The sequence below is a fragment of the Pseudomonas guangdongensis genome (assembly GCF_900105885.1).
GTDB classification, from domain to species: domain Bacteria; phylum Pseudomonadota; class Gammaproteobacteria; order Pseudomonadales; family Pseudomonadaceae; genus Geopseudomonas; species Geopseudomonas guangdongensis.
The window spans coordinates 1-54831 of sequence record NZ_LT629780.1; the positions used below are offsets into that span (position 1 = coordinate 1).

Here is a 54831-nt window from a genome sequence, read left to right on the forward strand (position 1 = left end):
GTCAGCGCATAGTCGACGCCATGCGCCAGTCCGGCGTGGATGATCGCCGCCTTGGACAGGTGCTGCAACGGCGCACGGATGCGGAAACCCTCGCCCTCGGTGCCCGCCCGGGTGGCCAGATTGGCCAGCCGCTCGAAGGCCTCGACGAACTCGGGGCGGCAGTCCGGATATCCCGAATAGTCCACCGCATTGACCCCGATGAAGATGTCGCCCGCCTGCAGCACTTCGGCCCAGCCGAGCGCCAGGGACAGGAACAGGGTGTTGCGCGCCGGCACATAGGTGACCGGGACGCCAGCGCCCGACGACTCGCCCTCCGGCACGGCGATACTGCTGTCGGTCAGCGCCGAGCCGCCGATGCCGTTGAGATCGATACCGACCACCTTGTGCTCCACCGCGCCAAGCTGGCACGCCACCCGTTCGGCGGCCTGCAGCTCGGCGCGATGACGCTGGCCGTAGTCGAAGCTCATGGTGTAGCAGGCGTAGCCTTCGGCGCGCGCCATGGCCAAGACGGTGGCCGAATCGAGCCCGCCGGAGAGCAGGATCACCGCTTTCTTCTCGCTCATGCTGTCCTCTCCTCAGTGACCGGGTTCGTCGTTCCACAGGTACTTGTGCAGCTGCAGCTGCATGCGCACCGGCAGGTTGTCGGCAACGATCCAGTCGGCCAGCGTGCGCGCATCCAGCTCCTTGTGGCTGGGCGACATCAGCACTTCGCCGGCGCGCGCATCGAGGCGGTACTCGATGATCTTGGAGACCGCCCAGTCGTAGTCCTCGCGCGAGCAGGCGACGAACTTGACCTGATCGTTGCGGGTCAGCTCGGCCATGTTCTCGTAGCGGTTGCGGCCGACCTCGGCGGAGCCCGGAGTCTTCAGGTCGACCACCCGACTGACGCGGACATCCACCGGTGCGATATCCAGCGCGCCGCTGGTCTCCAGCGACACCTCGTAGCCGGCATCGCACAGCGCCGTCAGCAGCGCGATGCAGTTGGGCTGGGCCAGCGGCTCGCCTCCGGTCACGCATACGTAGCGCGGCCGGTAACCGGCGACCTGGGCGAGAATCTCCTCGAGCGTCATGATCTCGCCCCCGCTGAAGGCGTAGGCGGTATCGCAGTACTGGCAGCGCAGCGGGCAACCGGTGAGACGCACGAACACGGTCGGCAGGCCGGCGCTGCGGGTCTCGCCCTGCAGCGAATAGAAGATTTCGGTGATGCGTAGTGTCTGGTTCATAAGCCCCGGGCGTGATGGCGAAACAGGCCATCCGCCTCCGTTGCAGAGGATGGAAAAGAACCGGCAAGTCTAACGAAAAAACCCGCGCCGGGCGCGGGTTCTGTCGATACGGCCAGGATCAGAGACGACCCAGCTCGCGCTGGGCCAGCTGGGCGGCCGAAGTGCCGGGATACTGGGCGACGACCTGCTGGAGAACGGCACGCGCCCTGTCGAGATTGCCGAGACGGCGCTCGACGTCGCCGAGCTTGTACAGCGAGTCGGCCACCTTCTGATGGTCCGGATACGCCTGACTGACACGGGCGAAGGCCTGGCCGGCGCCCTGCAGGTCGCCCTGCGCCAGCTTGACTTCGCCCAGCCAGTACTGCGCATTCGCCGAGTACTGGCTGCTGGGATACTTGCGCAGGAATGCGCTGAAGGCCTGGTCGGCCTTGGCGAAATCCTTCGCCTTGATCAGGTCGAAGGCCGCATCGTAGAACAGCTTCTCCTTGGCCGGATCGCCAGGAGTCGCACTGGCCGGCGGCATGGCCGCTGCCGGGGTACCGGCCTGGGCGGCCGGAGCGTTCGCCGCAGGCGCAACGGGAGCCGACGCCGGAGCCTGGGCCGCACCGGCCAGACGCCCGTCGAGATCCTGATAGCGCTCGAGGCTTTCCTGCTTGAGACGCTGGATTTCGTACTGCTGCTCTTCCAGGGTGCCGCGCAGGCGGGCAACCTCTTCCTGCAGCTGCTGCAGCTGCAGGAAGAGCTCGCCTTGAGCCGAGGTGGGCGTTGCCGCGCCACCGGCGTAAGCACCTCCCGCCGCACCATAGCCGGCAGGCGGAGCATAGCCGCCCTGGACATCAGTGACCGGCACCTGCTGGGCCCAGCACGCCAGCGGCGCGACCAGGGTCAGCAGGGCGAGAACGCGGGAGGACTTACGCATGACGGCTTACTTCCGCAGTTCGACGCGACGGTTCTGAGCCCAGGACTCTTCGCTGCTGCCCATGACCACCGGACGCTCTTCGCCGTAGGACACCAGCTCCAGCTGGGCCGGGGACACGCCCTGCAGCACCAGGTAACGCTGCACAGCCTTGGCGCGACGCTCGCCCAGTGCCATGTTGTACTCGCGGGTACCGCGCTCGTCGGCGTGGCCTTCCAGGACGACGCGAGCGCCGTTGGCCTGCAGGTCGCGAGCGTGGACGTCCAGAGCGCGCATGGCTTCCGGCTTCAGGTCGGAGCTGTCGTACTCGAAGTAGAAGGTGGTGATGGCACGCAGGGCGGCCTCTTCGCTGTTCAGGCTGCCGTCGACGGCACCGGCATTGGCGCCGTAGCCGGCGTTCGGGTCAACAGCACCCTCGCCCGAAGCGTCGCCGCCCTTGGAGGAACAGCCGACGGCGACAGCCATGGCCAGGGTCAGCGCAGCAAATTTGCCGAATTTCAGCATTTCCATCATGTAACTCCTAAAACCCCATTGGTGTTTTTTGATACAACAGTTGGCAACCGCGTCAGTTCAGGTAAGGGGACCAGGATGGCTCTCGGACTTCGCCTTGAGCGACAGGAAGCGGGAGCCTCACTCGGCCGTTGGTGGACACGAGCATCAAGACTCCCCTGCCCTGCTGGCGGGTGGCGTAGATTAGCATGGCCCCATTGGGCGCGACAGTGGGCGACTCGTCCAGACTGGTCTGCGCCGACAGCACTCGCAGGCTGCCGCGCACCAGATCCTGGGCCGCTACGCGGAACACGGTGAAGCCGTCCTGACGGTGGATCATCACCAGGGTCTTCTCATCCGCCGACAGCTTCGGGTTGGCGTTGTAGTTGCCGACGAAGGTCACCCGCTCGGCCGCCCCGGAATTGATGTTGGTCTTGTAGATCTGCGGCTTGCCGCCGCGATCGGAGGTGAAGTAGATGGTCTGGCCGTCCTTGCCCCAGAAGGGTTCGGTATCGATGGCCAGATGATTGGTGACCCGACGCACCTGGCGGCTGCCCATGTCCATCACGTAGATCTCCGGGTTGCCGTCGCGCGACAGCACGAAGGCCAGGCGGCTGCCGTCCGGCGACCAGGCCGGAGCGCCGTTGAGGCCCTCGAAGTTGGTGATCTGCTCGCGGCGGCCGGTGTCGATGTGCTGCACGAAGATCCGCGGGCGGCGCTGCTCGAAGGACACGTAGGCGATGCGCCGGCCATCCGGAGCGAAGCTCGGCGAGAGGATCGGCTCGCGCGACTGCAGCAGGGTCACCGCGCGGGCGCCGTCGTAGTCGGAGCGCTGCAGGGTGTAGCGGGTATTGTTGGCCGCGAAGCGCTCGGCGGTGACGTAGAGCAGCTTGGTGGAGAACGCCCCCTTGATGCCGGTGAGCTTCTCGAACGACTGGTCGGCGATGAAGTGCGCCATGTCGCGCAACTGCGCGGTGCTGCCGCCGACGCTGCCGGTGAGCATCTGCTGCTCGGTGGTGACGTTGAACAGGGCGTACTGGATCTGCAGGCCGGCGCCGCCAGCGACCACGTTGCCGACCAGCAGGTACTGGGCGCCGAGGGCCTTCCAGTCGCGGTAGATGACTTCGCTGGCCTGGCTCGGCTGGCTGATCATGTTCTGCGGCGGAATCGGCTCGAAATAGCCGGAATTGCGCAGGTCGTTGCCAATGATCTCGGCCATGTTCTCGGGCAGCACGGCGCCGCCCGGGCCGCCGAAGGGCACCACGGCAATCGGGATGGCACGGTCGGTGCCGCTGGAAATCACCAGCGGGTCGGCTGCCTTGGCCACGCCGGCGAGCAGCAGCAGGCCCAGCATGGCCAGGCGAATCAGGGTGTTCACAGGCTCAAGTCCTCCGGTTTGAAGATGACGCGACGCTGACGGTACATCCGGTCGAAGGTCGCACGGTCCAGTTGCTGCATTTCCGGGATACGGCCGACGTTGCGCACGGCGGCCGCAGCCGAATTGTCGAACGGCAGATCGCCGCTTGAGCGGGTCACGCTGGCATTGGTGATGGTGCCGTCGGGCAGCATCTGGATGGTGACCTCCACGCTCATGCCGTTGCGCGCCGAGGGCGGCCGGCGCCACTGCTGGCTGACCAGCATGATGATCAGGTCGTCCAGATTGCCGGCGACCTGATCACCGACCGTGTCGGCCAGCGCCTGCTGGCGCTCGACGCTGTCGGAGAGCAGCTCGGCCAGCGCGGCGGCCTTCTTGTCTTCCTCGGCCTTGCGCGCCCGCGATGCCGCCTCGGCGGCCGCTTTCTTCTTGGCGTCCTCGGCAGCCTTCTTCCTGGCAGCCTCCTCGGCGGCTTTCTTTTTCGCCGCTTCTTCGGCGGCCTTTTTCTTCGCGGCTTCGTCGGCGGCCTTCTTCTTGGCAGCCTCTTCGGCAGCTTTCTTCTTCGCTGCCTCCTCGGCCGCCTTCTTCTTGGCGATCTCGGCCTGCTGCTTCTGCTCGGCGGCTTTCTTCTCCGCCTCGGCCTTGGCTTTCGCCGCCGCGGCCTCACGCTGCTTCTGCGCCTCGGCGGCCTTGGCCTGCGCCGCCTTGGCCGCTTCGGCCTGCTTCTGCTCGGCCGCCTTGGCCGCCGCGGCCTGGCGCTGCTGCTCGATCTTGCGCTGCTCAAGCTGCTCGGTCTCGTACTGCGGAGCGGCCGTGCGCTGGGATTCGCCGGCGATCTTCTGGTTGGTCTGTACCGTGGCCTGGCTCTGCGACTTGAGCTGGTACAGGGTCGCCTGCACCACCGGCCGCGACGGCGGCAGCTCGGGCGTCATCGCAAAGCTGACGAACAGCGTGGCGAAGATCAGCGCATGCAGGCCGACCGCCCAGATGGTCGGCCAGAAATAGCTTTCCGAGGACGAACGCTCGTGCTGTTGCATCAGGGCGCCTCGGTAATCAGCCCGACGTTGCCGACGCCGGCCTGCTGCAGGCCGCCCATCGCCGCCATCACCGAGCCGTAGTCGACCGCCTTGTCGCCGCGCACGAACACCTGCACCTGCTTACCCTGGCTGCGGTTCTGGTTCATGATCGCGGTGACCGCGCGGGTCATCTGTTCCAGGGTCAGCGCGGTGTCCTGCACGGTATCGGTGTCGACCTCGCTGCCCATGTTCCAGTAGTAGGTCTTGTCCGCCTTGATGGAAATGGTCAGCACCTGGGCGTTATTGTCCTGCGGCAGCGCTTCGCTGCTCACCTTGGGCAGATCGACCTTGACCCCCTGGTTGAGCATCGGCGCGGTCACCATGAAGATCACCAGCAGCACCAGCATGACGTCGATGTAGGGCACGACGTTCATCTCGGCGACCGGCTTGCGTCTGTTACGAATTCTGGCCATGTCTTAATCGAACCTGTCGGAAAACCTGGTCCGCCAGTCTCCCGATCCGGCACGGACGGGAGACTGGCGGGACGGCATCAATCGTCGCTGGTGTGCACCTTGCGGTGCAGGATGGCCTGGAATTCGTCGGCGAAGGTGTAGTAGCGGCCGATCAGCATCTCGCCGCGGGCCGAGAAGCGGTTGTAGGCGATCACCGCCGGGATGGCGGCGAACAGGCCGATGGCGGTGGCGATCAGCGCCTCGGCGATACCCGGCGCCACGGTCGCCAGGGTCGCCTGCTGGACCTGGGCCAGGCCGCGGAACGAGTTCATGATCCCCCAGACGGTGCCGAACAGGCCGATGTACGGGCTGGTGGAGCCGACGGTGGCAAGGAACGGCAGGCTCTGTTCGAGCTTTTCTTCCTCGCGGGAGATGGCCACGCGCATGGCGCGGTTGACGCCGTCCATCACCGCGTCCGGATCGACGCCCGGCTGCTGGCGCAGGCGGGAGAACTCCTTGAAGCCGGCACGGAAGATCTGCTCGGGACCGGAATCGGGGTCCGGGTTGCTGCCGGCCTGGCGGTACAGCTTGGACAGGTCGATGCCCGACCAGAAGCGCTCCTCGAAATTGTCCAGCCCCTTCTTCGCGGCGCGCAGCAGGTTGCTGCGCTGGAAGATCATGATCCACGAGGTGACCGAGGCGGCCACCAGAATCAGCATCACCAGTTGCACCACGACACTGGCATTGCTGATCAGGCTCCACATCGACATATGGTCAACGGCAACGGCGTTGGCTTCCACGCTTACTCTCCTGCAGGAAATAGTCCCGCGCCGGCGATGGCCGAACGCAGCGCATCGGGAATGGCCCGGGGTTTGAAACTGTCGGCGCGCACACAGGCCACCGTGACCCATCCCTCACAGAGCAGTGCCGCGTCGCCCTGCCGGCGCACCTGCTGATGCAGGCGCAGACTGGCACGGTTCGCCTGGCGAACCTCGACGCTCACCGTCAACGCGTCGTCCAGTCGCGCCGGAGCCAGATAGCGGGCCTCGACCGAATGCACGACAAACAGCAGGCCCTCCACCGCCAGCTGCGACTGGGCGAAGCCCAGTGCACGCAACCATTCGGTGCGAGCCCGCTCCATGAACTTGAGATAGTTGACGTAATAGACGACGCCGCCGGCGTCGGTGTCCTCGTAGTAGACCCGACAGGGATGGCTGAACGGCTGGCTCTCGTGTTGCGCGCGCATACTCTAGTCTTGGCTCCTCGGCTTGCCAACGGGCCTGGCAAGTATTTTTTGTGTCACTCGTCGAACGCCGGCGGACCGCTCTGCAACGCCTCGCCGAGGCGCCCCGGCACGTTCAGGCCGAAATGCAGGTAGGCATGCCGGGTCACCACCCGTCCGCGCGGGGTGCGCATGATGTAGCCCTGCTGGATCAGGTAGGGTTCGAGCACGTCCTCGATGGTGTGGCGCTCCTCGCCGATCGCCGCCGACAGGTTGTCGATGCCCACCGGCCCGCCGTCGAACTTGTCGATCATGGTCAGCAGCAGGCGGCGGTCCTGGTGATCGAAGCCGTGGGCGTCGATGTCCAGCATGTCCAGCGCGCGGTCGGCGATCTCGCGGCTGATCTGCCCCTGGCCGCGCACCTCGGCATAGTCGCGCACCCGGCGCAGCAGGCGGTTGGCGATGCGCGGCGTGCCGCGCGCACGGCGGGCGATCTCGAAGGAACCGGCGGCATCCACGGGCAGGCCGAGGATCGCCGCCGAACGCCCGACGATGGTCGCCAGGTCGTCGACGCTGTAGAACTCCAGACGCTGGATGATGCCGAAGCGGTCACGCAGCGGGTTGGTCAGCATCCCGGCGCGGGTGGTGGCGCCGATCAGGGTGAAGGGCGGCAGGTCGAGCTTGATCGAACGCGCCGCCGGCCCCTCGCCGATCATGATGTCCAGCTGGTAGTCCTCCATCGCCGGATAGAGCACTTCCTCGACCACCGGCGACAGGCGATGGATCTCGTCGACGAACAGCACGTCGCCCGGCTCCAGGTTGGTGAGCAGCGCGGCCAGATCGCCCGGACGCTCCAGCACCGGCCCCGAGGTACTCTTGATCGACACGCCCATCTCCTGGGCGATGATGTTGGCCAGGGTGGTCTTGCCCAGCCCCGGCGGGCCGAAGATCAATGTGTGGTCGAGCGCCTCGCTGCGCCCGCGCGCGGCCTGGATGAACAGCTCCATCTGCTCGCGCACCACCGGCTGGCCGATGTATTCGGCCAGCTTCAGCGGGCGGATGGCCCGGTCCTGCTGCTCCTCGCGCTCGCGCGGCGTGGCGGCGACCAGGCGGTCGGCTTCAATCATGGACGTTCACCACAGGCTCAGGCCATGCCCTTGAGGGCACGGCGGATCAGTTCTTCGCTGGACAGACCGTCCTCCAGCACCAGGGCCACGGCCCGGCTGGCCTCCGCCGGCTTGAAGCCGAGCGCCACCAGGGCGCTGACCGCGTCGCTCTCGGCGCTTGAGACCGTGGCCACCCGCAGCGGTTCCTGGGCCGGCAGCGGTAGCGACGAAAGACCGTCCCAGGCCTTGAAGCGGTCCTTGAGCTCGACCAGCAGGCGCTCGGCGGTCTTCTTGCCGACCCCCGGCACCCGGGTCAGCGCCTTGATGTCCTCGTTCTGCACGCAGCGCACCAGCTCGTCCACCTCCAGCGCCGACATCAGCGCCAGCGCCAGCTTGGGGCCGACGCCGTTGAGGCGGATCAGCTCGCGGAACAGCTCGCGCTCGCGCTTCTCGGCGAAGCCGTAGAGCAGGTGGGCGTCCTCGCGCACCACCAGATGGGTGTGCAGGGTCACCGCCTCGCCGAGCGCCGGCAGACGGTAGAGGCTGCTCAGCGGCATCTCCAGTTCATAGCCGACGCCACCGACGTCGACCAGCAGGTGCGGCGGCTGCTTTTCCGCCAGGGTGCCACGCAGGCGTCCGATCATGCTGTGCTGTCCTTGAAGTCAGAAACGCAGTCGCCCACCGCGCCGGCGCGCGGTGGCCAGCCCGTGGGGAATCAGGCTCTGCCGATGATGGGCGTGACACAGGGCGATGGCCAGGGCGTCGGAGGCATCGATCTGCGGCTTCTGCACCAGCTTGAGCAGGTGCATGACCATCAGCTGCACCTGCTCCTTGGCGGCGCCGCCGCTGCCGGCGATGGCCTGCTTGACCTGGCTGGCGGTGTACTCGTCGACCGACAGCCCCTCCTCCACCGCGGCGACGATCGCCGCGCCGCGCGCCTGGCCGAGCTTGAGCGCCGAATCGGCGTTGCGCGACATGAACACCTGCTCGATGCCCATCATCACCGGGCCGTGCAGGCGGATCACCTCGCGCACCCCGCGGTAGACCTTCTGCAGCCGCTCGGGCAGCGGCCCGTCGCCGGTGCGGATGCAGCCGGAGGCGACGTATTCGCAGCCGCGCCCGGTGTCGCGCACCACGCCGTAGCCGGTAATACGCGAGCCGGGGTCGATGCCGAGGATCAGGGTCATGCCACGCCCATACTGTTCATTTATCCAGAGCGGCGAGTATACGGGGGCGCCGGGGGCACGTCACGCACCCCCGGAAACGCGCGGGCCGGCCGCAGGACACCCCGCGACCGGCCCGTTCCACAGCGAGCAGGCTCGGACCGTCAGCCCAGCTGCTCCATGATCTCGTCGGGGATCTCGGCGTTGTGGTAGACGTTCTGCACGTCGTCGAGGTCTTCCAGCATGTCGATCAGCTTGAGCACCTTCTGCGCAGTTTCCAAGTCGGCGACCGGCGCGCTGATCGACGGGATCATCGCCACCTCGGCCTCGTCGCCCTTGAAGCCGGCGGCGGCCAGCGCCTCGTTGACCGCGTGGAAGTCGGCGAAGCTGGTGAACACGTCGACCGAGCCGTCGTCGTTGGTGACGATGTCGTCGGCGCCGGCCTCCATCGCCGCCTCCATCAGCGCGTCCTCGTCGACGCCCGGAGCGAAGCTGATCTGCCCCTTGCGGTCGAACATGTAGGCCACCGAGCCGTCGGTGCCGAGGTTGCCGCCGCACTTGCTGAAGGCGTGGCGCACTTCGGCGGCGGTGCGGTTGCGGTTGTCGGTCATCGCCTCGACGATGATCGCCACGCCGCTCGGCGCATAGCCCTCGTAGCTCAGTTCGGTCATGTTGTCGGCTTCGTTGGAGCCGGCACCGCGGGCGATGGCGCGATCGATGGTGTCGCGGGTCATGTTGGCGGTCAGCGCCTTGTCCACCGCCAGACGCAGGCGCGGGTTGTCCGCCGGCACGCCGCCGCCGTGCTTGGCCGCGACGGTCAGCTCACGAATCAGCTTGGTGAAGATCTTGCCGCGCTTGGCGTCCTGGCGCTCCTTGCGGTGCTTGATGTTGGCCCATTTGGAATGACCTGCCATGACTCTCTCCGTCGTGTTTCTGGTGATTCTTGTGCTTTTGCCGCCCCATAACTGAAGGAGCCTGGCATAACCAGGCTCCTGTGGGTCGGCTTATTCGGCCTTGGGTTGCTCGCGCAGGCGAATGTTCAGCTCGCGCAGCTGCTTGGCGTCGACAACGCCCGGCGCCTGGGTCATCACGCAGGCGGCGCTCTGGGTTTTCGGGAAGGCGATCACTTCGCGGATCGAGCTGGCGCCGGTCATCAGCATCACCAGACGGTCCAGGCCGAAGGCCAGGCCACCGTGCGGCGGCGCACCGAACTTCAGGGCGTCGAGCAGGAAGCCGAACTTCTCCTGCTGCTCTTCCTCGCTGATGCCGAGCACGCGGAACACCGCCTGCTGCATTTCCTTGCTGTGGATGCGGATCGAACCGCCGCCCAGCTCGGTGCCGTTGAGCACCATGTCGTAGGCGCGCGACAGCGCGGCGGCCGGGTTGGCCTCCAGCTCCTCCGGGCTGCACTTGGGCGCGGTGAACGGGTGGTGCATGGCGGTCAGGCTGCCGTCGTCGTTTTCCTCGAACATCGGGAAGTCGACCACCCACAGCGGGGCCCATTCGCAGGTCAGCAGGTTGAGGTCGTGACCGAGCTTGACGCGCAGGGCGCCGAGCGCCTCGGAAACGATCTTGGCCTTGTCGGCGCCGAAGAACACGATGTCGCCATCGACCGCACCGACGCGATCGAGGATCACGTTGATGTTGTCCAGCGGGATGTTCTTGACGATCGGCGACTGCAGGCCCTCGACGCCGGCGGCACGCTCATTGACCTTGATGTAGGCCAGGCCCTTGGCACCATAGATGCCGACGAACTTGGTGTAGTCGTCGATCTGCTTGCGCGGCATGCTCGCGCCGCCCGGTACGCGCAGGGCGGTGACGCGGCACTTGGGATCGTTGGCCGGGCCGGCGAACACCTTGAACTCGACGTCCTTGAGCTGGTCCTCGACGTCGACCAGCTCCAGCGGGATGCGCAGGTCAGGCTTGTCCGAGCCGTAGCGGCGCATGGCCTCGGCCAGGGTCATGTGCGGAAGCGTACCGAACTCGACGTCCAGCACTTCCTTGAACAGGTTGCGCACCATGGTCTCGGTCAGGCCCATGATGTCGGCTTCGTCGAGGAAGCTGGTCTCGAGGTCGATCTGGGTGAATTCCGGCTGGCGGTCGGCGCGCAGGTCCTCGTCGCGGAAGCACTTGGCGATCTGGTAGTAGCGGTCGAAGCCGGCGACCATCAACAGCTGCTTGAACAGCTGCGGCGACTGCGGCAGGGCGAAGAAGCTGCCGGCGTGGGTGCGGCTCGGCACCAGGTAGTCGCGCGCGCCTTCCGGGGTGGCGCGGGTGAGGATCGGCGTCTCGACGTCGAGGAAGCCGTTGTCGTCCAGGTAACGGCGGATGCTGCTGGTGATGCGCGAGCGCAGCTTGAGCTTCTCGGCCATCTCCGGGCGGCGCAGGTCGATGAAGCGGTAGCGCAGGCGGGTTTCCTCGCCGACGTCGGTGTACTCGTTGAGCGGGAACGGCGGGGTCTCGGCCTCGTTGAGCACTTCCAGCTCGTAGCCGAGCACCTCGATGGCGCCGCTGGCCATGTTGGCGTTGCGCGCGCCTTCGGGGCGCAGGCGCACCTTGCCGACGATCTTCACCACGTACTCGCTGCGCACGCGGTCGGCCTTGGCGAAGGTCTCGGCGCGATCCGGATCGAACACCACCTGGGCCAGACCTTCACGGTCGCGGATGTCGAGGAAGATCACCCCGCCGTGGTCGCGACGGCGATGGACCCAGCCGCACAGGGTGACTTCCTGGCCGTCCAGGCTTTCGTTGAGTTGGCCGCAATAGTGGCTGCGCATCATGGTCGGTTCGCTTCTCAAGAGTCGGTCGTGGGTTGCGCGGGGCGGGCTGCGTGCTCGTTGCCCGAGCGCTGCCGCCACGGCCGCCGCCGCGCCACAGGCGGGTGCGCGACGACAGTCCGTGCATCGTAAAGGGCGGCGATTATAGCCTGAAAAATCCGCCCGGCGCAGCGTGGCCCCGGGCGCCACGGCGACCGCGCGCCGGCCACCATCGTCGTCCCCGGGCGCCTGGCGCTCATGTTAGGCTCTGGGTCATCGAGGTCAGACTGCACAGCAAAAGGAGAACCCCATGCAGATCGATATCGGCATCACCGAACAGGACCGCGCCGCCATCGCCGAAGGCCTGTCGCGCCTGCTGGCCGACACCTACACCCTGTACCTGAAGACCCACAACTTCCACTGGAACGTCACCGGGCCGATGTTCAACACCCTGCACCTGATGTTCGAGGCGCAGTACAACGAGCTGGCCCTGGCGGTCGACCTGATCGCCGAGCGCATCCGCGCCCTGGGCTTCCCGGCGCCGGGCACCTACGCCGCCTACGCGCGCCTGTCCTCGATCAAGGAAGAGGAAGGCGTGCCCAGCGCCCAGGAGATGATCACGCTGCTGGTTCAGGGGCAGGAAGCGGTGGTGCGCACCGCACGCGGCATCTTCCCGCTGGTCGACAAGGTCAGCGACGAGCCGACCGCCGACCTGCTGACCCAGCGCATGCAGGTCCACGAGAAGACCGCCTGGATGCTGCGCAGCCTGCTGGAAGGCTGATCCCCGCGGGCCGGCACCTGCACTGCCGGCCCCGCCCGCCTCGCTCGCCATTTTCTGCAACAGCGCGCAATTGAGACACCGCCCTCTTTACGGTTAAATACCGCCCGCGTCGTCGCCCCGCCTTCCGCCTGCATACCGCCGGGTGCGACCCGCCGTCCGGCTCGATCCGTACGCCATGGCGTATCCCCTGCTTGCCCCCTTCGCCTGCCGTCATGCCCGGACGCTATCCGTGTCTTTTTTGTCATCAAGGTGAGTTCATTGAGCATTCTCAAACCCCTTCATCTGCTCGGCGGTGCGGCTGCCCTGCTGCTGTCCTTCGTCCCCAGCCTGCGCGGCGAGGCGCTGCCCTGGCTGCAGCAGCCGGCGGCCCTGCACCTGGCCTTCATCGGCGTGGCCAACCTGCTGGTCGCCCCCTTCGCCGCCACCCGGCGCGCGCGCCTGCAGCCCTGGGCCAGCGCCCTGCTGATCCTCGCCGCGCTGATCCAGGCCGCCAGCCTGCTGCTGCCGCTGGAGCAGGTGGCCGGCCTGCCGGCGGTGCTGGCCAGCCTCGGCGCCCTGGCGCTGGCCAGCCTGCTGCAACTGCTGCCCAGCCTGCCCCTTGAGCCCGCCGCCCAGAGCCAGCCGCAGCCGGCGCCGCGCGCCGCGCACAAGCCGGTCGCCAGCCCCCGGCCGGCCGCGCCGCGCGCCGCCGGCAACGCCGTGCGGGAAACCGGCACGGTGAAGTGGTTCAACACCTCGAAGGGCTTCGGCTTCATCTCCCGCGACGACGGCGAAGACATCTTCGTCCACTTCCGCGCCATCCGCGGCGAGGGGCATCGCGTACTGGTCGAGGGGCAGCGGGTGGAGTTCAGCGTGGTGATGCGCGACAAGGGGCTGCAGGCCGAGGACGTCACCGACGAGAATCCCGACTGGCGCTGAAGCCGGCCCGGAAACGACGACCCCGCCATCCGGCGGGGTCGTCGTTTCTGCGCAAGGCTCAGTAGTGCGGCGGCGGCGCCTCGTCGTCGGCGTTGCCGACCTGCTCGACCAGTTCGGCCTGCCGCGAGGCCAGCACCTCGATCTGCCGCTGCAGACGCTCGATCAGCCGGCTCTGCACCAGCAGCTCGTCGCTCAGCTGTTGCAGGGCATCGTCCTGAAAGGCCAGGCGGGTTTCCAGTTCGGTGACGCGCAGTTCCAGGCTCATACCGGCTCCGCCGCGAAACGGAAGTCCTCGGAGGTCAGCACCAGCCGCAGCTTGGCGCGCAGTTCGCTGAGCAGATCCTCGGTGTAGGGCTGCGCCGGATGCCGGCCCCATACCGGCGCAGGCCAGGAGGCATCGTTGCGGCGCCGCGCGACCACATGCATGTGCAGCTGGGCGACCACGTTGCCGAGGGTGGCGATGTTCATCTTGTCGGCCTTGAAGGTGTCCTTGATGACTTCGGCCAGCAGGCTGGTCTCGCGCAGCAGCGAGCGCTGGTCGGCCGCGTCGAGCTGGAACAGCTCGCTGACCTCCTCGCGGCGCGGCACCAGGATGAACCAGGGATAGTTGGCGTCGTTCATCAGCAACAGCCGGCACAGCGGGAAATCGCCGATGTGCAGGGTGTCCTGGGCAAGACGGGGATCGAGGACGAACATGGCGGCAGCTCCTTCGACAAAGACAGTGGGCATCCGGTTACCCGGAGCTTGGTACAGGTCGCTCAGTTTGCCACAGCCTGACGCCCGACTGGCCGACGGGCGGCGCGCGGCAGCCAGACCTCGACCGCCAGACCGCCCAGCGGCGAGTCGTCCAGGCGGATCTCGCCGCCGTGCAGCTCGACGATGCGCTGCACGATGGACAGCCCCAGCCCGGCACCCGGCCCGCCGCCCTGGCGGTAGAAGCGGCGGAACAGCGGCTCGCGCTGCTCGACCGGCACCCCCGGGCCGCTGTCGGCCACCGTCAGGCCGACGCGCTGCGCCTCGGCCTGCAGGCGGACGCGGATGCAGCCGCCCGCCGGGGTGTACTGCACGGCGTTGCCCACCAGGTTCTGCAACAGCGTGCCGAGGCTCGGCGCGTCGGCCTGCAGGCGGTAGTCCGCGCCCTCGTCGACCTCCAGGCTCAGCTCCTGGCCGCGCGCCAGCGCCAGCGGAATCAGCTCGGCCAGCTCGCCGCGCAGCCAGGGCAGCAGGTCCAGCTCGCCCGGCGCGCCCAGCCCGCCCTCGGGCTCCAGACGCGCTAGGGTGAGCAGCTGGGTGACCACCCGCGTGGCCCGCTCAACCCCACCGACCAGTTGGCGCAGCGCCGCCTCGCGGTCGGCGGGATCGGGCGCTTCCAGGGCGTTCTCGGCGTGGATGCGCAGCACCGCCAGCGGCGTGCGCAGCTCATGGGCGGCGTCGGCGAGGAAGCGTCGTTCGCGCTCCAGCAACTGGGTGACCTGCAGCAGCAAGCGATTGAGTGCGGCGACCATCGGCTCCAGCTCCTGGGGCAGCGGCGCCAGGGTCAGCGGCGCGAGATTCTCCGCATCGCGTGCCTTGATCGACTGCGCCATGCGCCGCAACGGGCGCAAGCCCAGGCCGATCGCCGACCAGACCAGCAGGGCCAGCAGCGGCAGGCCGATCAGATCGGGCAGCAGGCTGCGCAGGGTGATCTTGCCGACCAGCTCGCCGCGCACGTCCTCGCGCTCGGCGACCAGCACCCAGAGGTCGTCGTGGCGGTCGTGGAGCATGAACAGCCGCCAGTGGCGACCCTCCAGCGGCGCCGTGTGATAGCCGGCCAGGTAAGGACCGAGGGCAGCCAGCGACTCGCCCTCGGCGTGGGCGTGGCCCTGCTCGCCGCGGTGGAAATCCAGCACCAGCTGGGCGAGCACCCCGACCGGCGCGCTGGCCGATTTCAGCAGGCTGCGTCCCTGGGCATCGAACACCACGAAACCCAACTTGCTCTCGTACTTGTGGCCCAGCGGCCGGCCTTCGTCCGGCGCCGCGTACTGCACCGCCAGGGCGTCGTCGAGCGACTGCTGCAGCGCCTGGAGCGCGGGCGCCGGCATGTCGCCGCCGACCATCCCGGCCAGCAGCCGCGCGGTCTGCGCCAGCTGGGCATCAAACAGTTCCTCGATCTCGTGCTGGGCATCGCGGTAGCTGAGCCAGGAGATCACCGTCAGCGCCAGGCACAGCACGCCGAGCACCAGCGCCAGGGTGCGCGCGCGGATCGAGCGCAGCCTCATGCCTTGTCCACCAGGTAGCCGACCCCGCGCACGGTGCGGATCAGCTCGGGAAACAGCTTCTTGCGCAGGTGATGCACATGGACTTCGAGGGCGTTGCTCTCCACCTCCTCGTCCCAGCCGTAGAGCACCTGCTGCAGCCGGTCGCGGGTCAGCACACGTCCGGGCTGGGCGAGCAGCTCGTGGAGCAGCAGGAACTCCTTGCGCGCCAGGTTGACCGGCGCGCCGCGGAAGGTCACCTGCTGGCTTTCCGGCTCCAGGCGGATGCCGCGGTACTCCAGCGCCGGCTGCGCGCGGCCGAAGCTGCGCCGCAGCAGGGCGCGCAGGCGCGCCTTGAGCTCGGCGACGTCGAAGGGCTTGACCAGGTAGTCATCGGCGCCGGCGTCCAGCCCGGCGATGCGGTCGGCGGTGGCGTCGCGGGCGGTGAGCACCAGCACCGGCAGCGGGTTGTCGGCGCGGCGCAGGCGGCGCAGCACCTCCAGACCGTCCATGCGCGGCAGACCGAGGTCCAGCACGCACAGGTCGAAACTCTCGTGGCTCAGCGCATGCAGCGCGCTGGCGCCGTCCTGCAGCCAGTCCACCGTGTAGCCCTCGGGCTTGAGCGCGGTGCGAATGCCCTCGCCCAGCGCCGGATCGTCCTCCACCAGGAGAATCCGCATCCCCACCTCCTCTCGTCACGCCGATGAAAAAAACGCCGGGCGGCGGCGACTCCCCAGCGCCACCACCCGGCGTCAAGATACCTCAACCGTGCCCGCGCGCCGGCGGTTTCAGCGGCGCGCGGCGCGCACCTGATCGAGCAGCGCCTCGGCCTCGCGGCGGCGCCCGGCGTCGGCCAGCTCGCGGCCCGGACGCGGCGGCGCGGCCAGCGCCTTCTGCAGGGCCTGCTCGGCCTCGGCGTAGCGTTTCTCGCGCCAGAGGAAATCGCCATAGAAGTAGTTGGGGTCGATGCCGGCGGGATTGAGCGCCAGCGCCTGCTGGAGCAGCCGCTCGGCCTCGGCGTCGTCGCCGAAACCCAGCGGCCAGCCCGGCACTTGGTAGTAGAGCGAACCGAGGCTGGTGTAGGCGGAGCCGTCGAGGACCTGGGGATCGAGGGCGATGGCCTGCTCGAACAGGCCGCGCGCCTGCTTGACCAGCTCCAGCGCGCCCAGTCCGCCCTTGGCGCCGGCCCAGGTGCTGAGGACGATGCCGCGCCAGACCAGCAGCTCGGCGGCCTGCGGCTCGGCCTTGACGGCCGCCTCCGCCTCGCCGGCCAGGCTGGCGAAGGCCGCCTCGCGCTGGGGTTCGGGCAGCTGGTAGTTGATCTGTGCCCAGCGCCCCTGCAGGTGTTGCAGGCGCTGCGCGCCGGCATCGGTCAGGGCGAAGCTCGGCAGGCTGGCCAGCAAGGCGGCGCCACACAGCAGGCGGCGCAGAACGGTGGTGTTCATCGGTTGACTCCGTGGCGAAAGGTTCAGGACTTGCCGCGCGCGAAGCGCTGGATGATCGGCAGCTGCTTGCGCAGCGCCTGGTCCACCAGCCGCGGCAGCAACTGGTTGAGATAGACGAAGAATTTTTCCGGCCAGCCCAGGTACAGCTCCTCGCGCTCGCGGCGGATCGCGGCGATCAGCGCCTCGGCGACCCAGCCCGGATCGTCCATGCCGACCTTCAGCGCCGCGTTCATCGCCACCACGTGTTCGCCGTTCATGCCGGTGCGGGTGGCACGCGGGGCGATGTACAGCACCTTGATGCGCGTGTCGGCCAGCTCGCGGCGCAGCGCCTCGGAGAACCCGCGCAGGGCGAACTTGCTGGCGCAGTAGGCGGCGAAGCCCGGGTAGCCGATGGAGCCGAAGGTCGAGCCGAGATTGACCAGCAGGGCGCGCGGCTCCTGGCGCAGCAGCGGCAGCAGGCGCTGGGTGAGCTGCAGGGTGGCGGTGACGTTGAGTGCGACCAGCGCCGCCAGTGCCTCCTCGTCGTGCTGTTCGAGCAGGCTGAAATGGTTGATGCCGGCGGCGTTGATCAGCAGGTTGATCCCGCCGAAGCGCCGCGCCGCCTGCACCACCCGCTCGCGGCCCTCGCGGCTGGCGATGTCGGCGCAGACCGCCTCGGCCCGCTCGCCGCACTCCGCCAGCAGTGCCTCAAGGCGCGGCGCCTGGCGACCGACCAGCAGCACCCGCGCACCGCCGGTGCACAGCCGCAGGGCCAGCTCGCGGCCGATGCCGCCGGTAGCGCCGGTGAGCAGCACGCGACAGTCAGGCAGTTGCATGGCGGCTCTCCTGCGCCGCGCCCAGCGGCAGGCTGCGGAACATGTCGCCATACAGGCGGTAGACCACCCGTGCGGTATGCACCACCGCGGCCTGATCGTCGGCATCCTCCAGGCGGTTCATCAGGCCCTTGAACAGCTCGATGTGCTCCAGGTCCAGGCTGCCGTGGGAGGTGAGGTAGCTGAAGGCCTGCGCCGGCAGATCGAGGCTGTCCCTGATCCGCCCGGCGGCCTGGGTGGCCAGGGCGATGCTGGTGCCCTCCAGCACGTTGACCATGCCGAAGAAGCTCACCGGGTTGGCGCGGGCGATGCGGTCGTAGACGTAGCCGACCATCAGCTCGGTGGGCAGGTTGGGGGTGCCGTTGCGCACCGCCTCGGCATCGCCGCCGCAGGCGCGGATGTCGTTGAGGATCCACTCCTGATGGCCGTACTCCTCCTCGATGTACTCGGCGATGGCGCCGCGCAGCCATTCCAGGCGCTCGGGCAGTCGCGCCCCGCAGGCCATCAGCAGCGGCACGGTATGCTTGACGTGGTGGTAGGCCTGGGCGAGGAACGCCAGGTAGCTGTCCAGGCCGACCTCGCCGCGCAGCGCCCGGCCGATGATCGGGGCGGCGAGCAGGTAGTCGCGCTCGGCCTGGGTCTGTTCTTGCAGGGTTGCGTAGAAGTGCATAGCGAACTCCTCAGGAAAGTGCGGCGGCCATCGTCTCGATGGCGCCTCGGTAATGCTCGACCAGGGCAGCGCGGCGCAGCCGGCCGTTGGCGGTGGCCAGGCCGTTGGCCTCGCCGAACGGCTGCGCGGCGCGCAACCAGCGGTGGACACGGGCGTAATCGGGCAGGCCGGCGTTGACCGCATCGACCGCCTCCTGCAGTTGCGCATCGCCGAGCGTGGCGCTGCGCGGCACCAGCACCGCAAGGTTCTCGGCCAGCGCCTCGCCGTACAGCCAGGCCTGGGCGATGGGCGCCTGCTGGACCAGCTCGGCCTCCACCCACTCGGGATTGACGTTACGGCCGAAGGCGGTGACGAACTGGTGCTTCTTGCGCCCGTGCAGGACCAGGAAACCGTCGTCCCAGTGCCCCAGGTCGCCGCTGGCCAGCCAGGCGTCGCCCATCGGCGGCTCGCCCAGGTAGCCGAGGAAGGTGGCGCCGCGCACCAGCACCTCGCCGTCGTCGGCCAGGCGCACCTCGACATGCCCCAGCGGCCGGCCGACGCTACCGATGCGCCGCGCGCCGGGGGTGTTCAGGCACACCACCGAGGCGCACTCGGACAGTCCGTAGCCTTCGTAGACCGGCAGCCCCAGCGCCTCGGCGCGTTCCAGTAGTTGCGGCGCGACCCGGCCGCCGCCGACCGCGACGAAGCGCAGCGAGTCCGGCAGCGGCGCGCCCTGCTCGACCGCCGTCACCAGCGCCAGCAGCAGCTGCGGCAGCAGGATCAGGCTGTGCGGACGCAGACGCTCCAGCTCGGCGAACAGCGCCTGCGCAGCGAAGCGGCTGGCGCCCTGCATGCCGACCCGGGCCTGCGGCGGCAGATACACGCAGGCACCGGCCAGCAGCGGTGCGTAGGTGCCGGCCAGGTTCTCCAGCAGCACGGCCAGCGGCAGCACACACAAGTGGCGCTCGACGGCGCACTCGGCACTGATCTGGTGCAGGCTGTCGGCGACCGCCAGCATCGCCGCGGCGGACAGACAGACGCCCTTGGGCTGACCGGTGGTGCCCGAGGTGAAGGTGATTTTCGCCGTCCCATCGGGCAGCGCCGCCGGCGCGGCGACCGCGCGCTGCAGCAATGCGCCGCGCGCGACGAACTCCAGCGCGACGAAGGCGTGGGGCTGGGCGCCGACCAGGGTGTCGACGCCGGCGCTGTCCAGCACATGGCGCTGCTGGCTGGGTGAGAAGAAGCCCGGCAGCGGCACGCAGACCACGCCGCAGAACAGCGCGGCCAGATCCCAGAACAGCCATTCCGGGCCGTTGTCCAGGGCAATCGCCAGACGCGCCGCACGCACCGCACGCAGTTGCCCGCAGCGCTCCTCGACTTCCGCCAGCAACTGGCGGTAGCTCCACCGACGCTGGCCGTCGCTCAGCGCCGGCCGCTCGCCCCAGGCCGCCAGGCGGCCGCGAAACGCCTCAACCGCAGGCCACATGCGCCAGCTCCTCGTGCAGCTCGTGACGGGCCTGGTAACCCAGGCGCCGATAGACCCCCAACGCCTGCAGGCGTCGATGGCCGGCGAGAATGTCGCCCACCATCACCTGCGGCCCGGTCGCGTAGTAACTGCCCCAGTCGGCCAGTTCGTCGCCCATCCGCTGCGGATCGGCCGCGCCCAGATGCAGCGGGCTCAGTCCCAGGCGATGGAAGCTGTTGAGCAGCAGCGGGGTGCCGGTGAAGGCCACCCAGCGGAAGCCGGCGACCGCCAGCAGCTCGGTCAGCGCGACGATCAGCAGCCGCGCATGCCCCGCGCCGAGGGCCGCCAGGTTGCCGACCTCGGCGATCTGGCCACGGACCGGCAGGGCGCCGCCGGACAGTGCAGCGATCCGCTGCTCCACCGGCTCGTCCAGGTAGCGTTCGAGAAACAGCGCTCCCTGCCGCGCGCAGCGCACGCCGAGCGCCGCCTGCAGCGTGCCGTCGTCGGCATGGAGGCCGAGCAGGCAGGGCATGAAGTGGCGTACCCGGGCCGCATAGTGCTCGGCAAAACGCTGTTCGATGAAGGTTTCCAGCTGCTTTCGGCGTTTTGTGCATGGCTCTTGCATGGCCATGTACAGCGCCAACCGTTCGTCGCAACCTATGGTTGCCAGAAATTCGTCGCATCCATCCCGTAGCGGCGCCATGAGAGCGGCCTCCTGTGCAGGGTATGGTGGAATTCTGGACGGTCAGAATTAAGGCAGTCTTAACGGCGGAAACTCGGCAAACCCCCTGTAAAATCGGCGTAAAGGCCGCGATACAGGGCTACGGGACACGATCGCGACTACCGCCGCATTTCGCCGCCGTGGTATAAGGCGGCGCCTACAATAAGAAAGTCCTGCCCCAGGCATGTCCCCGGGCAGCAAAAAAATTCAAATCCAAGGAGCACCTAGAATGCAAATGAAGTGGAGCGTAATCGCCCTCGCCGTAGCCGCTGGCAGCACCCAGATGGCCTTCGCCAACCAGCAGGCCGAGTCGAACGGCTTCGTCGAGGACAGCAGCCTGAGCCTGCTGAGCCGCAATGCCTATTTCAACCGCGACTATAAGCGCGACAACGTCAACGCTACCCGCGACACCGACGTCGAAGTCTGGGGTCAGGGCTTCATCGGCAAATACGAGTCCGGTTTCACCCAAGGCACCGTGGGCTTCGGCATCGACGCCTACGGCCTGCTCGGCCTCAAGCTCGATACCGGCAAGGGTCGCAACGGCACCGGCTTCTTCCCCACCGATAGCAATGGCACTCCGGAAGACAGCTACTCCGAGGCTGGCGCAGTCGTCAAAGCACGTATTTCCAATACCGTACTCAAGTACGGCGCCCAGTTCCCCGAGCTGCCCGTACTGGCTCATGACGATGGCCGCCTGCTGCCGCAAGCCTTCACCGGTACCCTGATCACCAGCCAGGAAATCGAAGGCCTGGAACTGAACGCCGGTCGCTTCACCTCGCAGAACGAAATGAACCAGACCGGCCGCGACAGCGGCAACCTGCGCTCAATCAACGTGCTGGGCGGCTCCTACAGCTTCACCGAAGATCTGAGCGCGGCGCTGTACTTCTCCGACATCGAAGACGTCGCCAAGAAGCAGTACGCCAACCTCAACTACACCCTGCCGCTGGCAGCCGAGCGCGCGCTGAACTTCGACTTCAACATCTACCAGACCGACTACGACAAGAAGTTCACCAAAACTGCCAATGGCCTGGACAACACCATCTGGAGCCTGGCAGCCAAATACAGCATGGGCGCCCATGCCTTCATCCTCGCCTACCAGCAGAACACCGGTAACAGCGGCTACCAGTTCGACATCGGCGACGGCGGCAGCGCGATGTTCCTGTCCAACTCCTACTACTCGGACTTCAACAACGAAGACGAGAAGTCCTGGCAGGCCAGCTACGAGCTGGACTTTGCCGCCTATGGCGTACCGGGCCTGAGCTACAAGACTGCCTATGTCCGCGGCTACAACATCAACACTGCTCTGGACAGCGATGCCAAAGAGCACGAACTCTTCAACCAGTTCAAATACGTCGTACAGGAAGGTGCTGCGAAAGACCTCTCCGTTCGCGTGCGCAACTCGATCTACCGTGCCAACTCCGCCGTCGGCAACGACCTGAACGAGGTGCGTGTCTTCGTCGAGTACCCGCTCAACATCCTGTAATCCCAGGCGCAGGCACCCGACCGTCAGCAGAGCCCGGCCCAGTGCCGGGCTCTGTCTTTTGCGCCGCGGGAGGCGCCCTGTACGCCACCGGACCCGCGCCGTACAATGCGGGCACTTTTCCGTTCAGCGAAACCGGATTCTGCCGCCCATGCGTACCAGCCAGTACCTGATCTCGACCCTCAAAGAAACTCCCACCGACGCGGTGGTCATCAGCCACCAGCTGCTGCTGCGTGCCGGGATGATCCGCAAGCTCGCCTCCGGCCTGTACACCTGGCTGCCGATGGGTCTGCGGGTGCTGCGCAAGGTGGAGAACATCGTGCGCGAGGAAATGAACGCCGCCGGCGCCCTCGAAGTGCTGATGCCGGCGATCCAGCCGGCCGAGCTGTGGCAGGAATCCGGACGCTGGGAGCAGTACGGCCCCGAGCTGCTGCGCCTCAAGGACCGCCACCAGCGCGACTTCTGCGTCGGTCCGACCCACGAGGAAGTGATCACCGACCTGGCGCGCAACGAGCTGAACAGCTACAAGCAGCTGCCGATCAACTTCTACCAGATCCAGACCAAGTTCCGCGACGAGATCCGCCCGCGCTTCGGCCTGATGCGCGGCCGCGAGTTCATCATGAAGGACGCCTACTCCTTCCACATGAGCCAGGAATCGCTGCAGGAAACCTACGACCGCATGCACCAGGCCTACTGCAACGTGTTCACCCGCCTGGGCCTGAACTTCCGCCCGGTGCAGGCCGACACCGGCTCGATCGGCGGCACCGGCTCCCACGAGTTCCATGTGCTGGCCGAATCCGGCGAAGACGACATCGCCTTCAGCAACGTGTCCGACTACGCGGCCAACATCGAGAAGGCCGAGGCCATCCCGCGCGAGACCGCGCGCGGCGCCGCGACCGAAGCACTGCGCCTGGTCGACACCCCCGACGCCAAGACCATCGCCGAGCTGGTCGAGCGCTACGGCCTGGCCATCGACAAGACCGTCAAGACCCTGGTGGTGCACGGCGCCGAAGAGGGCCAACTGATCGCCCTGATCGTGCGCGGCGACCACGAACTGAACGAGATCAAGGCCGCCAACCACGCGCTGGTCGCCAGCCCGCTGGTGTTCGCCTCCGAAGCCGAGATCCGCGCCGCCATAGGCGCCGGCCCCGGCTCGCTGGGCCCGCTGAACCTGCCGATCCCGGCGATCGTCGACCGCTCGGTGGCGCTGATGAGCGACTTCGCCGCCGGCGCCAACCTCGACGATCAGCACTACTTCGGTATCAACTGGGAGCGCGACCTGCCGCTGCCGGCGGTCGCCGACCTGCGCAACGTGGTCGCCGGCGACCCCAGCCCGGACGGCCAGGGCACCCTGGAGATCAAGCGCGGCATCGAAGTCGGGCACATCTTCCAGCTCGGCACCAAGTACAGCGAAGCCCTCAAGGTGTCCGTGCTCGGCGAGGCCGGCAAGCCGGTGACCCTGATCATGGGCTGCTACGGTATCGGCGTGTCGCGCGTGGTGGCCGCGGCCATCGAGCAGAACTGGGACGAGCGCGGCATCCTCTGGCCCGAGGCGCTGGCGCCGTTCCAGGTCGCCATCGTGCCGATGAAGTACGAGAACGCCGAGGTCAAGGCCGCCGCCGACGCGCTGTATGCCGAACTGACCGCCGCCGGCTACGAGGTACTGTTCGACGACCGTGACAAGAAGACCAGTCCGGGCGTCAAATTCGCCGACATGGAACTGATCGGCATCCCGCACCGCATCGTGATCAGCGAACGCGGCCTCGCCGAATCGGTTCTCGAATACAAGGGCCGCCGCGACAGCGAGGCGCAGAAGGTGCCGCTCGCCGACATCCAGGCGTTCCTCGCTGCCCGCATCAACCGCTAACCGAGATCATGCCCAGACGTCATCGCCTTGCCGGCGCCGCCCTGTGCGGCGCCGTGTTCCTCACCGGCTGTGCCAACCAGCTGCCCCAGCGCAGCGAACAGGAAGAGCGCGTCGAGCGCAAGCTGCTCAGCCACAGCCTGCAACTGGACGCAGGCAGCGCGGCGACGCTCGAACTGCCGCAGCGGCGCGTGCGCGTTCTGGAGCAGAAGACCTTCGAGGTCAGCGAGTTCGAGGTGACGCGCCGCTACCAGCGCTACACCCCCTACCAGCCGTGGCGGGAACTCTACGAGATCCCCCTCGGCGCGCTGGCGATGGTCGCCGGCGTCACCGCCAACGTGCTCAACGTGCCGCTGCTCGGTCGCCTGCCGGAAAACGCCACCCGCGGCTGGATCAGCTATGGCGTCGCCGGACTCAACCCGTTCATGAACGTCGAGTCCAACGGCCGCTCGCAGCAGAACCTCGCCGCCATCGACGAGCACAAGCGCGACACCCGCCTGGAATATTCCAGCCTGCCATGGGCCGAGCGCCCGGTGCAGGTCAGGGCCGGCGGCGAAAGCCACGAGCTGCTCACCAACCGCAACGGCGTGCTGCGCCTGAACCTGCTGGACAGCCCGTTCGCCGAGCAGGACGTCGCCCGCATCAGCCAGCTCGAACTGCGCGTCGAAGACCCGCAGGATGGCGCCCACGCCGAACTGACCCTGCCGGTCAGCCGCGCCCTGCGCAGCCGCCTGCGCGAGGCCCACGACCTGATCTATGCCGACCTGGAAGACAGCGACGTGCAGCGCTGGGTCTACCGGGTCAAGCGCCTGTCGGAACTGGGCCTGGAAGAGGAAGCCAGCGAGCTGGAACAGAGCCTGCTGGAGCTGACCCACAACGATCCGGAGCTGCAGCAGGAGCTGATCGACGGCCTGCTCAAGGACGCCGGCCGCCACGCCGCGCCGCCGGGCCGCGGCGACTGAATCACAGCCGCCGCAGGACATCGCGCGGCAGGCGCCCTAAAGCTCCGCGCCGAGCGCCGCCAGGCGCGCCCTGAGCCCCGCCGCGTCCTGCTCGCCGGTCAGCCGCTCGCGCACCTGCCCCTGCGGATCGACCAGCCAGGTGACCGGCAATACCGCGCTGGCCTCCAGCCCCAGCCGCGCGGCGGGATCGCGCTCCAGGTTGGTGTAGTCGATGCCCAGCGCGCGCACCGCCGTCGCCAGCTCCTCGCCCTGCAGGGCGTCGAAGTTGACCCCCAGCACCCGCGCCTGTGCCGCCGGCAGCTCGCCGCTCAGGCGGTTCAGCTCCGGCACCTCCTTGCGACACGGCGCGCACCATTCGGCCCAGTAGTTGATCACCAGCCAGCGCCCGCGCAGCGCCTCGTCGGCCACCGTCCGGCCGTGCTGGTCGGGGCCCCAGTCCTCGCCGCCGCACCCGCCCAACAGGCCCAGACACAGGACCAGCATCGCTTTCTTGCTCATCGTCGCTCCTCCGCCGGGCCGACCTTCGGCGCCGGCGCTCCGTTCACAGGGCCAGCTCGGCCGTGTTCGCTCGTCTCCGGCTCCAGCCAGTCGGCCAGACTGCCGGCCAGGGTCGTCGCCCGCGCCTGCTCCAGCGCCAGCAGCGCCGCGCGCAGGCGCGGATACCAGGGCTCGGCCAGCTCCGCCGGCAGGCTGGCAACGCTCGGCAGCGGCCAGGGACTGCGCCGCAGCAGCTCGACCAGCGCGAACCGACCCAGATCGCGGCACAGCAGCCAGTCGCCGCCGGCATTGCGGCAGATCAGCCGCTCGCCTTCGAGAAACTCCAGCAGCGCCTGCCACTGTGCCTCGCTCGCCGCCCCGCCGCGACGCAGCAGGGCCTCGCGAGGCAGCGCCCGGCCGGCGCGCTGCGCCGCCAGCAGCAGGGCCAGCAGGCCGAACAGGTTGAGCAGCGGCGCCCGCTCGGCCGACTGCCATACGGCCGGCGAGCCGAGGTGACAGACCAGTTCGGCGCCCAGTAGCACGATCAGCCAGGACAGGTAGATCCACAGCAGAAACAGCGGCACCGCGGCGAAGGCGCCATAGATCAGCTGGTAACCGGGAAACAGCGTGACATAGAGGGCGAAGGCCGCCTTGGCCAGCTCGAACAGCAGCGCGCTGAAGCAGCCGCCGATCAGCGCATGGCGCAGCGGCACGCGGGTGTTGGGCACCGCGGCGTACAGCAGGGTGAAGGCGGCGATGCCGCTCAGCAGCGGCATCAACCCGAGCAGCGTCGCCGCGCCGGGCAGCGCCTGCGGTCCGGAGAGCAGCGCCAGGGAGGTGACGTAGGTACTGGCGGCGAACCCGGCACCGAGCAGCAGCGGCCCGAGGCTGAGGATCGCCCAGTACAGCAGGAAGCTGGACAGCCCGCGGCGCGCCTGGCGCACCCGCCAGATCTGGTTGAAGGACTGCTCGATGGTGGTCAGGGTCAGGAAGGCGGTCGCCACCAGCAGGGCGACGCCGACCCAGGTCAGCTCGCGCGCCTGGCTGCTGAAGCCCTGCAGGTAGGCGAACACCTGCTCGCCGGTGGCCGGCACGAAGTTGCGGAACACGAAGGCCTGGATCGGCTCGCCCAGCTCGCGGAACGCCGGCACCGCGGCGAGCATGACGAAGGTCACGGTCATCATCGGCACTACCGCGAACAGCGTGGTGTAGGTCAGCGCCGCGGCGCTCTGCGGCACGCGGTCGGCGAAGAAGCGCGCGACCAGCAGGCGCACGAAGCGCCAGACAGTCTGCAGGTGCTCGGTCATTCCCTCTCCTTGCTGCGGTATCGGCATGCCGGGCCAGGCGCCGACGCGGTTAGAATAGCGCCCCGACCCCCTGCCAGGCGATGCACCATGACCGACCCGATTCTCTACCACAACCCGCGCTGCTCGAAATCCCGCGGCGCCCTGGAACTGCTCGAAGCCCGCGGCATCGCACCGCGCGTGGTGCATTACCTCGACACGCCGCCCAGCGCCGACGAGCTGCGCGCCCTGCTCGGCAAGCTCGGCTACGCCAGCGCCCGCCAGCTGCTGCGCAGCGGCGAGGCGCTCTACCAGGAACTCCGCCTGGACGATCCGGCGCTGGACGAGGCGGCGCTGCTCGCCGCGATGGTTGCCAACCCGCGACTGATCGAACGACCGATCCTGGTGGTCGGCGAGCGGGCCATCGTCGGCCGTCCTTCCGAGCGCGTGCTGGAGCTGCTGGCGTGAGCGATCCGTACATCCTGGTGCTGTATTACAGCCGCCACGGCGCCACCGCCGAGATGGCCCGACAGATCGCCCGCGGCGTCGAGCAGGGCGGCCTGCAGGCGCGCCTGCGCACGGTGCCGGCGGTATCGGCCGAATGCGCCGCCGTGGCCCCGGAAATTCCCGCCGAAGGCGCCGTCTACGCCAGCCTCGACGACCTCAAGGGCTGCGCCGGCCTGGCGCTGGGCAGCCCGACGCGCTTCGGCAACATGGCCGCGCCGCTCAAGCACTTTCTCGACGGCACCAGCGCGCTGTGGCTGACCGGCGAGCTGGTCGGCAAGCCGGCCGGGGTGTTCACCTCCACCGCCAGCCTGCACGGCGGCCAGGAAAGCACCCTGCTGTCGATGCTGCTGCCGCTGCTGCATCACGGCATGCTGGTCTGCGGCCTGCCCTACAGCGAGTCGGCCCTGCTGGAAACCGCCGGCGGCGGCACGCCCTACGGCGCCAGCCACTACGCCGGCGCCGACGGCAAACGCGCCCTCGACACCCACGAAATCGCCCTGTGTCGCGCCCTCGGCCAACGCCTGGCGCAGACCGCCCGCCAACTGGGGAACTGAACATGGCCCGCAAGAACAAACCGCTGCCGCCCGTGGAGTGGCTGCTGCCGCGCGTGCGCCTGAGCCGGCTGCTCAGCCTGGCCGGCTTCGTTGCGCTGGTCGCGCTGCTGTCGGTCTGGTACCTGCTGATCGTCGACCTGCACGGCGCACGCCCCTGGGTGATCCTCGGCGTGCAGCTGCTGCCGCTGGCCCTGCTCGCCCCCGGCCTGCTGCTCGGCAACGCGCGGGCCCATGCCTGGACCTGCTACGTGGTCAACCTGTACTTCATCCAGGGCGTGGTCACCGCCTTCGAGCCAGGCCGGCTGGTCTTCGGCCTGCTGGAGGTCGGCACCAGCCTGCTGCTGTTCGTCGGCGCCCTGCTCTACACGCGCTGGAAGTTCCAGCTCGACCGCCGCCTGGCCGGCGAGAGCTGAACGGCATGCCAGCGCGCGCGGGGCGTGCTGGCATTCCCTCCCCCGCTCAGTGCGCGGCGCCGCTGCGGCGCAGAAAGACGCTCAGCGCCTCGACCGCCTCGGGCGAGCGCAGGCGCTCGGCGAACAGCGCGCACTCCGCCTCGATCACCGCGTCCAGAACCGCCGCCTGCGGCGCCTTGAGCAGCCGCTTGCTGGTGGCCACGGCCTGGGGCGCCAGCGCGGCGAAACGCAGGGCCTGGCCGCGGGCATGCTCGAACACCGCCGCGCCATCCTCCAGCGCCGCGTTGGCCAGCCCCCACTCGGCGGCGCGCTCGCCGCTCAGCGCCTCGCCCAGCAACAGCAGCTCGGCGGCGCGGACCCGGCCGATCCGCTGCGGTAGCAGCAGGCTGGCGCCGAACTCCGGACACAGGCCGAGCGCGACGAAGGGCATGCGCAGGCTGGCGTGGCGACCGACATAGACCAGATCGCAATGCAGCAGCAGGGTGCTGCCGATGCCCACCGCCGGGCCGTTGACCGCCGCCACCAGCGGCTTGGGAAAGGCGGCGAGGGCCCGCATGAAGCGCCGCACCGGGCTGTCCGGCCCGCTCGGCGGCGCGGCGAGAAAGTCCGCCAGGTCGTTGCCGCTGGTGAAGCAGCTGTCGCTGCCGGCGAGCAGCACCGCACGCACCCGCGCATCCGCCGCCGCCGCCTGCAGCGCCTCGGCCAGGCGCAGGTACATCGCCCCGGTCAGCGCGTTCAGCTTGTCCGGGCGGTTCAGGCGCAGGGTCAGCAGGCCCTCGTCGCGCTCGATCAGGACTTCCTGGTACTGGCTCATCGGCCCTCCTCCTGCCGCCCGGCGGATCGTCCGGCACCGCGCCCCGGGCGCGACGGGCACCGTCTCCTGCGCAGAGTAGGCTGACATCTGCCGGCCAAACAAGCCGATCTGCCGGCAACCTGCCGCTGCACAGCCACCGTCCGACACCGCGCAGCGAACCGGCGGCGCGCCAATCGACCATGGTCGAGCCTGCGCAGGTGTCCCGCCCCGCCGGCCCCGCGCTATACTGCGCCGCCTTTTTTGCGCCGCCATTGCCGCGCGGCGCGCCGTGAAGTTCCGCCTGAAGAGGACCGCGTTCCATGGCCGTGATCAAGCAAGATGACCTGATCCAGAGCGTCGCCGACGCCCTGCAGTACATCTCCTACTACCACCCCGTCGACTTCATCCAGGCCATGCACGAGGCCTATCTGCGCGAGGAGTCGCCGGCGGCCCGCGACTCGATCGCGCAGATCCTGATCAACTCGCGGATGTGCGCCACCGGCCACCGCCCGATCTGCCAGGACACCGGCATCGTCACCGTGTTCGTCAAGGTCGGCATGGACGTGCAGTGGGACGGCGCCACCATGAGCGTCGACGACATGATCAACGAGGGCGTGCGCCGCGCCTACAACAACCCGGACAACGTCCTGCGCGCCTCGATCCTCGCCGACCCGGCAGGCAGCCGCAAGAACACCAAGGACAACACTCCGGCGGTCATCCACTACTCCCTGGTCCCCGGCGACAAGGTGGAAGTGGACGTCGCGGCCAAGGGCGGCGGCTCGGAGAACAAGTCGAAGATGGGCATGCTCAACCCCTCCGACTCGATCGTCGACTGGGTGCTGAAGACCGTCCCGGAAATGGGCGCCGGCTGGTGCCCGCCGGGCATGCTCGGCATCGGCATCGGCGGCACTGCCGAGAAGGCCGCGCTGATGGCCAAGGAAGTGCTGATGGAGTCCATCGACATCCACGAGCTGAAGGCCCGCGGCCCGCAGAACCGCGTCGAGGAGCTGCGTCTGGAGCTGTTCGACAAGGTCAACCAGCTGGGCATCGGCGCCCAGGGCCTGGGCGGCCTGACCACCGTGCTCGACGTCAAGATCAAGGACTACCCGACCCACGCCGCCTCGCTGCCGGTGTGCATCATCCCCAACTGCGCCGCCACCCGTCACGCCCACTTCGTGCTCGACGGCTCCGGTCCCGCCGCGCTGGAAGCGCCGAGTCTCGACGCCTACCCGGACATCGTCTGGGAAGCCGGCCCGAGCGCCCGCCGCGTCGACCTCGACAGCATCACCCCGGAAGAGGTGCAGAGCTGGAAACCGGGCGAGACCATCCTGCTCAACGGCAAGATGCTCACCGGCCGCGACGCCGCGCACAAGCGCATGGTCGACATGCTCAACGCCGGCGAAGAGCTGCCGGTGGACCTCAAGGGTCGCTTCATCTACTACGTCGGCCCGGTCGATCCGGTGCGTGACGAGGTGGTCGGCCCGGCCGGTCCGACCACCGCGACGCGCATGGACAAGTTCACCCGCCAGATCCTCGAACAGACCGGTCTGCTCGGCATGATCGGCAAGTCCGAGCGCGGCCCCGTAGCCATCGACGCGATCCGCGACAACAAGGCCGTATATCTGATGGCCGTCGGCGGCGCCGCCTACCTGGTCGCCCAGGCGATCAAGGGCGCCAAGGTGCTGGCCTTCCCGGAACTGGGCATGGAAGCGATCTACGAGTTCGAGGTCAAGGACATGCCGGTCACCGTGGCGGTCGACGCCAGCGGCGAGTCGGTGCACATCACCGGCCCGCAGATCTGGCAGCAGAAGATCGCCGACAGCCTGGCGGTGGAAGTGCAGTAACCCGCGCCAGCGGCTGCACGAAGGCCCGGCCCTCTTCGAGGTGCCGGGCCTTCGTGTTTTCGCCAGCACAAAAAAGCCATCGCCGCGATAGCGACAATCCAGTTCCTCGCCCGCCCGGCGGCGCCGATCATGGCCGCATTCCCATAACGGAGAACGACCGATGCGCCCGCTCAAGCAACTCCTCCAGCAGATCCGCCGCCTGCCGCACACGCCGCCCACCGCAGACAGCGCCGGCGAACACCCCAACTTCTGGATGTACTGACAGCCGGCCCGCGCCGGGCTCAGCGCCAGCGATCCAGCAGGTTGACCACCACCCGGTCCAGCCAGCCCCACAGGCGCTGCGAGGCGCGCTGGTACAGCGGCCTGGCGTGCCAGTCGGCCAGGCGGATCTCGCGACTGACCGCGAAGTCGTCCTCGAAGCTGCGCGCCAGCGCGCAGGCCAGTTCGGGGTCCAGGGCTTCGAGATTGGCTTCAAGGTTGTAGCGCAGGGTCCAGTGGTCGAAGTTGCACGAGCCGATGCTCGCCCAGCCGTCCACCAGCACCGCCTTGAGGTGCAGGAAGCGTGGCTGGTACTCGAAGATCCGCACGCCGCTCCTGAGCAGGCGCGGATAGTAGCGCTGGCCGGCGTAACGCACCGGCGGATGGTCGGTGAGCCGGCCGGTGAGCAGCAGGCGCACGTCCACGCCGCGCCGCGCCGCCTTGCGCAGCGCCTTGCGCACCTTCCAGCCGGGTAGGAAATACGGCGTCGCCAGCCAGATGCGCCCGCGCGCATGGGCCAGGTTGCGCAGCAGGGCGTGCAGGATGTCGCGGTGCTGCTGCGCGTCGGCATAGGCCACCCGCGCCAGCCCGGCGCCCGGCAGGGGCCGCGACGGCAGGTGGGCGAGCGGGCGGACATGCGGACGCCAGGCGCAGTCGCCGGCACAGGCCTGCCACTGGCGCTCGAACAGGGTCTGCCAGTCGTCGACCACCGCGCCGTGGATTTCCACCATCAGCTCGTGCCAGCGGCTCGGCGCAGTCCGCTGCGGCTGCCAGAAGTCGTCGGTGGCGCCGCTGCCGCCGACCCAGGCGATCCGGCCGTCGACCAGCAGCAGCTTGCGGTGATCGCGGTAGAGATTGCGCAGGCCGCGGCGCCAGCTCAGCGGGTTGTACCAGCGCAGTTGCACCCCGGCCGCGCGCAGGCGCTGTGCCAGGCGCCGGCCAAGACCGCGACTGCCGAGAGCGTCGAACAGGCAGCGCACCGTCACGCCGCGCCGCGCCGCGGCGCACAGGCTGTCCACCAGGCGGCTGGCGCAGGCGCCCTCTTGCAGCAGATAGAGTTCCAGATCGACCTGTGCGCCGGCCGCCTCGATGGCCGCCAGCATCCGCGGGAAGAATTCACCGCCGTCGATCAGCAGGCGAAACCGGTTGCCCTCGCGCCAGGGGAAAATCTCCGCCTGCATGGCGTCAGCGCCACGCAGGCGGTACGGGTGTTCGGGGCCTTCCAGGCATCGCGTCCTCGCGCCAGCTCGATATGCTGCCTGCACCATAGCCCGCGCGCCGGCAGCACTCAACCGCAGACGCGAACAGGCCGCCCCGCGCACGGCGGAGCGGCCTGTTCCAGTGTCGCGCGGCGCTGGAAAATCAGCGCGGCAGGGCGTAGTCCTCGGGACCGACCAGGTCCATGCCGCACTGCAGCTGGGCGATCCAGTCGAGGAAGGCATTGATCATCTGCGGCCCGACGAAGGGACGGCCATGCTGCGGCACGATCATCGCCACGTCCATCTTGCGCACCATGTCGGCCCACAGCCGGCAGACCTTGTTGCCGCCCATGTAGCGACGGTGGAAGCCTTCCATGCTCGGCAGGTGCGCGGCGAAGTCGCTGACCGGCTGGGCGTCGTCGACCAGGGAGGCGCCCATGTCGCCGGAGAAGAGGATCTTGCTCACCGGGTCGTAGATCTGGAAGTTGCCCACCGAGTGCAGGAAGTGCGCCGGCACCGCGGTGAGGTGGCAGTCGCCGAGCGGCAGCTGCTGGCCGCGGTCGGGCAGGGCGATGATCCGGTCGAAGGTGGAGATGCCGTGGCTGACCGCCAGGTAGCTGGCGGTCAGGTGCGGCAGGAAGCGCGCCCACAGCCGCGAGCAGATGACCTTGGCCTTGGTGTGCAGCAGCCACTTGTCCAGCGCGGCGATGATGTCCGGGTCCTGGTGGGAGGCGAAGATGTAGGTCAGGTCCTGCACCGGCATGCGCTTGGACAGCTCCAGCGACAGCGGCGTGTAGGTCAGGTCGCCGCCCGGATCGAGCAGCATGTACTCGCCGCTGTCGACGATCAGGAACTGGTTGGTCTGCACGCCTTCCCCGGTGACCAGGTTATCGAAGCACAGGCATTGGTGGGTACCGTTATCAAACAGGACGATGGGCTCGCGGCGCATGATTACCTCGGGTTCAGGAGCCGGCGCAGAGTAACCAGAGCGCCGACGAACGGACGCTGACCTGCATCAAGCGCCCCGCCGACACCGACCGACCCGGCAGTGGATGTGTGGCGCCGGTCACAGAAGCATCACCCGCAGGTCACCGCAGCGACACAGGCGCCTCCTAGCATGGCCCGGCACCCTACAGGAAGCCGCGGCCCGCGCCGCGCGGAGGTACTGCATGTCACGCCCTGCCCTCTTCTCCCGCGACACCCCCACCCAGCGCCGCCTGCAGGCCGAGCGCCTGCACGGCAGCGAGGCGCTGTTCGAAGCCCAGGCCCTGCGTTACCGCGTGTTCGGCCAGGAATGCGGCGCCCGCCTGGACGGCGCCGGGCTGGAGCTCGATTGCGACGGCTTCGACGCCCACTGCAGCCACCTGGGCGTGCGCGACCTGGCCAGCGGCGCGCTGGTCGCCACCACCCGCCTGCTCGACCAGGACACCGCCCGGCGCCTCGGACGCTTCTACAGCGAAGGCGAATTCCGCCTGCACGGCCTCGGCCGCCTGCAGGGGCCGGTGCTGGAGATCGGTCGCACCTGCGTGGCCGCCGGCTACCGCAACGGCGCCACCATCGCGGTGCTGTGGAGCCTGCTGGCGGAAATCCTCAACGAGGGCGACTACCGCTACCTGATCGGCTGCGCCAGCATCCCCATGCAGGACGGCGGCATCCAGGCCCGCGCGGTGATGCAGCGCCTGCGCGAACATCACCTGTGCCAGGAGCCTGTGCGCGCCGAGCCGCGCCAGCCGCTGCCGGCGCTGGCGGTGCCGGACAACCTCAGCGCCGAGCTGCCGCCGCTGCTCAAGGCCTACATGCGCCTGGGCGCCAAGGTCTGCGGAGAGCCGTGCTGGGACCCGGACTTCCAGGTCGCCGACCTGTTCATCCTGCTCAAGCGCGACGAGCTGTGCCCGCGTTACGCCCGCCACTTCAAGGCGGCCGGCTGATGGTCCGCCTGCGTCTGTGCGGGCGCCTGCTGCGCCTGAGCCTGGTGCTCGCCGAAGGCAGCCTGTACGCCGCCGCCCTCGCCCTGCGCGAGCGCCTCGGCGGCGCGCCGCCGACCGCGCTGCGCCAGCGCCTGACCTGGCGCTTCATGCGCCACCTGCGCGCGGCCCTGCCCTTCGAGGTACAGGTACGCGGCCGCCTGCCGGACGGCCCGGCGCTGTGGCTGGCCAACCACGTGTCCTGGACCGACATCACCGTGCTCGGCGCGCTCTGCCCGCTGTCGTTCCTGGCCAAGGCCGAGGTGGCCCAGTGGCCGCTGGCCGGCTGGCTGGCGCGCCAGGCCGGCACCCTGTTCATTCGCCGCGGCGCCAGCGGCGATCTGGGCGAGCAGCTCGCCGTCCATCTGCAGCACGGCCATCCGCTGGCGCTGTTCCCCGAGGGCACCAGCTCCGATGGCCGCGACGTGCTGCGCTTCCACCCGCGCCTGCTGGCCGCCGCGGTGGCCAGCGGCGCGCCGATCCAGCCGGTGGCACTGCGCTACCGCCGCCACGGCCAGCGCGATGCACTGGCGCCCTTCGTCGACGACGACACGCTGCCCGCCCACCTGCTGCGCCTGCTCGGCGCCGAGCGCGCGCAGGTCGAGGTGATCCTCCTGCCGCCGCTGGACAGCACCGCGCTCGCACGCAGCGAACTGGCCCGCCGCAGCCATGCGGCCATCGCCGCGGCGGTGGTCGATGCCGCGCCGCCGAGCCAGGCCGCCGCCTGAGCGCAACCCACACCCTCGAACCTCTCGAACACGCACCTGCACGGTCGGCATAAGCAAGGCGCGGCTGAGTCCTCATCGATATTTGTAAATCGCGAAATACCGATATAAGGTTCGCTCCATCGCGATAAACCATTACAGCCACCCCATGTCATTCGATACCGACGAAATCATCAAGGCCCTGGCCCACCCCGTGCGCCGCGAGATCCTCCACTGGCTGAAGGAGCCCGAACGCCACTTCGCCGATCAGGAGCACTCGCTGGAACTGGGGGTGTGCGCCGGAATGATCGACCGCCGCACCGGCCTGTCGCAGTCCACCGTCTCGGCACACCTGGCGACCCTGCAGCGCGCCGGCCTGGTGACCAGCCGCAAGGTCGGCCAGTGGCACTTCTTCAAGCGCAACGAGGACCTCATCCGGGTCTTCCTGCGTCGGCTCGACGACGAACTCTGACTTCATCCCCGCAAGGAAACCGACCATGCCGACTCTGTTCGACCCCCTCCAGGCAGGCGACCTGCACCTGCCCAACCGCATCGTCATGGCGCCGCTGACCCGCTGCCGCGCCGAGCCCGGCCGCGTGCCCGGCGCGCTGATGGCCGAGTACTACGTGCAGCGCGCCAGCGCCGGCCTGATCATCAGCGAAGCCACCTCGGTGACGCCGCTGGGCGTCGGCTATCCGGACACCCCCGGCATCTGGAACGAGGAACAGGTGCGCGGCTGGAAGAACGTCACCGACGCGGTGCACGCCGCCGGCGGGCGCATCGTCCTGCAGCTGTGGCACGTCGGGCGGATTTCCGACCCCTGCTACCTGGACGGCCAACTGCCGGTGGCGCCCAGCGCCATCCAGCCCAAGGGCCATGTCAGCCTGGTGCGGCCGATCCGCGATTACGTCACCCCGCGCGCGCTGGAAACCGCCGAGATTCCTGGCATCGTCGAGGCCTATCGCCAGGGCGCGGCCAACGCCAAGGCCGCCGGCTTCGACGGCGTGGAGATCCATGCCGCCAACGGCTACCTGCTCGACCAGTTCCTCCAGGACAGCACCAACCAGCGCAGCGACGCCTACGGCGGCACGCTGGAGAACCGTGCGCGCCTGCTGCTGGAAGTCACCGACGCCTGCGTCGGCGTCTGGGGCGCCGGCCGCGTCGGCGTGCACCTGGCGCCGCGCGCCGACGCCCACGACATGGGCGACAGCGACCGCGCTGCGACCTTCGGCTACGTCGCCCGCGAACTGGGCAAGCGCGGCATCGCCTTCCTCTGCACCCGCGAGCACGAGGCCGACGACAGCCTGACCCCGCAGCTGAAGGAAGCCTTCGGCGGCGTGGTGATCGCCAACGAGCGCTTCGACAAGGCCCAGGCCAACCGCTGGCTGGCCGAGGGCAAGGCCGATGCGGTGGCCTTCGGCGTGCCCTTCATCGCCAACCCCGACCTGCCGGCGCGCCTGGCCGCCGATGCACCGCTGAACCAGGCCGACAGCAGCACCTTCTACGCCTCCGGGCCGGTCGGCTACCTCGACTACCCGACGCTCTGAAACGCCCGCGCCCGGCCGCAACGGCCGGGCCTTCCCTCAGCGCGCGTCGATCTGCTGCTGCAGGTTCTGCACCTGCCCCTGCAACGTGGTGATGGTGCGGTTGACCTGGGCGCGGAAGGCATCGAACTCGGCGCTGCCGCCGGCCCCGCCCGCTGCCGCCGGGCGATTGTCCAGCTGGCTGCGCAGCACCAGCAGATCCTCTTCGAGCCGGGCGATGGCCTGCGCCGGATTGCCCTGTTTCTTCAGCGCCGCCAGTTCCCCGGTCAGGCCCTGCAGGCGGCCGTCCAGGCGCGTCACCTCGGCCTGTGCGGCCTTCAGCGCGGCCTGCTCGCCGGCCAGCCCCTTGAGCCGTTCCTCCAGACTCGCCAGCGTCTGCTGCTGCACCTGCACAGCAGCGGCCAGCCGGCTCGCCGCCTCCTCGCGGCCCTGCAGCTCGCCGCGTACCTGCTCCAGCTGACGCGCCTGGGCGCTGCGCTGCTCGGCGGCGCCCTGCTCGCGGCGGGTCAGCTCGGCCAGGCGGCTCTCCAGCTGCTTGAGGCGCAGCTTGAGTGCCTCGCTCTCGCTGGTGACGGTGGATTCGGCGGCCACCACCTGGCCGGAAATGTCCTTGAGCTGGCCGGCGGCGTCCTCGCTGATCCGCGCGAAGATTTCCTGGGTGGCGACCAGTTGCCGGGCCATGCGCTCCAGCTCGCGCTGGCTCCACCAGCCCAGCGCCGCCAGCGCCAGCGTCAGCACCAGCAGCAGGCCCCACAGGGCCAGCGGTGCGCCGCGCGACGGCCGGACCGCGCCGCGCTCCACGGCAGCGGGCGATTCGCGCTGCTCGGACACCAGGCTGGGCAGGGCGTCGTCCAGTTCGTCGAGTGAGTCGTTACGCATGGGCAGGGCCACCTGTGGGCGAATCCGAAGGCGCCCAGTATAACGCCGGGCCCTGCCACGGCGCCGGCGCACCAGCCTGCGACAGGCCGGCACCGCCATGGGGCACGCACCCGGCCGCATCTTGCGGCGCACGGCCGGAAAAGGACTGGAACGCAACTTGCTTGATCCTCGGTGGGCTGGACGCCGGAGGAGATCTCGTGGAACTGAACAAGGCAATGCTGGACTGCATGCGCGCCCTGCGCCGCCAACTGCGCATCGAGCGCGGACTGGACATCCACCTCGACCGACCCGATGCCGTCGCGGCGATGCTCGCCGCCAGCCGGGAACACGCCTCGCCGACCCTGCAGGCCCTCGGCCAGCGGCTCGCCGAACTCTGCGACCCGCCATCGACGGCGCCGCCCGACCATGCCGAAGCAGCACGGCCGCAGCGGGTCTATCGCGGCAATCCGCTGCCCGACAGCACCGCCGCGGACAGCCCGCCTGCGGAGCGCCTGACGCGCACCTATCGCGGCCAGACCATCCACGGCGAAACCTGAACGGCCGCATGGCCGGCCGGGCGACCCGGTGCCACGCCGCCCGCTAAGTTCACCCTTCCTGCACCGCCACCAGCCAGTGCCGCGCCTGGCGGCGCAGGTGCGCGGTCAGCTGTTCCAGACGCTCGCCGCCGAGCCGCCAGCTGTGCCAGTACAGCGGCACGTCGATGGCCTGCCCCGGCAACAGCTCGCGCAGGCGGCCGTCGGCCAGCTGGGCCGCCACCTGCGCCTCGGGAATCAGCCCCCAGCCCAGTCCCGCCTCGGCCATGCGCACGAACCCCTCGGACGACGGACAGAGGTGGTGGAGGAAGCTGCCGGCGTAGCCGAGTCCGGCCAGATAGCGCTGCTGCAGGCGGTCGTCGGGGCCGAAGACGATGGCCGGCACGCGGGCCAGGCGCGCCGCGTCGATGCCGCTCGCCAGGTGGCGGGCGATGAACGCCGGGCTGGCCAGCGCCCGGTAGCGCATCGCCCCCAGCGCCAGCGCCCGCGCCCCGGCCACCGGTCGGGGACTGGCGCACAGGCAGGCGGCGACCTCGCCGGCGCGCATGCGCTTGAGGCCGACGGCCTGGTCCTCGACCAGCAACTCCAGCAGCAGCCCCGACGCACGGCAGAAGTCGCCCACCGCCGGCAGCCACCAGGTGGCCAGGCTGTCGGCGTTCAGCGCAACGCGCAGCCGCTCGGGCCGACCGTCCTCGTCCAGCGCCGGCACCTGCTGCTGCAGGTCGCCTTCGAGCAGGCGCACCTGCTGCACATGGTTGAGCAGGCGCTGGCCGAGCGCGGTCGGCTGCGGCGGCGTGCCGCGCACCAGCACCGGCTGGCCGACGCGCATCTCCAGCAGCTTGATGCGCTGCGACACCGCCGACTGCGACAGCCCCAGGCACTGCGCGGCCCGCTCGAAACCGCCCTGCTCCACCACGGTGGCCAGCGCCGCCAGCAGCTTGTAGTCGAACATCTGTTTTCCTTATGAGGGGTTAGCAGTATTGGTTTTTCTTATAAACCAGCGACGCGCAGAATGCCCGCATTTCGATTGGGGAGTCCCTTCCATGTGGCAGAGCTACAGCAACGGTCTGCTGGTGGCCTTCGGGCTGATCATGGCCATCGGCGCGCAGAATGCCTTCGTCCTCGCCCAGAGCCTGCGCCGCGAGCATCACCTGAGCACCGCGGCGCTGTGCGTGACCTGCGATGCCCTGCTGGTCACCGCCGGGGTGTTCGGTCTGGCCGGCTTGCTGGCCGACAGCCCGCTGCTGCTGGGCATCGCCCGCTGGGGCGGCGCGGCCTTCCTGCTCTGGTATGCGGCCCAGGCGCTGCGCCGCGCCCTGGGCAGCCAGAGCCTGCAGCACAGCGCGACGCCGCTGCCGCGCTCGCGCCGCGCGGTGCTGCTCGCCGCACTGGCGGTGACCCTGCTCAACCCTCATGTCTACCTGGACACCGTGCTGCTGATCGGCTCGCTCGGCGCCCAGCAGGCGGTGCCCGGCGCCTACGCCCTGGGCGCCGCCAGCGCCTCGCTGCTGTGGTTCCTCGGCCTGGCGCTCGGCGCGGCCTGGCTGGCGCCCTGGCTGGCCCGTCCGGCGACCTGGCGGCTGATCGATCTGGCGGTGGCGGCGATGATGCTGGCGGTCGCCGTGCAGCTGCTGCGGCCGCTCTGAAGCGCAGGCCCGGCGCCTTGTCCCCACAGTTGCTGCGTGGATATGCCGGGGGGCCGGTGCTATGATCCCAGGCCGACAGCGCGCCCAGCGCTGCGGTGGAGCCGACAAGACTCCGCCCGCCGGCACCGTGAGCCGGCCGTGCGCACCGCGCGAATCACCCTGATGACGATACGGAGAGAGACCATGGCTTTCGAACTGCCGCCGCTGCCCTACGCGAACAACGCCCTCGAGCCGCACATTTCCGCCGAAACCCTGGAATTCCACCACGGCAAGCACCACAACACCTACGTGGTCAACCTGAACAACCTGGTGCCGGGCACCGAGTTCGAAGGCAAGAGCCTGGAAGAGATCGTCAAGACCTCCTCCGGCGGCATCTTCAACAACGCCGCCCAGGTCTGGAACCACACCTTCTATTGGAACTGCCTGGCACCGAACGCCGGCGGCCAGCCGAGCGGCGCCCTGGCTGACGCCATCAACGCCACCTTCGGTTCCTTCGACAAGTTCAAGGAAGAGTTCACCAAGACTGCCATCGGCACCTTCGGTTCCGGCTGGGCCTGGCTGGTGAAGAAGGCCGACGGCTCCCTGGCCCTGGCCAGCACCATCGGCGCCGGCTGCCCGCTGACCAGCGGCGACACCCCGCTGCTGACCTGCGACGTCTGGGAACACGCCTACTACATCGACTACCGCAACGCCCGTCCGAAGTACGTCGAGGCGTTCTGGAACCTGGTGAACTGGGACTTCGTGGCCGCCAACTACGCCGCCTGAGTCCGCATCGACCACGAAAAAACCCGGCTTTCGCCGGGTTTTTTCGTTTCTAGCCGCCTCTAAATTGACGCATTTTCTTTGACGGCCGCGAAGCAATTCACAATACTGCCGCGCATTTACCGCCCATCACCCCCGCACAAGGATCTGCCGTCTTGCCACCGGAGCCGAACAAGCGCCTGTCACACCGCCTGCTCGCCTTGGCCTTGGGGGCCGCCCTGCTGGTCGGCCTGCTGTCGAGCCTGGTGCAGATCGCCCATCAGGTGCAGCAGATCCGCCAGGACATTCAGCGCGACGGCACACAGATCCTCGCCATGTTCCGCGAACCGTCCAGCCAGGCGCTGCTCGACGGCGACAGCGGCATGGCCCGCCGGGTGGTGGAAGGCCTGCTGCAGCACCCTGGCGTCAGTCAGGCCAGTCTGCGCGACAACCGCGGCAATCCCCTGGCCGCCGCCAGCCAGGCGGTCACCGACCAGCCGCGCAGCGCCCTCAGCGACCGCCTGTTCGGCCGCCAGTACCTGTTCGGTGTGCCGCTGTACGGCCCGCCGCCGCTGCGCGAACAGCGCGGCGAACTGAGCCTGACCCTGGACACCCACTACCAGGCCGCCGCCTTTCTCGACAGCGCGCGCCTCAGCCTGCTCACCAGCCTGGCGCGGGCCCTGCTGCTCGGCGGGCTGCTCTACCTGCTCTATCGCTGGCAGCTGACCGGCCCGCTGCAGCGCCTGCTGGCCGACCTCGAACGCATCGACCCCGACCGTCCCGGCACCCGCCAGTTGCAGACGCCGCGCGGCCACGAGGACGACGAACTCGGCCAGTGGGTCGACCGCGCCAACCGCCTGCTGGCCAGCGTGGCCCGCCACAGCGCGCGGCACCGCGAGGCGGAAAACACCCTGCAGCGCCTGAGCCAGGTCGACCAGCTCACCGGCCTGCCCAACCGCGTACAGCTGCAGGAGCAACTGGAGCAGATCCTCGTCGATGCCCAGGGCAGCCTGCACCGGGTGGCGATCTTCTGCCTGGGCCTCGACGACTTCAAGGCGGTCAACGAACGCCACGGCTACCAGAGCGGCGACCAGCTGCTGCGCGCCACCGCCAATCGCCTGCGCGTGCAGGACTGCCATTTCGCCGCCCTGGCGCGCATGGGCAGCGACCAGTTCGCGCTGATCCTGATCGCCTTCGAGCACCCCGGCCAGGCCGCCGAACTGGCGCAGCGCCTGCTCGACGACCTGGCCCGGCCGTTCCTCATCGGCCAGCAGGAAATCGCCCTGCGCGCCAGCCTGGGCATCGCCCTGTTCCCCGAGGACGGCCACAGCGCCGAGTACCTGCTGCAGCGCGCCGAGCAGACCATGACCCTGGCCAAGCAGCAGGCCCGCAGCGGCTACCAGTTCTACGTCGCCAGCGTCGACCAGCAGATGCGCCAGCAGCGCGAGCTGGAGCACGACCTGCGCTCGGCCCTGGCCAACGGCGAGCTGGAAGTCCACTACCAGCCGCAGATCGCCTACACCACGCAACAGGTCATCGGCGTCGAGGCGCTGCTGCGCTGGCGCCACCCGCAGCACGGGCTGGTGTCGCCGGAGCGCTTCATTCCGCTGGCCGAGCAGAGCGGCCTGATCCTCAAGATCGGCGACTGGGTGCTGGAACAGGCCTGCCGCCAGTTGAGCCAATGGCACGCCGAGGGGCTGCACTGGCTGCGCATGGCGGTCAACCTGTCCACCGCGCAGCTGTGCAGCCCGGGCCTGCCGCAGCGGGTGCTCGAACTCACCCGCCACTACGGCCTGCCGGCGCGCAGCCTGGAGCTGGAGATCACCGAAACCGTGCTGATGGGCGATATCGGCAGCGCCGCCCGGCAGCTAAGCAACCTGCGCGAAGCCCAGGTGCTGGTGGCGATCGACGACTTCGGCACCGGCTACTCCTCGCTCAACTACCTCAACACCCTGCCGCTGGACAAGATCAAGATCGACAAGAGCTTCGTCCGCGAACTGGGCAACGACGACGCCGACCCCAGCATCATCAAGGCGATCATCCAGCTGGCCCACAGCCTGAACATCGAGGTGATCGCCGAGGGGGTGGAGAATCGCGCCCAGGAAGCCTGCCTGATCGCACAGGGCTGCAGCGAGGGCCAGGGCTTCCTCTACAGCCGGCCGCTGCCGGCCGCGCAGATCGCCCATTACATCCGCCACTTCGAGCAGCGCCGCAAGGCGCAGCCGAGCGACCTGCCCACCCGGGGCTGAGGGACACGCGGCGTAGACGGAGCAGATTCCAGGCGACAGGCTATTGCAAAAATGCGAACATTTCGCATTATATCTCGCTTTGGCGCTCAGCCAGCCCGTCCGTCCACCCTCACAAGGATCCGTCCGCATGCCTCGTTTGCCCCTGGCGACCGCCAGCCTGCTCGCCCTCTCCATCGCCCTCGCCGGTTGCGGCGAGGACAAGAAAGCCGAAGCCCCCGCCCAGGCCGCCGCAGCGGTCGTGCAGAACACCGCGCCGGCCGCCGCCAGCTTCGACCAGGCCGCCGCCCGCGCGGTGGTCGGTCACTACGCAAGCCTGGCCTCGGCGGTGTTCGACGACGCCCTGGTCACTGCGCAGGCCCTGCAGCAGGCCATCGACGCACTGCTCGCCGCGCCCAGCGACGCCACCCTCAAGGCCGCCCGCGAAGCCTGGCTGGCCGCGCGCATCCCCTACATGCAGACCGAGGTGTTCCGCTTCGGCAACCCGGTGGTCGACGACTGGGAAGGCCAGCTCAACGCCTGGCCGCTGGACGAGGGCCTGATCGACTACGTCGCCGGCGACTACCAGCACGCCCTCGGCAACCCCGGCGCCACCGCCAACATCATCGCCAACACCGAGATCCAGGTCGGCGAGGACAAACTCGACGTCAGCGCCATCACCGGCGAGCTGCTGGCCAGCCTCAACGAGCTGGGCGGCTCGGAAGCCAACGTCGCCACCGGCTACCACGCCATCGAGTTCCTGCTCTGGGGCCAGGACCTCAACGGCAGCCAGCCCGGCGCCGGCAACCGTCCGGCCAGCGACTACCTGGTCGGCGAAGGCGCCACCGGCGGGCACAACGAGCGCCGCCGCGAGTACCTCAAGGCCGCCACCGCCCTGCTGGTCAGCGACCTCGAATACATGGCCGGCCAGTGGCGGGCCGGCGTCGCCGACAACTACCGCGCTCAGCTGGAGGCCGAGCCGGCCGAGAACGGCCTGCGCAAGATGCTGTTCGGCATGGGCAGCCTGTCGCTCGGCGAGCTGGCCGGCGAGCGCATGAAGGTCGCCCTGGAGGCCAACTCCACCGAGGACGAGCACGACTGCTTCAGCGACAACACCCACAACTCGCACTACTTCAACGCCCTGGGCATCCGCAACGTCTACCTCGGCGAGTACAAGAAGGCCGACGGCAGCCTGCTCAGCGGCCCGAGCCTGTCGTCCCTGGTGGCCCAGGCCGACGCCGCCACCGACGCCGCGCTGAAGGCCGACCTGGACGCCACCCAGGCCGCCCTGCAGAAGCTGGTGGACAGCGCCGAGAAGGACGGCGTGCACTTCGACCAGCTGATCGCCGCCGACAACGCCGCCGGCCAGCAGATCATCCGCGACGGCATCGCCGCGCTGGTCAAGCAGACCGCCGGCATCGAGCAGGCCGCCGGCAAGCTGGGCATCGCCGACCTCAACCCGGACACCGCCGACCACAGCTTCTGATCGTTCCTCCTGCACGGCTGCGGCGCTGCGCCGCAGCCGCCTGCAGCCCCCGGCGGGCGCGGGCTGCGCCCTGCCCGCCGCCCCTGCAAATGCAAACCCCTCTTATTCTCCCGGTAACACGCTGTTACACTGCCGCGCGTTCTTCACCCCCGGAGTATCGCCATGTTCCGCCCGTCCGCCCTGCGCCCGCTCACGCTCCTCGCGCTGGCCCTGGCGCTGAGCGCCTGCGAGCAGACCGACGCACCGCGCTTCAGCGCCGCCGAACCCGGCGAGCAGCTCTCCGCCGGCGCCGCCACGGTCAACAAGTTCGACCAGAACGCCTTCTCCCTGCCCTCGGCCAACCTCTCGCCGCTGCGCCGCCTGGACTTCAGCGTCGGCAACAGCTTCTTCCGCAATCCCTGGGTGATCGCCCCGGCCTCCACCGACGCCCGCGACGGCCTCGGCCCGCTGTTCAACACCAACGCCTGCCAGAACTGCCACATCAAGGACGGCCGCGGCCATCCGCCGGGCAGTCGCGGCGACAACGCAGTGTCCAGCCTGGTGCGCCTGTCGATCCCCGCCCGCCCCGGCCAGGAGGCCCTGCTCGAACGCCAGGGGCTGATCCCCGAGCCGGTCTACGGCGGCCAGCTGCAGGATGTCGCCATCCCCGGCGTGGCCCCGGAAGGCAAGCTGCGGGTCAGCTACCGCAGCGAGGTGGTCACCCTCAAGGACGGCACCCGCGTCGAGCTGCAGCAGCCGCAGCTGGAGATCGGCCAGCTCGGCTACGGCGCGCTGCACCCCGACACCCGGCTCTCCCTGCGCGTGGCGCCGCCGATGATCGGCCTGGGCCTGCTCGAAGCCATCCCCGAGGCGGCGATTCTCGCCAACGCCGATCCCGACGACGCCGACGGCGACGGCATCTCCGGGCGCGCCAACCGGGTCTGGGACCACGCCAGCCAGAGCACCCGCCTCGGCCGCTTCGGCTGGAAGGCCGGGCAGCCGTCGCTCAACCAGCAGAACGCCGACGCCTTCTTCAACGACATGGGCCTGTCCACCTCGCTGCTCGCCGGCAGCAGCTGCACCGCGGCGCAGACCGACTGCCACAACGTCCCCCACGGCGGCGTGCCGGAAGTCAGCGACAACATCCTCGCCCAGGTGCTGTTCTACACCCGCAACCTCGGCGTGCCGGCGCGCCGCGGCGTCGACGACCCGCAGGTGCTCAAGGGCAAGGGCCTGTTCCACCAGGCCGGCTGCCAGGGCTGCCACACGCCGAGCTTCACCACCGCCAGCGACGCCGCCGAGCCGGAGCTGGCCGGACAGACCATCCGCCCCTACAGCGACCTGCTGCTGCATGACATGGGCGACGGACTGGCGGACAATCGCGACGAATTTCTCGCCAGCGGCCGCGAATGGCGCACCCCGCCGCTGTGGGGCATCGGCCTGACCGAAACCGTCAACGGCCACACCCGCTTCCTCCACGACGGCCGCGCGCGCAACCTGCTGGAGGCGATCCTCTGGCACGGCGGCGAAGCCGAAGCGGCGCGGCAGAAGGTGATGGCCTTCGACGCCGAGCAGCGCGCCGCCCTGCTGGCCTTCCTCAATTCCCTGTAAGGAGCACCCGATGCTGCGCCCCGCCCTGCTCTCCCTGACCCTGCTGGCCACCCTGGCCGGCTGCTCCGACGACGCCCCGCCCGCGGCGAAGACCGAGCCCTTCGCCGCCACCAGCGCGGCGCTGACCGACGGCGTGCTGCTGCCGGCCTACACCCGCTGGACCGACGACAACCGCCATCTGGTCGACAGCGCCCGCGCCTTCTGCGCCGGCGAGCAGGACCTGGCCGCCGCCCGCCAGGCCTACCGCCAGGCCCACGCCGCCTGGGCCGCCCTGCAGCCGCTGGCCATCGGCCGTCTCGGCGAAGGCAACCTGGCCTGGCAGGTGCAGTTCTGGCCGGACAAGAAGAACCTGGTGGCCCGCCAGGTCAACGCCCTGCTCGACGCCAAGCCGCAGCTCAAGCAGGCCGACCTGGAAAGCGCCAGCGTGGTGGTGCAGGGCCTGAGCGCCTACGAATACCTGCTGTTCGACGCCGCCCTCGACCTCGACCAGCTGGAGCAGAAGCGCCGCTACTGCCCGCTGCTGCTCGGCATCGGCACCCACCAGCAGGCCCTGTCCGCCGGGGTGCTGGCCAGCTGGATCGGCGAGCAGGGCCTGGCCGCCCAGCTCAAGCAGTTCCCCAACCCGCGCTATGCCGAAGGCCGCGAGGCCATCGGCGAGCTGCTGCGCATCCAGGTCGGCGCCCTCGACGGCCTGAAGAAGAAGCTCGGCACCCCGCTGGCGCGGGGCAAGACGCCCCAGCCCTATCAGGCCGAAGGCTGGCGCAGTGCCACCTCGCTGGCCAGCCTCGACGCCAGCCTGGCCAGCGCCGAGGCGCTGTGGCGCGGCGCCGACGGCCCCGGCGTGCGCAGCCTGCTGGGCGCCGAGCACGGCGACCTGGCCACCCGCATCGACGCCGCCTACAGCGAAACCCGCCAGCGCCTGGGCGCCCTCGGCGCGCCGCTCGGCGAGCTGCTGGCCAGCGACGCCGGCCGCGACAGCCTCGGTCAGCTCTACGACAGCCTCGACCGCCTGCATCGCCTGCAGGAAGGCGAGCTGGCCCGCGCGCTGGGCATCCAGCTCGGCTTCAACGCCCACGACGGCGACTGAGCCGGCGGCCCGGCCCCGCGTGGGCGCCGGGCCGGCCACGGCACAGGGAGGTGCCGCATCGGCCCCCTCCTCCTTCCGTGTCACGGAGTCCCCATGCAACGACGTACCTTCCTCGGCCTCGGCGGCGCCCTGTTCGCCGCCGCCGCCCTCGGCGGCTGGAGCCTCGGTCGCGGCGCGGCCGCCCAGCCGCTGCTGCTCTCGGCGCGCAACGACGCCGACGGCCGCCACTACGCGGTCGGCTACCGCCTCGACGGCCAGGCGCAGTTCGCCACCCCGGTGCGCGAGCGCTGCCACGACGTGGTGCCGCACCCGGCGCTGCCGCTGGCGCTGTTCGTCGGTCGCCGGCCGAGCCGCGAGAGCTACCTGATCGACACCCGCGACGGCCGCCTGCTGCAGACCGTGGCCAGCCCGGCCGACCGGCACTTCTACGGCCACGCGGTGTTCCATCGCGACGGCGAGTGGCTGTACAGCACCGAGAACGACACCCGCGAGCCTGGCCGCGGGGTGCTCGGCGTCTGGCGCCTGGACGGCGAGCGCCTGCTGCGCGAGGCCGAGCTGTCCAGCCACGGCGTCGGCCCGCATCAGCTGCTGTGGATGCCCGACGGCGAAACCCTGGTGGTAGCCAACGGCGGCATCCGCACCGAGGCCGACAGCCGCGAGGCGATGAACCTCGATGCCATGGAGCCGAGCCTGGTGCTGCTGCGCCGCGACGGCAGCCTGCTGAGCAAGGAGACGCTGCCCGAACGGATGAACAGCGTGCGCCATCTGGCGGTGGCCGACGACGGCACCGTGGTCAGCGGCCAGCAGTACGAGGGCGCCGCGGACGACGCCGCGGCGCTGGTGGCGATCAAGCGCCCCGGCGGGGCCTTCCAGCCCTTCCCGCTGGGCGAGACGCAGCGCCTGGCGATGCACCAGTACACCGCCAGCGTGGCGATCCACAGCGCACTGCGCCTGCTGGCGATCACCGCGCCGCGCGGCAACCGGGTGTTCATCTGGGACCTGGACAGCGCCGCGCTGCGCCTCGACGCGCCACTGCCCGACTGCGCCGGCGTCGCCGCCTGCGCCGAAGGCTTCGTGGTCAGTTCCGGGCAGGGCCGCTGCCGGCTCTACGACTGCCGCAGCGCCGAGATCGTCATGCAGCCCCTGACTTTGCCGGCCGGGCTGTGGGACAACCACCTGCGCCTGGCCTGAGCCGCCGCGCCGGCTTTGACTTGTCGGCGCGGCAAGCCTAGCGTGAGCCCTATCGCGTAATCCCGAGCAAAGGAGTCGCCTATGTTACGCCGCCGCCTGCTGGTCATGCTGGCCATCGTGATCGTCGTGGTCGCGCTGCTCGCCGGCTACAAGGCCTACAGCATCTACCAGCAGATCCAGGCCTTCTCGGCCCCGCCGGCGCCGGTCAGCGTCTCCGCCGTCGTCGCCGAACAGCGTGACTGGCAAAGCCAGGTGGCAGCCATCGGCAGCCTCACCGCGCTGCGCGGCGTCGACCTGGGCGTCGAGGCCGGCGGCACGGTGCGCAGCGTGCTGTTCGAGTCCGGCCAGCAGGTCGGCGCCGGCCAGCCGCTGCTGCAGATGGACAACGCGGTGGAAACCGCCAGCCTGCGCACCGCCGAGGCCGAACTGGGTCTGGCGCTGGTCGAGTACCAGCGCGGCAGCAACCTGATCGAGCGCCAGGCGATCTCGCGCAGCGAGTTCGACCGCCTCGGCGCCAGCCTGGAGAAGGCCCGCGCCAGCGTCGCCCAGCTCAAGGCGACCCTGGCCAAGAAGCGCCTGCTGGCGCCCTTCGCCGGGACCATCGGCATCCGTCAGGTCGACGTCGGCGACTACCTGGAGCCGGGCACGCCGGTGGCCACCCTGCAGGACCTGTCGATGCTCTACGTCGACTTCTTCCTCCCCGAACAGGAGTTCGCCCGCCTGCAGGTCGGCCAGCCCCTGCAGGCCAGCGTCGCCGCCTGGCCGGGCGAGCGCTTCGCCGGGCGCATCGAGGCGATCAACCCCAAGGTGGAAGCCACCACCCGCAACCTGCAGGTCCGCGCCCTGCTGGCCAACCCGCAGGGCCGCCTGCTGCCGGGCATGTTCGCCCACCTGCAGGTGCTGCTCGGCGAGCGCCGCGCGCAGGTGGTGGTGCCGGAAACCGCCGTCGCCTACACCCTCTATGGCAACTCGCTGTACGTGGTGGTCGAGCGCGAGGAGGACGGCGCCCCGGCGCTGAGCGTCGAGCGCCGCTTCGTCAGGACCGGCGAACGCCGCGACGGCCAGGTGGTGATCCTCGAAGGCCTGCAGGCCGGCGAGCGCGTGGTGTCCTCCGGGCAGCTCAAGCTCGACAACGGCACCGCCATCACCCTGGTCGACGATCCCGCCGCCCGCTAACCGTCGCCCGCAGGAAGCAGCCATGGCCTTCACCGATCCCTTCATCCGTCGTCCCGTGCTGGCCTGCGTGATCAGCCTGCTGATCGTCCTGCTCGGCCTGCAGGCGTTCGGCAAGCTGGTCGTGCGCCAGTACCCGCAGATGGAAAACGCCCTGATCACCGTCACCACCGCCTACCCCGGCGCCAACGCGGAAACCATCCAGGGCTACATCACCCAGCCGCTGCAGCAGAGCCTGGCCAGCGCCGAGGGCATCGACTACATGACCTCGGTGAGCCGGCAGAACGTCTCGGTGATCTCCATCCATGCGCGCCTGGGCACCGACAGCGACCGCCTGTTCACCGAGCTGCTGGCCAAGGCCAGCGAGGTCAAGAACCGCCTGCCGCAGCAGGCCGAGGACCCGGTGCTGAGCAAGGAGGCGGCGGACTCCACCGCCCTGATGTACCTGAGCTTCTACAGCGAGGAACTGTCCAACCCGCAGATCACCGACTACCTGTCGCGGGTCGTCCAGCCCAAGCTGGCGACCCTGCCGGGCATGGCCGAGGCCGAAATCCTCGGCAACCAGGTGTTCGCCATGCGCCTGTGGCTCGACCCGCTCAAGCTGGCCGCCTACGGCGTGGATGCTGCCGACGTCAACCGTGCGGTGCGCGCCTACAACTACCTGTCCGCCGCCGGGGAAACCAAGGGCGAGTACGTGGTCACCAGCCTCAGCGCCAGCACCGACCTCAAGTCGCCCGAGGACTTCGCCGCCATCCCGGTGAAGATCGCCGGCGGCAGCCGGGTGCTGCTCGGCGACGTGGCGCGAGTCGAGATGGGCGCGGAAAGCTACGACTCGCTCAGCTCCTTCGACGGCGTGCCCTCGGTGTACATCGCCATCAAGGGCACTCCCAGCGCCAACCCGCTGGACGTCATCGCCGAGGTGCGCGGCCTGCTGCCCGAGCTGGAGGCCCAGCTGCCGCCCAACCTCGAAGCCTCCATCGCCTACGATGCGACCCGCTTCATCCAGGCCTCCATCGACGAGGTGCTCAAGACCCTCGGCGAGGCCATCCTGATCGTCATCGTGGTGGTGTTCCTGTTCCTCGGCGCCTTGCGCTCGGTGCTGATCCCGGTGGTGACCATCCCGCTGTCGATGATCGGCGTGCTGTTCTTCATGCAGCTGATGGGCTACTCGATCAACCTGCTGACCCTGCTGGCCATGGTGCTGGCCATCGGTCTGGTGGTCGACGACGCCATCGTCGTGGTGGAGAACATCCACCGCCACATCGAGAAAGGCCGCACGCCGCTGGACGCCGCCATCGAGGGCGCCCGCGAGATCGCCGTGCCGGTGGTGTCGATGACCCTGACCCTGGCCGCGGTGTACGCGCCGATCGGCTTCCTCGAAGGCCTGACCGGCGCGCTGTTCAAGGAGTTCGCCTTCACCCTGGCCGGCGCGGTGGTGATCTCCGGGATCGTCGCGCTGACCCTGTCGCCGATGATGTGCGCGCACCTGCTGCGCCACGAGGAGAACCCCGGCGGCTTCGCCCAGCGCATCGACCGGCTGTTCGAGCGGCTCAAGCAGCGCTACCTGCATACCCTGCGCGCCAGCCTGGACACCCGTCCGGTCACCGTGACCTTCGCCGTGCTGGTGCTGCTGCTGATCCCGGCGCTGCTCGCCTTCACCCAGCGCGAACTGGCCCCGGACGAGGACCAGGGCATCGTGTTCATGCTCAGCAGCGTGCCGCAACCCAACAACCTCGACTACCTGAACAGCCAGACCGCGCCTTTCGTGGAGATCTTCCGCAGCTTCCCCGAGTACTACTCCTCGTTCCAGATCAACGGCTTCAGCGGCGTGCAGTCGGGGATCGGCGGCATGCTGCTCAAGCCCTGGGACGAGCGCGAGCGCACCCAGATGGAGCTGCTGCCGCAGGTCCAGGCCCGCCTGGCGCAGATCCCCGGCATCGAGGTGTTCGCCTTCAACCTGCCGTCGCTGCCGGGCACCGGCGAAGGCCTGCCGTTCCAGTTCGTGATCAACACGCCGAACGACTACGAGTCGCTGCTGCAGCTCGCCGAGCGAGTCAAGCAGCGCGCCATGGACTCGGGCAAGTTCGCCTTCCTCGACATCGACCTGGCCTTCGACAAGCCCGAGCTGCTGATCGACATCGACCGCGCCAAGGCGGCGCAGCTGGGCGTGTCCATGGAGGACATCGGCCTGACCCTGGCGACCCTGCTCGGCGAGGGCGAGATCAACCGCTTCACCCTCGACGGGCGCAGCTACAAGGTGATCGCCCAGGTCGAGCGCGCCTACCGCGACAACCCCGGCTGGCTGGACAGCTACTACGTGCGCAGCGCCAGCGGCGAGCTGCTGCCGCTGTCCACCCTGGTCAGCGTCGGCGAGCGGGCCCGGCCGACCCAGCTCAACCAGTTCCAGCAGCTCAACGCGGTGGTCATCCAGGGCGTGCCGCTGGTCAGCATGGGCGAGGCCATCGACACCGTGCGCGGCATCGCCGAGGCCGAGGCGCCGCGCGGCTTCGCCTTCGACCACGCCGGTGCGGCGCGCCAGTTCGTCCAGGAAGGCAACGCCCTGTACCTGACCTTCGCCCTCGCGCTGGCAATCATCTTTCTGGTGCTGGCCGCGCAGTTCGAGAGCTTCCGCGATCCGCTGGTGATCCTGCTGAGCGTGCCGCTATCGATCTGCGGCGCGCTGCTGCCGCTGTTCCTCGGCCTGTCGAGCCTGAACATCTACACCCAGGTCGGCCTGGTGACGCTGATCGGCCTGATCAGCAAGCACGGCATCCTGATCGTCGAGTTCGCCAACCAGCTGCGCCGCGAGCGGGGTCTGGACCGGCGCAGCGCGGTCGAGCAGGCCGCGGCGATCCGCCTGCGCCCGGTACTGATGACCACCGCCGCGATGGTCTTCGGCATGCTGCCGCTGATCCTGGCCAGCGGCGCCGGGGCGCAGAGCCGCTTCGACATCGGCCTGGTGATCGCCACCGGCATGGCGGTCGGCACCCTGTTCACCCTGTTCGTGCTGCCGGCCATGTACACCCTGCTCGCCCACCCGGACGCGCCGCAGCGCGCCTGAAACGCCAGGGGCCGCCGGGACTGCCCCGGCGGCCTCTGGCTGCGCGATCAACGGCTCAGCCGCTCATCCCCCGCGTCACGCCCAGCAGCATCAGCAGCGCGGCGGGATCGAGGCAACCGGCCGACCCGCGAGGCGTCGCCGGGGCATGGGCGGCGCCGTCGATGCCGACGATCACCTGCGGCCGCGGCTCCTGCCAGGCGGATGCGGCCAGATACAGCACACTCACCGCCAGGGACAGGAACAGCACCCGCACGAATTGTCGTTGCATGACCTTCACTCCTCGATGGCGTGGCCGCAGGCCTGGCGATAACCGCTGGCCAGACTCCGCCACTCGGCCTCGCCCCACCACGCATGGCGGCGCAACTGGCGCAGATCGTGGCGGGCGGCGCGACGGGAAGTCAGGCGACGGCGACTTTTTTCTAGGTCTAGCAGCGCCAGCTCGACCCGTCCATGCGGGCTGACGCGGAGGAAGATGTGCTTGGGGTACAGGCAGCCGTGCTGCCAGCGCGCCGCGTGCAGACGCGCCAGCAACTGTCCCAGTTGCTGGAAGATCCGCGCGCGCAGCGCGGCGTCCCAGCCATGCTGCATGCCGTGGGCGTAGATCGCCTCCAGGCTGTCGAAGCCGTTCAGCGCCTCGGTGACCAGCAGCGCCTGCAGCTGCCCCGCCTGACGGCGGGTGCCGCAGTACAGCAGGCGCGGCACGCGGATGCCCAGCGCGGCGAAGGCCTGCAGGGCGCGCCGCTCGCGCAGCACGGTCGGCTCGCCCAGCGGGTGGCGCCAGTCGCGGTAGCAGTGATCGACCTGCTGTTTGCGGTACAGCAGGCGGCCGTCGCCGGTGCGCACGCGCTGCACGCCGCTGATCCCGCCGCGCCGCGCATTGGGTTCCTCCACCCACTCGCCGGGAGTGCTCAACCACTGCTCGAAGGCTTCGCCGGCGGGCAGTTCGAGAAGCTGTATCAGGCTGCTCATGACTCAGACCTTGCGCAGCACGTAGACCCGCCACATGGCGTAGCCGGGCAGAAAGTCGTAGTGGGCGTCGATGCGGAAACCGGCGGCGCGGAACTCCGCCTCGATCTGCGCGCGCGGCACCACGAAGCGGTTCTGGTAGCTGCCGACCTTGCCCTCGGCCTGGCGCCGGCGTTCGAGACGGCGACGTTTCCAGGCCTTGAAGTTGCCGTCCACCCACAGCGAGAGGATCACGCTGTCGCGGCTCACCCGGTGGAACTCCTCCAGCAGCACCCGGCGGTCGGCGGCCTCGCCGATGTGGTGCAGCAGGCGCATGCAGAAGATGCTGTCCACCGCGTTGTCGGGCAGTTCGATGGCAAACGCCGAGGTCTGCAGCGGCTTGACCCGCCGGACCACCTCGGCCGGCTGCACGCTGCAGGCCACGTCCAGCATGTGCGCCGAGTTGTCGGCACCGACGATCACCCGGTTGGCCTTCTCCGCCAGCAACGGCCAGAAGCGCCCGGCGCCGCAGGGCAGATCGAGCACCAGCCCCGGCTCGCCAGCGCGGGCCAGCGCCTTGCGCGCCAGCTGCAGGTCGCGACGGTGCGACAGGCGCCGCGCCAGGCCGTCCTGGTGCTTCTCGAAGTATTGCCGGGCGTGTTCGGCATCGTACTTGCGGGAAAATTCGAGTTCGACGGGCTGGGACATGGCGCAGCTTCCAAGGCTGGACAATGTCTGCAGAGTGCCGCCTACGCCGTCACACGCCCGTCAAGCCGGCGTGAAAAAAACGTCAAATCCGTCACAGGCGCACGCTGAACCGGCAGCCATGGGGCTCCACCGCGCGCAGCTCGATGCACCAGCCTTCGTGGACACAGATCCGCTGCACCAGCGACAGCCCCAGGCCCAGCCCGTCGCCGCGCTCGCCATGGCCGCGCACGAAGGGCTGGAACACCGCCTCGCGCATCGCCGGGGGAATCCCCGCGCCGCTGTCCTCGACGCTAAAGCCACCGGCCTCCAGCTGCAGACGGATGCTGCCGCTGTCGGTGTAGTGCCAGGCGTTGCGCAGCAGGTTGCCCAGCACCGCACGCAGGAAGGTGGCGTTGTAGCGCCGGCCGTCGTCGGCCAGCGGCCGGTAGTCGAGGCGCAGGCCCTTGGCCTCGACCGGCTCGCGCCAGTGCGCCACCAGCTCGTCGGCGACCTGGCGCAGGCTCGCCTGCGGCGCCGCCGGAGCCTCGGCGGACTGCTCGCGGGCCAGTTGCAGGAAGGTCTGCACCAGCTCGCGCATTTCCTCGCTGGCCCGCGCGATGCGCTCCACCTGACGACGCGCGCGCGGCTCCAGCGCCGGGTTCTCCAGCAGCAGCTCGCAGGAGCCGGCCAGCACCATCAGCGGCGTGCGCAGCTCGTGGCTGACGTCGCTGGTGAACAGCTGCTCGCGGGTCAGCGCCTGGCGCAGCTGGCTGAGTGCCTCGTCGAAGGCCGCCGCCAGCTCGCCCACCTCGTCGCGCACGTAGTCCGGCGCCAGCGGCGGCGCCACCGCCAGCAACTGGTCGCGGTGGCGCACCTGGCGCGCCAGGCGCACCACCGGCGCCATCACCCGCCGTGCCAGCAGCCAGCCGAGCAGCGCGGCGAGCAGCACGCTGAGCAGGAAGCCGACCAGCACCACCACGTACATCAGCTGCTCGCGC

57 protein-coding genes (1 of these 57 only partly in view) are annotated in these 54831 nt (G+C 69.4%); 23 read left to right on the forward strand and 34 right to left on the reverse strand.

Annotated features, from left to right (window positions below; all coding sequences use genetic code 11):
* From queC to aspS, 14 genes are all read right to left on the reverse strand, one after another.
* Nucleotides 1-563: 7-cyano-7-deazaguanine synthase QueC (gene queC / locus BLU22_RS00005; protein WP_090211156.1), on the reverse strand; the 563-nt coding region annotated here is incomplete at its 3' end.
* A gap of 12 nt (nucleotides 564-575) precedes the next feature.
* Nucleotides 576-1223 carry a 7-carboxy-7-deazaguanine synthase QueE gene (gene queE, locus BLU22_RS00010; protein WP_090211158.1) on the reverse strand — a complete coding sequence of 216 codons (648 nt, stop codon included), beginning with the start codon at nucleotides 1221-1223 and terminating at the stop codon, nucleotides 576-578.
* A 118-nt stretch (nucleotides 1224-1341) separates the two neighbouring features.
* Entirely contained in the window at nucleotides 1342-2142 is an 801-nt protein-coding gene (ybgF, locus tag BLU22_RS00015; protein ID WP_090211159.1) for a tol-pal system protein YbgF, read from the reverse strand.
* A gap of 6 nt (nucleotides 2143-2148) precedes the next feature.
* Nucleotides 2149-2649: a peptidoglycan-associated lipoprotein Pal gene (gene pal, locus BLU22_RS00020; RefSeq protein ID WP_090211161.1), complete on the reverse strand. Its 501-nt coding sequence runs from the start codon at nucleotides 2647-2649 to the stop codon at nucleotides 2149-2151.
* 55 nt (nucleotides 2650-2704) lie between these two features.
* A complete protein-coding gene (gene tolB, locus BLU22_RS00025; RefSeq protein ID WP_090211163.1) occupies nucleotides 2705-4006 on the reverse strand; it encodes a Tol-Pal system beta propeller repeat protein TolB in 1302 nt (433 codons plus the stop codon).
* Nucleotides 4003-5043, reverse strand: coding sequence for a cell envelope integrity protein TolA (tolA, locus tag BLU22_RS00030; protein ID WP_090211165.1), 1041 nt, complete (start codon nucleotides 5041-5043; stop codon nucleotides 4003-4005). Before tolA ends, tolB begins: the two co-directional genes overlap by 4 nt.
* A complete protein-coding gene (gene tolR, locus BLU22_RS00035) occupies nucleotides 5040-5492 on the reverse strand; it encodes a protein TolR (RefSeq protein ID WP_090211166.1) in 453 nt (150 codons plus the stop codon). Before tolR ends, tolA begins: the two co-directional genes overlap by 4 nt.
* A gap of 77 nt (nucleotides 5493-5569) precedes the next feature.
* Nucleotides 5570-6241 (reverse strand): protein TolQ, encoded by a 672-nt coding sequence (gene tolQ / locus BLU22_RS00040; protein WP_173867186.1) that lies wholly within the window; start codon nucleotides 6239-6241, stop codon nucleotides 5570-5572.
* A gap of 32 nt (nucleotides 6242-6273) precedes the next feature.
* Entirely contained in the window at nucleotides 6274-6717 is a 444-nt protein-coding gene (gene ybgC, locus BLU22_RS00045) for a tol-pal system-associated acyl-CoA thioesterase (RefSeq protein WP_090211170.1), read from the reverse strand.
* Between the two features lie 53 nt (nucleotides 6718-6770).
* Complete coding sequence (gene ruvB, locus BLU22_RS00050; protein WP_090211171.1) at nucleotides 6771-7820, reverse strand: Holliday junction branch migration DNA helicase RuvB; 1050 nt, start codon at nucleotides 7818-7820, stop codon at nucleotides 6771-6773.
* Nucleotides 7821-7837: 17 nt separating this feature from the next.
* Nucleotides 7838-8443, reverse strand: coding sequence for a Holliday junction branch migration protein RuvA (gene ruvA, locus BLU22_RS00055; RefSeq protein WP_090211172.1), 606 nt, complete (start codon nucleotides 8441-8443; stop codon nucleotides 7838-7840).
* Between the two features lie 18 nt (nucleotides 8444-8461).
* The gene (gene ruvC, locus BLU22_RS00060) at nucleotides 8462-8986 is read right to left on the reverse strand and encodes a crossover junction endodeoxyribonuclease RuvC (protein ID WP_090211174.1); all 525 of its coding nucleotides are present in this window, start codon (nucleotides 8984-8986) and stop codon (nucleotides 8462-8464) included.
* A gap of 140 nt (nucleotides 8987-9126) precedes the next feature.
* Nucleotides 9127-9876, reverse strand: coding sequence for a YebC/PmpR family DNA-binding transcriptional regulator (locus BLU22_RS00065; RefSeq protein ID WP_090211175.1), 750 nt, complete (start codon nucleotides 9874-9876; stop codon nucleotides 9127-9129).
* A 90-nt stretch (nucleotides 9877-9966) separates the two neighbouring features.
* A complete protein-coding gene (gene aspS / locus BLU22_RS00070) occupies nucleotides 9967-11742 on the reverse strand; it encodes an aspartate--tRNA ligase (RefSeq protein WP_090211178.1) in 1776 nt (591 codons plus the stop codon).
* 286 nt (nucleotides 11743-12028) lie between these two features.
* On the opposite strand from aspS, the gene BLU22_RS00075 reads away from it, so the two are divergent.
* Both BLU22_RS00075 and BLU22_RS15345 read left to right on the forward strand, forming a co-directional pair.
* Nucleotides 12029-12499, forward strand: a complete 471-nt coding sequence (locus BLU22_RS00075) for a Dps family protein (RefSeq protein ID WP_090211180.1) — start codon at nucleotides 12029-12031, stop codon at nucleotides 12497-12499.
* A gap of 264 nt (nucleotides 12500-12763) precedes the next feature.
* The gene (locus tag BLU22_RS15345) at nucleotides 12764-13417 is read left to right on the forward strand and encodes a cold-shock protein (protein WP_090216128.1); all 654 of its coding nucleotides are present in this window, start codon (nucleotides 12764-12766) and stop codon (nucleotides 13415-13417) included.
* 58 nt (nucleotides 13418-13475) lie between these two features.
* Here BLU22_RS15345 and BLU22_RS00085 read toward each other — a convergent pair whose 3' ends face one another.
* The 9 genes from BLU22_RS00085 to BLU22_RS00125 all read right to left on the reverse strand — a co-directional run bounded on the left by BLU22_RS00085 (nucleotide 13476) and on the right by BLU22_RS00125 (nucleotide 20725).
* Entirely contained in the window at nucleotides 13476-13682 is a 207-nt protein-coding gene (locus BLU22_RS00085; protein WP_090211181.1) for a SlyX family protein, read from the reverse strand.
* Nucleotides 13679-14113 (reverse strand): HIT domain-containing protein, encoded by a 435-nt coding sequence (locus BLU22_RS00090; RefSeq protein WP_090211183.1) that lies wholly within the window; start codon nucleotides 14111-14113, stop codon nucleotides 13679-13681. The genes BLU22_RS00085 and BLU22_RS00090 overlap by 4 nt, the downstream gene beginning before the upstream one ends.
* 62 nt (nucleotides 14114-14175) lie before the next feature.
* Complete coding sequence (locus BLU22_RS00095) at nucleotides 14176-15675, reverse strand: ATP-binding protein (protein WP_173867161.1); 1500 nt, start codon at nucleotides 15673-15675, stop codon at nucleotides 14176-14178.
* Nucleotides 15672-16331, reverse strand: a complete 660-nt coding sequence (locus BLU22_RS00100) for a response regulator (RefSeq protein WP_090211185.1) — start codon at nucleotides 16329-16331, stop codon at nucleotides 15672-15674. Before BLU22_RS00100 ends, BLU22_RS00095 begins: the two co-directional genes overlap by 4 nt.
* Before the next feature lie 108 nt (nucleotides 16332-16439).
* Complete coding sequence (locus BLU22_RS00105; protein WP_157718951.1) at nucleotides 16440-17096, reverse strand: TRAP transporter TatT component family protein; 657 nt, start codon at nucleotides 17094-17096, stop codon at nucleotides 16440-16442.
* 23 nt (nucleotides 17097-17119) lie between these two features.
* Nucleotides 17120-17911 carry an SDR family oxidoreductase gene (locus BLU22_RS00110; RefSeq protein WP_090211187.1) on the reverse strand — a complete coding sequence of 264 codons (792 nt, stop codon included), beginning with the start codon at nucleotides 17909-17911 and terminating at the stop codon, nucleotides 17120-17122.
* Nucleotides 17898-18578, reverse strand: a complete 681-nt coding sequence (locus BLU22_RS00115; protein ID WP_090211188.1) for a TenA family transcriptional regulator — start codon at nucleotides 18576-18578, stop codon at nucleotides 17898-17900. The genes BLU22_RS00110 and BLU22_RS00115 overlap by 14 nt, the downstream gene beginning before the upstream one ends.
* 10 nt (nucleotides 18579-18588) lie before the next feature.
* The gene (locus BLU22_RS00120; RefSeq protein WP_090211190.1) at nucleotides 18589-20043 is read right to left on the reverse strand and encodes an AMP-binding protein; all 1455 of its coding nucleotides are present in this window, start codon (nucleotides 20041-20043) and stop codon (nucleotides 18589-18591) included.
* Entirely contained in the window at nucleotides 20027-20725 is a 699-nt protein-coding gene (locus BLU22_RS00125; RefSeq protein WP_090211191.1) for a thermostable hemolysin, read from the reverse strand. The genes BLU22_RS00120 and BLU22_RS00125 overlap by 17 nt, the downstream gene beginning before the upstream one ends.
* A 247-nt stretch (nucleotides 20726-20972) precedes the next feature.
* Here BLU22_RS00125 and BLU22_RS00130 point away from each other — a divergent pair, with 247 nt between their 5' ends.
* The 3 genes from BLU22_RS00130 to BLU22_RS00140 all read left to right on the forward strand — a co-directional run bounded on the left by BLU22_RS00130 (nucleotide 20973) and on the right by BLU22_RS00140 (nucleotide 25049).
* A complete protein-coding gene (locus BLU22_RS00130; RefSeq protein ID WP_090211193.1) occupies nucleotides 20973-22226 on the forward strand; it encodes an OprD family porin in 1254 nt (417 codons plus the stop codon).
* A gap of 148 nt (nucleotides 22227-22374) precedes the next feature.
* Complete coding sequence (locus BLU22_RS00135; protein WP_090211194.1) at nucleotides 22375-24090, forward strand: proline--tRNA ligase; 1716 nt, start codon at nucleotides 22375-22377, stop codon at nucleotides 24088-24090.
* An 8-nt stretch (nucleotides 24091-24098) separates the two neighbouring features.
* Nucleotides 24099-25049, forward strand: coding sequence for a hypothetical protein (locus tag BLU22_RS00140; protein ID WP_090211196.1), 951 nt, complete (start codon nucleotides 24099-24101; stop codon nucleotides 25047-25049).
* A gap of 36 nt (nucleotides 25050-25085) precedes the next feature.
* On the opposite strand, the gene BLU22_RS00145 is transcribed toward BLU22_RS00140, so the two are convergent.
* Together BLU22_RS00145 and BLU22_RS00150 are read right to left on the reverse strand one after the other, a co-directional pair.
* A complete protein-coding gene (locus tag BLU22_RS00145) occupies nucleotides 25086-25547 on the reverse strand; it encodes a TlpA disulfide reductase family protein (RefSeq protein ID WP_090211198.1) in 462 nt (153 codons plus the stop codon).
* On the reverse strand, nucleotides 25544-26833 hold the full coding sequence (locus BLU22_RS00150) for a YihY family inner membrane protein (protein ID WP_090211200.1): 1290 nt from the start codon (nucleotides 26831-26833) through the stop codon (nucleotides 25544-25546). The genes BLU22_RS00145 and BLU22_RS00150 overlap by 4 nt, the downstream gene beginning before the upstream one ends.
* A gap of 87 nt (nucleotides 26834-26920) precedes the next feature.
* Here BLU22_RS00150 and arsC point away from each other — a divergent pair, with 87 nt between their 5' ends.
* Genes arsC through BLU22_RS00165 form a run of 3 tightly spaced genes read left to right on the forward strand, consistent with a single transcriptional unit; the run spans nucleotide 26921 to nucleotide 28283 of the window.
* Nucleotides 26921-27277, forward strand: coding sequence for an arsenate reductase (glutaredoxin) (arsC, locus tag BLU22_RS00155; protein WP_090211202.1), 357 nt, complete (start codon nucleotides 26921-26923; stop codon nucleotides 27275-27277).
* Nucleotides 27274-27870: an NAD(P)H:quinone oxidoreductase gene (wrbA, locus tag BLU22_RS00160; protein ID WP_090211204.1), complete on the forward strand. Its 597-nt coding sequence runs from the start codon at nucleotides 27274-27276 to the stop codon at nucleotides 27868-27870. Before arsC ends, wrbA begins: the two co-directional genes overlap by 4 nt.
* A 2-nt stretch (nucleotides 27871-27872) precedes the next feature.
* Nucleotides 27873-28283 (forward strand): DUF2069 domain-containing protein, encoded by a 411-nt coding sequence (locus BLU22_RS00165; protein WP_090211205.1) that lies wholly within the window; start codon nucleotides 27873-27875, stop codon nucleotides 28281-28283.
* A gap of 46 nt (nucleotides 28284-28329) precedes the next feature.
* Here BLU22_RS00165 and BLU22_RS00170 read toward each other — a convergent pair whose 3' ends face one another.
* The gene (locus tag BLU22_RS00170; RefSeq protein WP_090211207.1) at nucleotides 28330-29097 is read right to left on the reverse strand and encodes an enoyl-CoA hydratase-related protein; all 768 of its coding nucleotides are present in this window, start codon (nucleotides 29095-29097) and stop codon (nucleotides 28330-28332) included.
* A 299-nt stretch (nucleotides 29098-29396) separates the two neighbouring features.
* Here BLU22_RS00170 and BLU22_RS00175 point away from each other — a divergent pair, with 299 nt between their 5' ends.
* Nucleotides 29397-30920 carry a fumarate hydratase gene (locus BLU22_RS00175; RefSeq protein WP_090211208.1) on the forward strand — a complete coding sequence of 508 codons (1524 nt, stop codon included), beginning with the start codon at nucleotides 29397-29399 and terminating at the stop codon, nucleotides 30918-30920.
* 281 nt (nucleotides 30921-31201) lie between these two features.
* Here the strand turns inward: BLU22_RS00175 and BLU22_RS00180 are convergent, their stop codons facing one another.
* Entirely contained in the window at nucleotides 31202-32359 is a 1158-nt protein-coding gene (locus BLU22_RS00180) for a phospholipase D-like domain-containing protein (RefSeq protein WP_090211210.1), read from the reverse strand.
* 181 nt (nucleotides 32360-32540) lie between these two features.
* Nucleotides 32541-33326 carry an oxygen-binding di-iron domain-containing protein gene (locus tag BLU22_RS00185; protein WP_090211212.1) on the reverse strand — a complete coding sequence of 262 codons (786 nt, stop codon included), beginning with the start codon at nucleotides 33324-33326 and terminating at the stop codon, nucleotides 32541-32543.
* Between the two features lie 220 nt (nucleotides 33327-33546).
* Here BLU22_RS00185 and olsB point away from each other — a divergent pair, with 220 nt between their 5' ends.
* The 4 genes from olsB (at nucleotide 33547) to BLU22_RS00205 (ending at nucleotide 36592) form a co-directional block, all read left to right on the forward strand.
* A complete protein-coding gene (olsB, locus tag BLU22_RS00190; protein WP_090211214.1) occupies nucleotides 33547-34305 on the forward strand; it encodes an L-ornithine N(alpha)-acyltransferase in 759 nt (252 codons plus the stop codon).
* On the forward strand, nucleotides 34305-35069 hold the full coding sequence (locus BLU22_RS00195; protein ID WP_090211216.1) for a lysophospholipid acyltransferase family protein: 765 nt from the start codon (nucleotides 34305-34307) through the stop codon (nucleotides 35067-35069). The genes olsB and BLU22_RS00195 overlap by 1 nt, the downstream gene beginning before the upstream one ends.
* A gap of 145 nt (nucleotides 35070-35214) precedes the next feature.
* Nucleotides 35215-35517 (forward strand): ArsR/SmtB family transcription factor, encoded by a 303-nt coding sequence (locus BLU22_RS00200; RefSeq protein WP_090211217.1) that lies wholly within the window; start codon nucleotides 35215-35217, stop codon nucleotides 35515-35517.
* 25 nt (nucleotides 35518-35542) lie between these two features.
* A complete protein-coding gene (locus tag BLU22_RS00205; protein WP_090211218.1) occupies nucleotides 35543-36592 on the forward strand; it encodes an alkene reductase in 1050 nt (349 codons plus the stop codon).
* Between the two features lie 36 nt (nucleotides 36593-36628).
* Here BLU22_RS00205 and BLU22_RS00210 read toward each other — a convergent pair whose 3' ends face one another.
* Entirely contained in the window at nucleotides 36629-37468 is an 840-nt protein-coding gene (locus BLU22_RS00210) for a hypothetical protein (RefSeq protein WP_090211220.1), read from the reverse strand.
* 197 nt (nucleotides 37469-37665) lie between these two features.
* Here BLU22_RS00210 and BLU22_RS15440 point away from each other — a divergent pair, with 197 nt between their 5' ends.
* On the forward strand, nucleotides 37666-38004 hold the full coding sequence (locus BLU22_RS15440) for a hypothetical protein (RefSeq protein WP_090211221.1): 339 nt from the start codon (nucleotides 37666-37668) through the stop codon (nucleotides 38002-38004).
* Nucleotides 38005-38053: 49 nt separating this feature from the next.
* On the opposite strand, the gene BLU22_RS00220 is transcribed toward BLU22_RS15440, so the two are convergent.
* Nucleotides 38054-38953 carry a LysR family transcriptional regulator ArgP gene (locus BLU22_RS00220; RefSeq protein ID WP_090211224.1) on the reverse strand — a complete coding sequence of 300 codons (900 nt, stop codon included), beginning with the start codon at nucleotides 38951-38953 and terminating at the stop codon, nucleotides 38054-38056.
* 91 nt (nucleotides 38954-39044) lie between these two features.
* On the opposite strand from BLU22_RS00220, the gene BLU22_RS00225 reads away from it, so the two are divergent.
* The 9 genes from BLU22_RS00225 (at nucleotide 39045) to BLU22_RS00265 (ending at nucleotide 52201) form a co-directional block, all read left to right on the forward strand.
* Nucleotides 39045-39647 carry a LysE/ArgO family amino acid transporter gene (locus BLU22_RS00225; RefSeq protein WP_090211226.1) on the forward strand — a complete coding sequence of 201 codons (603 nt, stop codon included), beginning with the start codon at nucleotides 39045-39047 and terminating at the stop codon, nucleotides 39645-39647.
* A 183-nt stretch (nucleotides 39648-39830) separates the two neighbouring features.
* Complete coding sequence (sodB, locus tag BLU22_RS00230; RefSeq protein WP_090211227.1) at nucleotides 39831-40412, forward strand: superoxide dismutase [Fe]; 582 nt, start codon at nucleotides 39831-39833, stop codon at nucleotides 40410-40412.
* A gap of 152 nt (nucleotides 40413-40564) precedes the next feature.
* Nucleotides 40565-42637 carry a putative bifunctional diguanylate cyclase/phosphodiesterase gene (locus tag BLU22_RS00235; protein WP_090211230.1) on the forward strand — a complete coding sequence of 691 codons (2073 nt, stop codon included), beginning with the start codon at nucleotides 40565-40567 and terminating at the stop codon, nucleotides 42635-42637.
* 127 nt (nucleotides 42638-42764) lie between these two features.
* On the forward strand, nucleotides 42765-44099 hold the full coding sequence (locus BLU22_RS00240) for an imelysin family protein (RefSeq protein ID WP_090211232.1): 1335 nt from the start codon (nucleotides 42765-42767) through the stop codon (nucleotides 44097-44099).
* Nucleotides 44100-44261: 162 nt separating this feature from the next.
* Complete coding sequence (locus BLU22_RS00245; RefSeq protein WP_090211233.1) at nucleotides 44262-45689, forward strand: di-heme oxidoreductase family protein; 1428 nt, start codon at nucleotides 44262-44264, stop codon at nucleotides 45687-45689.
* A gap of 10 nt (nucleotides 45690-45699) precedes the next feature.
* The gene (locus BLU22_RS00250; protein ID WP_090211235.1) at nucleotides 45700-46776 is read left to right on the forward strand and encodes an imelysin family protein; all 1077 of its coding nucleotides are present in this window, start codon (nucleotides 45700-45702) and stop codon (nucleotides 46774-46776) included.
* A gap of 93 nt (nucleotides 46777-46869) precedes the next feature.
* A complete protein-coding gene (locus tag BLU22_RS00255) occupies nucleotides 46870-47967 on the forward strand; it encodes a DUF1513 domain-containing protein (protein WP_090211237.1) in 1098 nt (365 codons plus the stop codon).
* Nucleotides 47968-48048: 81 nt separating this feature from the next.
* The gene (locus BLU22_RS00260) at nucleotides 48049-49143 is read left to right on the forward strand and encodes an efflux RND transporter periplasmic adaptor subunit (RefSeq protein ID WP_090211239.1); all 1095 of its coding nucleotides are present in this window, start codon (nucleotides 48049-48051) and stop codon (nucleotides 49141-49143) included.
* Nucleotides 49144-49165: 22 nt separating this feature from the next.
* On the forward strand, nucleotides 49166-52201 hold the full coding sequence (locus tag BLU22_RS00265; RefSeq protein WP_090211240.1) for a multidrug efflux RND transporter permease subunit: 3036 nt from the start codon (nucleotides 49166-49168) through the stop codon (nucleotides 52199-52201).
* A 55-nt stretch (nucleotides 52202-52256) separates the two neighbouring features.
* Here BLU22_RS00265 and BLU22_RS00270 read toward each other — a convergent pair whose 3' ends face one another.
* The 4 genes from BLU22_RS00270 to BLU22_RS00285 form a co-directional block, all read right to left on the reverse strand.
* A complete protein-coding gene (locus BLU22_RS00270; RefSeq protein WP_090211242.1) occupies nucleotides 52257-52469 on the reverse strand; it encodes a hypothetical protein in 213 nt (70 codons plus the stop codon).
* Nucleotides 52470-52474: 5 nt separating this feature from the next.
* Nucleotides 52475-53170, reverse strand: coding sequence for a lipopolysaccharide kinase InaA family protein (locus BLU22_RS00275; protein ID WP_090211244.1), 696 nt, complete (start codon nucleotides 53168-53170; stop codon nucleotides 52475-52477).
* Nucleotides 53171-53173: 3 nt separating this feature from the next.
* On the reverse strand, nucleotides 53174-53854 hold the full coding sequence (locus BLU22_RS00280) for a class I SAM-dependent methyltransferase (protein ID WP_090211247.1): 681 nt from the start codon (nucleotides 53852-53854) through the stop codon (nucleotides 53174-53176).
* A 91-nt stretch (nucleotides 53855-53945) separates the two neighbouring features.
* Nucleotides 53946-54831, reverse strand: the 3' portion of a protein-coding gene (locus BLU22_RS00285) for a sensor histidine kinase (RefSeq protein WP_090211248.1). It continues 380 nt past the right edge of the window; only the last 886 of its 1266 coding nucleotides appear in the window; its start codon lies off the right edge, out of view; it ends in the stop codon at nucleotides 53946-53948.

Bases quoted from the DNA above. Each gene is read 5' to 3' on its own strand.
- BLU22_RS00275 (WP_090211244.1), bottom strand. From the start codon at position 53,170: ATGAGCAGCCTGATACAGCTTCTCGAACTGCCCGCCGGCGAAGCCTTC.
- BLU22_RS00065 (WP_090211175.1), bottom strand. From the start codon at position 9,876: ATGGCAGGTCATTCCAAATGGGCCAACATCAAGCACCGCAAGGAGCGC.
- BLU22_RS00185 (WP_090211212.1), bottom strand. From the start codon at position 33,326: ATGCGCCGCGAGCCCATCGTCCTGTTTGATAACGGTACCCACCAATGC.
- BLU22_RS00265 (WP_090211240.1), top strand. From the start codon at position 49,166: ATGGCCTTCACCGATCCCTTCATCCGTCGTCCCGTGCTGGCCTGCGTG.
- ybgC (WP_090211170.1), bottom strand. From the start codon at position 6,717: ATGCGCGCGCAACACGAGAGCCAGCCGTTCAGCCATCCCTGTCGGGTC.
- BLU22_RS00180 (WP_090211210.1), bottom strand. From the start codon at position 32,359: ATGCAGGCGGAGATTTTCCCCTGGCGCGAGGGCAACCGGTTTCGCCTG.
- BLU22_RS00165 (WP_090211205.1), top strand. From the start codon at position 27,873: ATGGCCCGCAAGAACAAACCGCTGCCGCCCGTGGAGTGGCTGCTGCCG.
- BLU22_RS00255 (WP_090211237.1), top strand. From the start codon at position 46,870: ATGCAACGACGTACCTTCCTCGGCCTCGGCGGCGCCCTGTTCGCCGCC.
- ruvA (WP_090211172.1), bottom strand. From the start codon at position 8,443: ATGATCGGACGCCTGCGTGGCACCCTGGCGGAAAAGCAGCCGCCGCAC.
- tolQ (WP_173867186.1), bottom strand. From the start codon at position 6,241: ATGTCGATGTGGAGCCTGATCAGCAATGCCAGTGTCGTGGTGCAACTG.
- BLU22_RS00110 (WP_090211187.1), bottom strand. From the start codon at position 17,911: ATGCAACTGCCTGACTGTCGCGTGCTGCTCACCGGCGCTACCGGCGGC.
- BLU22_RS00115 (WP_090211188.1), bottom strand. From the start codon at position 18,578: ATGCACTTCTACGCAACCCTGCAAGAACAGACCCAGGCCGAGCGCGAC.
- tolR (WP_090211166.1), bottom strand. From the start codon at position 5,492: ATGGCCAGAATTCGTAACAGACGCAAGCCGGTCGCCGAGATGAACGTC.
- aspS (WP_090211178.1), bottom strand. From the start codon at position 11,742: ATGATGCGCAGCCACTATTGCGGCCAACTCAACGAAAGCCTGGACGGC.
- BLU22_RS00170 (WP_090211207.1), bottom strand. From the start codon at position 29,097: ATGAGCCAGTACCAGGAAGTCCTGATCGAGCGCGACGAGGGCCTGCTG.
- BLU22_RS00125 (WP_090211191.1), bottom strand. From the start codon at position 20,725: ATGGCGCCGCTACGGGATGGATGCGACGAATTTCTGGCAACCATAGGT.
- BLU22_RS00205 (WP_090211218.1), top strand. From the start codon at position 35,543: ATGCCGACTCTGTTCGACCCCCTCCAGGCAGGCGACCTGCACCTGCCC.
- BLU22_RS00200 (WP_090211217.1), top strand. From the start codon at position 35,215: ATGTCATTCGATACCGACGAAATCATCAAGGCCCTGGCCCACCCCGTG.
- BLU22_RS00240 (WP_090211232.1), top strand. From the start codon at position 42,765: ATGCCTCGTTTGCCCCTGGCGACCGCCAGCCTGCTCGCCCTCTCCATC.
- sodB (WP_090211227.1), top strand. From the start codon at position 39,831: ATGGCTTTCGAACTGCCGCCGCTGCCCTACGCGAACAACGCCCTCGAG.
- BLU22_RS00270 (WP_090211242.1), bottom strand. From the start codon at position 52,469: ATGCAACGACAATTCGTGCGGGTGCTGTTCCTGTCCCTGGCGGTGAGT.
- ybgF (WP_090211159.1), bottom strand. From the start codon at position 2,142: ATGCGTAAGTCCTCCCGCGTTCTCGCCCTGCTGACCCTGGTCGCGCCG.
- BLU22_RS00145 (WP_090211198.1), bottom strand. From the start codon at position 25,547: ATGAGCAAGAAAGCGATGCTGGTCCTGTGTCTGGGCCTGTTGGGCGGG.
- BLU22_RS00085 (WP_090211181.1), bottom strand. From the start codon at position 13,682: ATGAGCCTGGAACTGCGCGTCACCGAACTGGAAACCCGCCTGGCCTTT.
- BLU22_RS00225 (WP_090211226.1), top strand. From the start codon at position 39,045: ATGTGGCAGAGCTACAGCAACGGTCTGCTGGTGGCCTTCGGGCTGATC.
- BLU22_RS00280 (WP_090211247.1), bottom strand. From the start codon at position 53,854: ATGTCCCAGCCCGTCGAACTCGAATTTTCCCGCAAGTACGATGCCGAA.
- BLU22_RS00245 (WP_090211233.1), top strand. From the start codon at position 44,262: ATGTTCCGCCCGTCCGCCCTGCGCCCGCTCACGCTCCTCGCGCTGGCC.
- ruvB (WP_090211171.1), bottom strand. From the start codon at position 7,820: ATGATTGAAGCCGACCGCCTGGTCGCCGCCACGCCGCGCGAGCGCGAG.
- BLU22_RS00130 (WP_090211193.1), top strand. From the start codon at position 20,973: ATGCAAATGAAGTGGAGCGTAATCGCCCTCGCCGTAGCCGCTGGCAGC.
- BLU22_RS00175 (WP_090211208.1), top strand. From the start codon at position 29,397: ATGGCCGTGATCAAGCAAGATGACCTGATCCAGAGCGTCGCCGACGCC.
- BLU22_RS00135 (WP_090211194.1), top strand. From the start codon at position 22,375: ATGCGTACCAGCCAGTACCTGATCTCGACCCTCAAAGAAACTCCCACC.
- pal (WP_090211161.1), bottom strand. From the start codon at position 2,649: ATGGAAATGCTGAAATTCGGCAAATTTGCTGCGCTGACCCTGGCCATG.
- queE (WP_090211158.1), bottom strand. From the start codon at position 1,223: ATGAACCAGACACTACGCATCACCGAAATCTTCTATTCGCTGCAGGGC.
- olsB (WP_090211214.1), top strand. From the start codon at position 33,547: ATGTCACGCCCTGCCCTCTTCTCCCGCGACACCCCCACCCAGCGCCGC.
- BLU22_RS00210 (WP_090211220.1), bottom strand. From the start codon at position 37,468: ATGCGTAACGACTCACTCGACGAACTGGACGACGCCCTGCCCAGCCTG.
- ruvC (WP_090211174.1), bottom strand. From the start codon at position 8,986: ATGACCCTGATCCTCGGCATCGACCCCGGCTCGCGTATTACCGGCTAC.
- BLU22_RS00250 (WP_090211235.1), top strand. From the start codon at position 45,700: ATGCTGCGCCCCGCCCTGCTCTCCCTGACCCTGCTGGCCACCCTGGCC.
- BLU22_RS00095 (WP_173867161.1), bottom strand. From the start codon at position 15,675: ATGAGGCTGCGCTCGATCCGCGCGCGCACCCTGGCGCTGGTGCTCGGC.
- BLU22_RS00140 (WP_090211196.1), top strand. From the start codon at position 24,099: ATGCCCAGACGTCATCGCCTTGCCGGCGCCGCCCTGTGCGGCGCCGTG.
- BLU22_RS00090 (WP_090211183.1), bottom strand. From the start codon at position 14,113: ATGTTCGTCCTCGATCCCCGTCTTGCCCAGGACACCCTGCACATCGGC.
- BLU22_RS00120 (WP_090211190.1), bottom strand. From the start codon at position 20,043: ATGTGGCCTGCGGTTGAGGCGTTTCGCGGCCGCCTGGCGGCCTGGGGC.
- arsC (WP_090211202.1), top strand. From the start codon at position 26,921: ATGACCGACCCGATTCTCTACCACAACCCGCGCTGCTCGAAATCCCGC.
- BLU22_RS00100 (WP_090211185.1), bottom strand. From the start codon at position 16,331: ATGCGGATTCTCCTGGTGGAGGACGATCCGGCGCTGGGCGAGGGCATT.
- BLU22_RS00105 (WP_157718951.1), bottom strand. From the start codon at position 17,096: ATGAACACCACCGTTCTGCGCCGCCTGCTGTGTGGCGCCGCCTTGCTG.
- BLU22_RS00260 (WP_090211239.1), top strand. From the start codon at position 48,049: ATGTTACGCCGCCGCCTGCTGGTCATGCTGGCCATCGTGATCGTCGTG.
- BLU22_RS00220 (WP_090211224.1), bottom strand. From the start codon at position 38,953: ATGTTCGACTACAAGCTGCTGGCGGCGCTGGCCACCGTGGTGGAGCAG.
- BLU22_RS00150 (WP_090211200.1), bottom strand. From the start codon at position 26,833: ATGACCGAGCACCTGCAGACTGTCTGGCGCTTCGTGCGCCTGCTGGTC.
- BLU22_RS00195 (WP_090211216.1), top strand. From the start codon at position 34,305: ATGGTCCGCCTGCGTCTGTGCGGGCGCCTGCTGCGCCTGAGCCTGGTG.
- BLU22_RS00075 (WP_090211180.1), top strand. From the start codon at position 12,029: ATGCAGATCGATATCGGCATCACCGAACAGGACCGCGCCGCCATCGCC.